Genomic DNA, 57276 nt, shown 5'->3' on the forward strand with positions numbered 1-57276 from the left:
ATCCGGTCGAACACCACGAGAGCGGAACCACCGGAGGAATAGTCCGGCGGTTCACAGCGTCCTCGCTGTGTTTTTCAAAGGAACCTCGTCCCAGCAGATGCTGGAGACGGGGTATCAACTAATCTGGCGTTGATTTTTGGCACGCTGTTGAGTTCTCAAGGAACGGTCGCTTCCTTTGTACTCACCCTCTCGGGCTTTCCTCCGGGCGCTTCCCTTCGGTGTTTCCGACTCTATCAGACCTTTTCTCGATCCGATTTCCTCGGTGCTTTCCAGGTTTCCGCGCTTTCTCGCGGTTTCCTTTCCGGCGGTTCCGACTCTATCAGATCCTTTCGGAGTCTGACTCCCAGTCAGGGGGCTTGTCCTCCCGGCCGTTGGGCCGTTCCGACGTCTCAAACCTTAGCGGATCTGCTCGGCGATTCCCAATCGGGCCGCCGGGCTTCCATTCGAATTGAATTCGGGCACGCCGAAAACAACCCGTCCGGGAGATCGTGCTGATGATGTGAGGTGCCGCTCGGGGCGGCCGAGGCGCTGCCGGCGAACCGTTACGGCTCTGTGGCAACCCGAAGAACTTTACGGAACGGCCAGGGGGGTGTCAACACCCCCTGTCAAGATCTTTTACGAGGGCCTCAGTCGAGGTCGCTGAGCCGACCGCCGGCGTCCGGCTGGGCGTGCTCCACCCTGCGCAGGAGCCTGGTCAGGACCTCGCCGAGCACCGAGCGCTCCGCCGGGGTGAGGTCCTGGAGCAGGTCCTCCTCGAAGACGGTGGCCAGGCGCATCGCCTCCAGCCACTTCTCGCGGCCCTCGGGTGTCAGCTCGACGATCACCCGGACGCGGTTGGACTCGTCGCGCTCCCGGGTGACGAGTCCCTCGGCGACCATGCGGTCGATCCGGTGGGTCATCGCGGCCGGCGTGAGGCCGAGGCGCTTGGCGAGGTCGCTGGGGCCCATGCGGTAGGGAGCACCGGAGAGGACGAGTGCCTTGAGCACCTCCCACTCTGCGTTGCTGATGCCGAGGGCGGAGGTCTGACGGCCGTAGGCGACGTTCATGCGGCGGTTGAGCCGGGACAGCGCCGACACGATCTTCTCGACCTGGGGGTCCAGGTCCTGGAACTCGCGCTGGTAGGCGGCGATCTGCTCTTCGAGCGTCGGCTCCGTGACGCCGGGGGCTGTGTCGGCCATGGGCGCAGTATCGCACGCGGGTGCTTTGCATCGAAGTCCTTCCATGTGTAGTCTTTAGCTTCGAACTTTAGCTTTGAAGTCTTCAGGCTTAACTAGTGAGAGAGGTGAACGTGACCAGGGCGATGGGCGCAGCGATGCGCCGGATCCACGTGGGCAACGCACTCAGCGCGTTCGGGCTCGGCTTCACCGTCCCGTACCTGTACGTCTATGTGGCGCAGGTGCGGGGTCTGGGAGCCATGACGGCGGGACTGGTGCTCGCCGTCTTCGCCGTGGCCGCGCTGATCGTGCTGCCGTTCGCCGGCAGGGCGATCGTGCGGCGCGGCCCACTGCCGGTCCTGCTCGCCGCCCTGGTCACCGCCGCGCTCGGTGCGCTGAGCCTGGGCCTCGCGGGCAACGCCACCGCCGTACTGCTGTCGGCCGCGGCGCTCGGTGCCGGTCAGGCCGTGATGCAGCCGGCGCTGGCGACGATGATCGTGGACTGCTCCACGGCGGACACGCGGTCGCGGGCGTTCGCGATGCAGTTCTTCCTGCAGAACCTGGGGCTCGGTACAGGCGGCCTGATCGGCGGTCATCTCGTCGACACCACGCGCGTGTCGTCGTTCACGCTGCTGTTCGCGATCGAGGCGGCGATGTTCCTGCTACTGGTCGTGGTGATGGCGACCGTGCGGATGCCGCACTCGCCGCGGATCGAGGACGCCCCGGCACGCTCGGCGCAGGGCAGCTGGAAGCGGCTGCTCGGGAACCGGGCCATGGTGCAGCTGTGTGTGCTGGGCTTTGTGCTGTTCTTCGCCTGCTACGGCCAGTTCGAGTCCGGGCTGAGCGCGTACGGCGTCGAGGCCGCCGGGATATCCACCTCCGCGCTGGGGACGGCCCTGGCCGCGAACACGCTGATGATCGTGGTCGCCCAGTTCGCCGTGCTGAAGTTCGTGGAGCGCCGGCGGCGGTCCCGGATCATCGCCGGTGTCGGTCTGATCTGGGCCGTGGCCTGGCTGGCCGCCGGGTATGCGGGGCTGGGGCACGGCAGCCAGGAGATGGCGACGGCAGCCTTTGTCTCGACGTACGCGCTGTTCGGGCTGGGTGAGGCGATGCTGTCGCCGACGGTCGCTCCGCTGGTCGCCGACCTTGCCCCGGAGGGGATGGCCGGGCAGTACAACTCGGCGTTCGCGCTGGTCAAGCAGTTGGCGCTGGCCCTGGGTCCGGCAGTGGGCGGGCCGCTGGGTGCCTCGCTGCCCGCGCCGTACATCGTGACGTTTCTGCTGTTCTCGCTGGGGATCACGGTGCTGGCGGTGCGGCTCGGGAGGCAGCTCACCCCACTGCAGGACCGGCCTTGGCTGGCTCGCGGGACCCGGGTGGTTGCCCGAGGTGGGGCGCCTGCGGAGCCGGTGGCCGCGGAGGCGTAAGACACCGCGCCCACCCGTGCCGCCCCTAGCGGCACGACTGCCCGCAGCTACGCGGCGCTATCCCCTCGGCAGTACGAACTCGCACCACACCGCCTTCCCGCCGCCCGGTGTCCTCCGGCAGCCCCAGTTCGACGCGATGGTCGCCACGATGGCGATGCCCCGGCCGGACTCGTCGCCGGGTTCGGCGCGGCGGCGGCGGGGGAGGTGGTCGTCGCCGTCCGTCACCTCGATGATCAGGCGGCGGTCGGTGCGGCGGAGCCGCAGGCGCATGGGCGGAGTGCCGTGCTGGAGCGAGTTGGCGACCAGCTCGCTCGCGGCGAGGACACCGAGATCGTGCAGCTCGGCCGGGAAGCGCCAGCTCGTCAGCACGCCGGAGGCGAACGCACGGGCGCGCGGAGCCGCCTCGACGCCGCCGAGGAGTTCCAGGGCCGCGTTGCGGAAGAGGTCGCCGTCGGGGCCCGTACGGGCGGGGTGCTGGAGGACGAGGACGGCCACGTCGTCGTCGTGGTCGGCGGTGACGCCGGCCGAGCGGACCAGGCGGTCGCAGACGACCTGGGGGGTGCCGGTCGCGCCGGCGAGGGCGCCTTCGAGGGCGGCGATGCCCTCGTCGATGTCCTCGTCACGGCGTTCGACCAGGCCGTCCGTGTACAGGACGGCCGTGGAGCCCGGGCCGAGGGTGATGGAGCCGGAGGCGTGCACCCAGCCGCCGGTGCCGAGCGGCGGGCCGGTGGGCTCGTCGGCGCGGGAGACGGTGCCGTTCTCGTCGCGGACCAGGATCGGGAGATGGCCTGCCGAGGCGTAGACCAGCCTGCCCTCGTTCGGGTCGTGGACGGCGTAGACGCAGGTGGCGATCTGGTTGGCGTCGATCTCGGTGGCCAGGCCGTCCAACAGCTGGAGCACCTCGTGCGGGGGGAGGTCCAGGCGGGCGTAGGCCCGGACGGCCGTACGCAACTGGCCCATGACCGCCGCTGCCCGCACACCCCGGCCCATCACGTCGCCGATCACCAGGGCCGTGCGGCCGCCGCCGAGGGTGATCACGTCATACCAGTCGCCGCCGACCGCGGCCTCGGTGCCGCCGGGCTGGTAGGTGGCGGCGATGCGCAGGTCGTCGGGTTGTTCCAGTTCCTGCGGGAGCAGGGAGCGCTGGAGGGTCACGGCCGTCTCGCGCTGGCGGCGCTCGCTGGCGCGGAGCCGCTCCGCCGCCTCGGCGTGGTCGGTGACGTCGGTGGCGAAGACGAGCACGCCGCCGTCGCGGTCGCCGTGCTCGTCGACCGGGGTGCAGGTGAAGGTGTACGAGCGGCCGTCCACGGCCTTGCGGGACTTCAGGGTGCGGGGCTTGCCGCTGCGCAGCACCTGGTCGAGGAGCGGGAGCAGGCCCAGTTCGGAGAGTTCGGGCAGCGCCTCGCGGGCGGGCGTGCCCAGGGGCCGTACGCCGAAGGCCGCCACGTAGGCGTCGTTGACGTATGCGATGCGGTGGTCGGGGCCGTGCACGAGGGCGACCAGGGCCGGGACGCGGTCGAGGACGTCGCGCGCGGGCAGTTCGTCGACGGCGGGCACCGGGGTCGTGCCATCAATCGGCTGTCCGGCGCGGGCCGCGGGCACGGAGCCTTCCCCCCGCCGGTCCGGGGAGACCGGGGTCTCGGTCCGCGCGGCGGCGCGGCGCTGCGTTCCGGGGAGCCGGGCGCTCCAGCGCGTGAAGTTCACTTGGGAAGAAGCCTCGTGGGTGCTGAGGGCGGGTGGGTGGCCCGTCCGCGGACGTGGGGCAGTCTGGCAGGGGGCGAGCCGCGGCGACATCCGTCAGACGCCTGGGCGGGCCGGGGAGTTCCTGGGTCCGGTCAGGACGACCCCTTCGGGTCGTCCGAGGGGCTGTGAGGAGGCTTTCCACCGGCAGCGAGTTCGAACTCCGCTCGCGGATGTTCGAGCGAACCGAGCGAGACGATCTCCCTCTTGAAGAGCCCGGCGAGGGTCCATTCCGCCAGAACACGGGCCTTTCGGTTGAGGGTGGGCACCCTGCTGAGGTGGTAGACGCGGTGCATGAACCAGGCAGGGTAGCCCTTCAGCCTGCGCCCGTAGACCTGGGCGACGCCCTTGTGCAGGCCGAGGGAGGCGACCGAGCCGACGTAGTCGTGGGCGTACGTCTCCAGTGGCTCGCCGCGCAGTGCGTGGGCGATGTTGTCGCCCAGGGTCCGGGCCTGGCGGACGGCGTGCTGGGCGTTGGGGGCGGTCTCGGTGCCGGGTTCGGCGGCGGTGACGTCGGGTACGGCCGCCGCGTCCCCGGCCGCCCAGGCGTGTTCCGTGCCGTCGACGGTCAGCTGGGCGGTGCACTTGAGCCGGCCGCGCGCGGTGAGCGGCAGGTCGGTGGCGGCGAGCAGGGGGCTGGGCTTGACGCCGGCGGTCCACACGACCGTACGGGTCGGGAAGCGCTGGCCGTCGCTGAGGACGGCGACGCGGTCGGCGCAGGAGTCCAGCCGGGTTTCGAGGAGCACCTGGATGTTGCGGCGGCGCAGCTGGGTGACGGTGTACCGGCCCATCTCCTCGCCGACCTCGGGGAGGATGCGGTCGGAGGCCTCCACGAGGATCCACTTCATGTCCTCGGGGCGGACGTTGTGGTAGTAGCGCGCGGCGTAGCGGGCCATGTCCTCCAGCTCGGCGAGCGCCTCCACGCCCGCGTAGCCGCCGCCGACGAAGACGAAGGTGAGGGCGGCGTCGCGGATCGCGGGGTCGCGGGTGGAGGAGGCGATGTCCATCTGCTCGATCACGTGGTTGCGCAGGCCGATGGCCTCTTCGACGGTCCTGAAGCCGATGCCGTGCTCGGCGAGGCCGGGGATGGGCAGCGTGCGGGAGATCGAGCCGGGGGCCAGCACGAGCTCGTCGTAACCGAGGAGTTCGGCCGGTTTTCCCTCCTCGGCGGTGGCGAGCGTGTGGACGACGGCGGTGCGCACCGCGTGGTCGATGGACGTGACCTCGCCGACGACGACATGGCACTGGTCCAGGACCCGGCGCAGCGGTACGACGACATGGCGGGGGGAGATCGAGCCCGCGGCCGCTTCGGGAAGGAACGGCTGGTACGTCATGTAGGGGTCGGGAGTGACGACGGTGATGTCGACGTCGCCCCGCCTGAGCTCGCCCTTCAGCTTCCGCTGCAGACGCAGTGCCGTGTACATCCCGACGTAGCCGCCGCCGACAACCAGAATGCGCGCACGTTCCTTCACCATCCCATGACGCACCCGGCGCTGTCGTTTGTCCACAGCCCCGGCAATTTGTGTGACCGGCGGCCGGGTGTGCGCGGGGCCGGGCGCGCTGTCGGGGCGGGATGAAACGGGCCAGGTCAGCGGGGCCGGGCGAGGGGGAGAGAAGGTGAGGAAACGGGACGTACGAGACCCGTACTCCGATCGAGGGGCGCACTGTGCGGAACCTGCCCCTTCTGAATTGACTCTCTCTCAACTATGTTCGTGTGTCGACGGGGTGTAGGGAATGTGGTCGAACGGGTGCCGCGACGGGCGGACCCGGTCGAGAACGACGTCAGTTCCACGCACTTCGGATCAGTTGCGGGGAGTCTCCGGGGGGAGACGTCATTACCGGGGGAACACATGCATGTTCAGGACACGCATTGGTCATCCGCCTCAGCCATCGCACCCAATGGCGGGGCAATGAGCGCGGCGGTGGGCAACGGACGCGCGGAGGGGTCGCGTACGGCCCCGCTGCGGGTGGACGCACAGCGCAATCTGGAGCACGTGCTGCGTGCGGCGCGTGAGGTCTTCGGCGAGTCGGGGTACGGCGCGCCGATGGAGGACGTGGCCCGGCGGGCCCGGGTGGGTGTCGGCACGGTGTACCGGCGCTTTCCCAGCAAGGACGTGCTGGTCCGGCGGATAGCCGAGGAGGAGACCGCGCGGCTGACCGAGCAGGCGCGGGCCGCGCTCGGACAGGAGGACGAGCCGTGGTCGGCGCTGTCCCGGTTCCTGCGGACGTCCGTGGCGTCGGGGGCGGGGCGGTTGCTGCCGCCGCAGGTCCTGCGGGTCGGCTCCGCCGCCTCGGCCGAGTCGGGTGGGTCCGGCGTGGCATCCGCCGAGGAGGCTCGGGTGCCTCAGCAGCGGGTGCAGCCGGCGGCCGGTGAGCTTCGGCTGGTGCCCGGGGAGGCCTCCGACGACAGCGGGGTCGGGGCGTTGCTCGATGTGGTCGGGCAGTTGGTCGAGCGGGCTCGGGCGGCCGGTGAGCTGCGGGCGGATGTGTCCGTGGGGGATGTGCTGCTGGTGATCGCCACGGCGGCGCCGTCCCTGCCGGATGCCGCGCAGCAGGCGGCGGCAAGTGCGCGGTTGCTGGACATTTTGCTGGAGGGGTTGCGGTCGCGTCCCGCGTAGGGGGGCGTCCCCGCCGCCGTCGGCGGCTGCGGGTGGGTGCCTTGCAGGCGGTTCGGGGTGGGTGGCCCTGTGGTCTTCGGGCTGATGGTGCGTGGGGGCGATCGCGCAGCTCCTCGCGCCCCTGGGCAAGCCGCCGGACCGCCTGCCCCCTCGGCGCCTCTCGCCGACGGCGGGTGCCGCCGCGGCGGGGCTGGTGGTGCGGGCGGTGCCGCGGCCTCGGAGGCGGTCGGGGCGCCGGTGAAGGCGGGGATCGCGGCCGGTGGGTGTGGTCGCGGTGGCCGCCGCCGCGGTGGCACTGGCCCTGGTGAACGACAGCCGTCCGCCGGCGAAGGACGTCGCCAAGCCGTCGCCGTCCGCGCCGGTCGTACGGCCCCCGGCGCCCAAGCCGAGCCCGTCGAAGGAGCAGCCCTCGCCGGAGCCGGTGTTGCTCGCCCCCGAGCCGACGCCCCCTCCGCCGCCGGCCCCCGCTCCGAAACCCACGCCCAAGCCGACGCCCGAGCCCAGCCCACCACCGACGCCCGCACCGAAACCCACGCCCAGGCCGACGCCCCCTCCGCCGCCGGCGCCCACCGTCGAGGAGCTGAGCGATCTCGGCTACGACGTCGACGGCGACGGCACCAAGCCCGAGATCCGGCTCGCCCAGAGCAGTTGGGGGTGGCAGCGCCACGGCATGTCGATCGGCGGCGAGCAGTACGCGCGCGGGGTGACCGTGCACGGCGAGTCCTCCGTCACCATCGCCCTCAACCGGCAGTGCACCGCCTACGACGCACTGGCCGGCGTGGACGACATGACGCTCGGCCTCGGCAAGGTGTCCTTCTCCGGCTGGGCGGACGGGGTCCGGCTGTGGCAGTCGGGGATGGTCAAGGGGCGCGACCAGGCCGTGCCCGTCCATGTGGACCTCACCGGGCGCGAGGTCGTACGGCTCGTCGTACGTCCGCACAGCAACGTCTTCGACCAGGCGGCGCTCGCGGACTGGGCGGAGTCCCGGCTCACCTGCCGGTAGGCCGGAGGGCCGGAAGAACGGCGGTGGTCGTCATCGGCCGTGCTCGACGGACGCCTCCGCCGCGCCGAGCTCCCGCAGTACGCCGGACACACCGAGGGACGCGCCCCGGGCGCGCTCGGCCGCGTACCGCTCGGGCGGCAGGGCCGCGCGGGCTTCGGCCTGCACCCGGGCGGCCTCGCTGCACTCCGGCTCGGGACGCGGATTGCCGTCGCGCCAGTGGTCCGCGGCGGCGAACAGCCGGACCGCGCCCGCCAGATCGCCGCATCGGGCCCGCAGACCGGCCGCGATGTCCACCAGCCCCGCCGTGATCGACTCGGCGCACCGCTGGGCCACGGCCACGCGGAGCGCCTCGGTGATGAGCGGCAGCCCGTGCGCGGGGCCCGACTCGGCGGCGGCGAGGAGCGCCTCGACGCTGCGCAGGGCCGCCTCGAACTGCGGTGGCGGGGTGCCGCCGCGGGCCGTGGCGCGGGTCTCCTCGTACAGCTCGCGGGCACGGGCGGACTGCCCGTCGTACAGGGCGATATGGGCGCGCAGCAGCAGCACGAAGGCGCGCGCCTCCGACACCGCGTACCGGTCGGCGGCCGCTCCCGCCTCCTCCAGGGCGGCCAGCGCGGTCTTCGGGTCGCCGGAGCGGTAGGAGATCTCGGCGAGCCGGGCGAGCAGGAACGGCGACTCGGCGTAGGCGCCCACCTCGTAGGCCAGACGCAGTGCTTCCTCGTACTCACCGCGTGCCTCGGCGAACCTGCCGCGGGCCATGGCCGCCTCGCCGGCCGCGCTGCACACCTGGGCCCGCATCCAGCGGTCCCCGACGCGCCGACTGAGCGTCCGCAGCTCGGCCAGGTCCTCGTCCACGCCCCGCAGGTTGCCAGGGGAGTCGACGATCACATGGGTGCGGAACATCAGGGAGACGCCGATCTCCCAGTTGCCGCCGTACGCCCGGCAGTTGGCCACGGCCGCGGCCAGGTCCGGGCCGACGTCCGCCGGGCCGCCCAGGTAGTAGGCGGTCATCGGCCACACGATGCCCGGTAGCCGGGCGGCCTGGGGACCGCCGGGCTCGTACGCGGCACGGACGCGCGCGATGTACTCCGGGGCGCGCGGGTCGGCCGCGAGGTGCTCGGTGCTCGATTCGGAGGTCAGGAACAGATCGAGCATCCGCACGTCCATCCGCAGCTCCCGCAGCGGATGCCCGGCCTCGCCGTCGGGCACGGCGAGGAAGGCGCCCACGGGGTCGGCCGACTCCGTCAGGGACATCAGGTCGGGGGCGGCACCGAGGGGTTCCGGGGTCGCCGGGCTCGCCAGGGCGTCCAGGGCCACGCCCAGGCGGAGGACCAGACGGACCCAGGCGATCGCCTCCTGGCGGTGGTTGCGGAGCCACCAGAACCAGCAGATGGCCAGGACGATCGCGGCCGCCTCCGGCTCGTCGCCGGCGCGCACGGAGCGGTCCAGGGCGGCCCGGATGTTGTCCAGCTCGGACTCCAGGCGGGAGATCCAGGGCAGTTGGTCCCCCGAGCGCAGGCGCGGCTCGGCCTCCTCCACCAGCGCCCGCACCCACGCGCGATGCCGGCGCTCGGCGGCGGCGCGCAGTCCGGGGACCTCGGCCGCGCGCTCGGTGGCGTACTCGTGGATGGTCTCCAGCATGCGGTAGCGCATGCCGCCGGAGCCGTCGGGACCGCTGGGCGCGGCCACGACGAGGGACTTGTCGACGAGGGCGCCGATCAGGTCGGCCGCCGGGCCGGTGCACACGGCCTCGGCCGCCGCGAGGTCCCAGCCGCCGGCGAACACCGACACCTCGCGCAGCACCGTGCGCTCGCGTTCGTCCAGCAGGTCCCAGGACCAGTCGACGACCGCACGCAGGGTCTGCTGACGGGGCAGGACCGTGCGGCTTCCGGAGGTGAGCAGGCGGAAGCGGTCGTCGAGCCGGTCGGCGATCTGCCGCGGGGTCAGCAGTCTGAGCCGGGCCGCGGCCAGCTCGATGGCGAGCGGCAGCCCGTCCAGGCGGCGGCAGATCTCCGCCACGGCCCCGGTGTCGGCGAGCGCCGCTTCGGCGTCGGGACGGACGGCCTTCGCGCGCTCGGCGAACAGGCGGTGCGCCTGCTCCGGGACGAGGGGCTCGACCGGGCGCACCGACTCACCGGGGACGCCTAGGGGTTCACGGCTGGTCGCGAGGACCGTGAGCCCCGGGCAGTGGGTGAGGAGGGTCTCGGCGAGGGCGGCGGCCGCGCCGATGACGTGTTCGCAGTTGTCAAGGATCAGGAGTTGGCTGCGCGCGGCGCAGTACTCGATCAGCAGGGCGACGGGGTCGGCCTGGGGGGTCGCCAGCTCGTTCGTCAGCAGCACGGTCTCGCGCAGACCGAGCGCGCTGACCACCGCGCCGGGCACCGCCTCCGGATGGTCGAGCGGGGCCAGCTCGACCAGCCATGCCTGGGGGAGCCCTGCGGCGGCCTCCTCGGCGAGGCGGGTCTTCCCCGAGCCGCCCGGTCCGGTGAGCGTGACCAGGCGGGCTCTGTGCAAGTCGGAACGAATGGCTTCGAGTTCTGGTTCCCGCCCGACGAAGGACGTCAGACGGGGGCGGAGATTGCCGGTCCGCTCGGGCGGTCGAGAGGGGGTCGGCGGCATCGGTGGGTTGGGTGACGTCGATGGCTGCGGCTGTGGTTCCTGCTTCCTGAGCAACGACGCGTGCAGCGCTTGGAGTTCCCGGCCCGGGTCGGTGCCGAGGGTGTCGGCGAGGGTGCGGCGGGCGGACTCGTACACGGCGAGTGCGGCGGCGGGGCGGCCGGTGTCGCGCAGGGCGCGGATGAGCAGGGCGTGCAGGGGCTCGTCCAGCGGGTGGGCCGTGGTGAGTTCCGTCAGCTCCGGTACGACGTCCGGGGCGCGGCCGAGGTCGAGGGCGGCGGCGGCCCGGGCGCGGGTGGCCGCCAGGCGCAGGGCCTCCGGGCGGGTGGCGGCGGTGCGGTCGGGGAGGTCGGCGAGGGCGGGGCCGTGCCAGAGGGCGAGGGCCTCGGTGAGGGTGCGGTGCGCGGTGGCCGGGTCACCGGTGGCGAGGGCCTTGGTGCCGGCGTCGACGAGGCGTTCGAAGACGTACAGGTCCACGTCGTCCTCGGTCGCTTCCAGGCGGTAGCCGCCCGGGGTGGAGGCGATGGTGTGTCGACCGAGGGTGCGGCGGAGGCGGCCGACGAGGGCCTGGAGGGCGGCGGGGGCGTCGCCCGGGTGGTCGTCGGCCCAGATCTCGTCGATGAGGGTTTCGGGGGTGGTGGTGCGGGCGGGGCGGAGGGCCAGGGCGGTGAGCAGTGTGCGGAGGCGTGGGCCGCCGACGGGTACGAGGGTGCCCTGGTCGTCCGCTGCTTGGGCCACGCCCAGGATTCTGTACCGCACCTGGACATTGTCGCGGTGGGCTGGGGGTGAGGCACGGGGGTTTCGTCAGCGGTGCCGCCGCGCCCACGCGGGCCGCCTGGGGTGCGCCCCGTAAGGGGCGCGGGGAACTGCGCGACCAGCCCCCACCGGCCGCGGCGGCGTACGGCGGGAGCCACCCCGCCCGGGTGCCTGGGGGAGGCAGCCCCCAGCAAGGCAGCAGGGCAGCACACCCGGCCTTCACGCGCCGGAGGCCAGCGCGCCCCTTCTCGGCTGGATTCCGGAGGGCACCGCACGCGCGCGTGCCGGTGTTCCCGTCCAGCATGTGCCCCGGCGGGAGAGGAGGCGGCGGAGCCAGAGTTCGAGGGAGACGAGGTCGGCGAGGCCGTCGAGGGGGACGGTGTCGCCGGCGGCGGCGTCGCGCAGGGCCTTGCGGATGACGCGGGCCTCCACCAGACCGGCGTCGGCCAGGAGAGGGGTGGCGAAGAGGTCCTGGAGGGGGTCGGCCGCCACCCGCAGGCCCGTGCGTGCGGCCGCCGCCGAGGAGGCGTGGGAGGGGGCGCCCCAGCCGGGCGGGAGGTCGGTGACGCCGGCGCCCTCCAGGACCGTACGGAGGATCGAGGAGCGGGCGCCCGGTTGGACGCGCAGGGCCTCGGGGAGGGCGCGGCAGGCGCGGACGACCTGGTTGTCGAGGAACGGCGCGTGCAGGCGCTGGGAGCGGATCTCGGCGGCCTGTTCCAGGACGCGCAGGTCGGCGGCGTGGCGGGCGAGGGCGGCACGCGCGCGGTAGTCGCCGGGGCGCTGGGCGCCGGTTGCCGAACGGTCGGCCTCCGCCTGCAGCAGAACCGATACTTCGGCCAGGGCCTCTCCGGTCAGCCAGCGGGCCGCCGGCCCGGGTCTTGCCCAGGTCAGCGCGGCGAGGGACGCGCCGACCGCTCCCCCGGGCTCGTCGAAGCGGCGCCGCATCAGCCGCTCGGCCAGCACCTCGAGGCCGGCCCGGTAGGGCGTACGGGCGAGCCGGCGGGCGGCGCCGTACACGCGCGCGGGGACCATCACCGAACCGTCGGCCCTGGCGAGCGCGGCGACGGGCCGGACGAGGTGGCGCCGTTTGCGGTCCATCAGGAGGTCGGCGAGGCGGGCGGGGTGGGCGTCCAGGACCTGGCGGGCACCGTGGCCGGTGAAGTGGTCGGCGCTGCCGGCGGCGAGGCGGGCGCGGTGCCGGGCGGCGGTGACCAGCGAGGGGCCGGGTTCGTCGGTGAGGGGGCCGTCGAGCTCGGCGTAGGGCAGGGTCTCCTCGGCGCCGGTCACGACGACGTGGTGCAGGCGCGGATTGGCGGCCAGGGCGCCGGCGCGCTCCAGTTCGGCCTCGCGGCCGCCCACGGCCAGGTCGTTGAAGGTGACGGCGAGAAGCCGTTCGCCCGCGCCCGTGCCATGGCCGAGCAGCGTGCCGGGTCTGCCGGGCAGGCCTGCGGCAAGGAGCGCCAGGGTGCCGGAGGCGGGGCCGCCGGAGAGGTCGGCGCCGATGCCGGGCACGGGCATCCCGCGCCGGGCCCGCCGCTCGGCCGGACCCATGCCGGGGACCGGGCCGGGGTCGAGGTCGGGCACGTGCCGCGGGGCCGCCAACCGCGCGCGTACCGCCTCCACCAGGGCGTCCCGTACGGCGTCCACGGCGCGGTCGGGGTCGGCCGGGGCCGCGGCCACGGCGAGGGAGGCGACCGGCTCGTACCCGGCAATCTCGCGCGCCCCCGCGCGCAGCACGAGCGCGTGTCCCGGCGGAACGCGCCGTACGCCCTCGTACGGGGTGGTGTCGCGCAGCGCCGCCGGTACGTCCGGGGCGGCGAGCAGGGCGGCCAGGTGGCCGAAGTCGAGGTTGGCCTCGATGAGGTCGGCGAGGGGCAGCGCGGCGGTGGCGTAGGCGGTGCCGCCGGCCCAGGGGGTGTGGAACACCGGGCGGGCGCCCGCGAGATCGCCGCAGACGGTGATGCGGCGGCCGACCTTGACGACGGCCGTGTAGCTGCCGGGCCAGGCGGTCAGATGGCGCAGTGCGCCCCCGCGCGCGGTGAACAGGCCGCGCCGCAGCTCCTCGTCGGAGGCGCCGCAGATGCCGAGGACCGCGATGCGGTTGTCCGCGTCGGCCTTCACCACGCGCACCTCGTCCGGGCGCCAGTCGCCGACGGCCCACAGCGGATCCGGGTCGCCCCACAGGAGTTGGGAGCCGACCGGGTGCAGGGTCTCGCCGTCGTAACCGGTGGCGCCCGCGGAGCCGATCGCGGCGATACCCGCGGCGGTGCTGCTCCAACCCACCAACCACCGCATCGACGCCTCCACAGGCTGTGGACAACAGTGCACCGTACGAACCGGATCCCCATGCTGCCATGAGAGGCGCGTGGTGGAAGGTCAGCGGCACCGGCTTCGATCGAGGGAAATGCCCGGCGGGCCTGCGGGCGGTGCGACTCGAATGCGCCCCCTGCACGCTCCCCCAAAACGCCCTTCACGCCCTCAAGTTGCATGGTCGGAGCCCATGTCAACCGCGACAGGCGGGGGCGATTTTCAGCCAAATACGCTGAGCGAAGTTGGATTTGAGCACGCTCCGTACAGGCCTGCGGAAAGCGCGGCAGCGCGGACATGCGCACAGTCCGGGAGGCGGGCATCGCCTCCCGGACCGGTCCGCCACCCGCGGGGATGAAGGTGGCGGTGTCCCCCAGCCCACTGGATCCAGTACAGCGGGCCGACCCACGCAAGAGCCATGGAACCGCTCCCCCGGTGGCCGGAGAAGAGCGCACGGACGGGCGCACGGCCACACGGGCGGGGGCACGAGGCGACTGGCCGTGCACGGTGCGTACAGGGCCGCACTTCCGTACGGACCACAATCCCGCCATCCGGAAGAATGCCCCTTAACGCTTGGGATGCGGCGAACTACGCTGGGTTTACGAATGCCGCATGGTTATGCCAGCGCGGCAGCCGTCTGTGTCGAGGGGTGGCGCATGTCCAGGGAGCAACGCGGGCCGAACGAAAAGCTCGGCGCCGTTCTCGCCCTCGCGGGAATCAGCAACGCAGGACTCGCCAGGCGCGTCAACGACCTTGGGGCGCAGCGCGGGTTGACTCTTCGCTACGACAAGACCTCCGTGGCGCGCTGGGTGTCGAAGGGGATGGTGCCGCAGGGCGCGGCGCCGCACCTCATCGCGGCCGCCATCGGCCAGAAGCTCGGCCGTCCGGTGCCGCTCCACGAGATCGGCCTGGCGGACGCGGATCCGGCGCCCGAAGTGGGCCTCGCCTTCCCCAGAGACGTCGGACAGGCGGTGAAGTCGGCGACGGAGCTGTACCGTCTCGACCTCGCCGGGCGCCGGGCCGGCTCCGGCGGCATCTGGCAGTCGCTCGCCGGATCGTTCGCAGTGAGCGCATACGCAACGCCCGCCTCACGCTGGCTGATAACCCCCGCCGACAGCTCGGTCGCGCGGGAGGCGGGCTCCGCCGAGGGCTCCGGCGCACCGATCAAAGTCGGCCACAGCGATGTGCAGAAGCTGCGGGAGGCCGCCGAGGACGCCCGGCGCTGGGACTCCAAGTACGGGGGCGGGGACTGGCGTTCCTCGATGGTGCCGGAGTGCCTGCGGGTGGAGGCGGCGCCGCTGCTGCTCGGCGCCTACTCCGACGAAGTGGGCCGCGCGCTCTTCGGGGCGTCCGCCGAACTCACCCGGCTCGCCGGGTGGATGGCCTTCGACACCGGCCAGCAGGAGGCCGCGCAGCGGTACTACATCCAGGCGCTGCGGCTCGCGCGCGCGGCGGCGGACGTCCCGCTGGGGGGCTATGTCCTGGCCTCGATGTCGCTGCAGGCGACCTATCGCGGGTTCGGTGACGAGGGGGTCGATCTGGCGCAAGCCGCGCTGGAGCGCAACCGCGGGCTGGCGACCGCGCGCACGATGAGTTTCTTCCGGCTGGTGGAGGCGCGGGCACACGCGCGTGCGGGGGATGCGCAGGCGGCGGGTGCGGCGTTGAAGGCGGCGGAGGGTTGGCTGGAGCGGTCGCGGGAGGGCGACAACGATCCTTCTTGGCTTGGTTTCTATGGATATGACCGTTTCGCTGCTGATGCGGCCGAGTGCTACCGGGATCTGAAGGCCCCGCGGCAGGTGCGGAGGTTCACGGAACAGGCCCTGTCCAAGCCGACCGAGGAGTTCGTGCGGTCGCACGGGCTGCGGCTGGTCGTCTCGGCCGTCGCCGAGCTGGAGTCCGGGAACCTCGACGCCGCCTGCGAGCAGGGAGTGCGGGCCGTGGAGGTGGCCGGTCGGATCTCGTCGGCGCGCACGACCGAGTATGTGAAGGACCTCCTGCACCGGCTGGAGCCGTACGGGGACGAGCCGAGGGTGGTGGAGCTGCGGGAGCGGGCTCGCCCGCTGCTGATGGCCCCGGCCTGAGAACCCGCACCGGCCGCGTTTGAAGGCGTTGTCAGTGGCGCAGTGCACTATCGAGGTGGGAGGTGGTGCAGGTGCCGGTCGGGGCGTACGACTGTGATGTGCTCGTGGTCGGCGGGGGGATCGTCGGGCTGTCCACGGCGTACGCGATCACGCGGGCCGCGCCGGGTACGGCGGTCACCGTGCTGGAGAAGGAGCCGGGGCCGGCCCGGCACCAGACGGGGCGCAACAGCGGGGTCATCCACAGCGGGATCTACTACCGGCCGGGCTCCCTCAAGGCGAGGTACGCGGTGCGGGGCGCCGCCGAGATGGTGAAGTTCTGCGCCGAGTACGGCATCGCGCACGCCGTCACCGGCAAGCTGATCGTCGCCACGGACCGGGAGGAGCTGCCCCGGCTGCACGCGCTCGTGCAGCGCGGCCGGGAGAACGGCATTCCGGTGCGGGAGCTGGGATCCGCCCAGATCGGTGAGTACGAGCCCGAGGTGCGCGGGCTGGCGGCGATACACGTCGGCACCACCGGGGTGTGCGACTTCGTGGGGGTCGCCCGGCAGCTGGCGCGGGGCTCGGGCGCGGAGATCCGGTACGGGGCGCGGGTCGTACGGGTGGACCGGCGGCCGGAGCGGGGCGTGGCCGTGCTCACCTCGGGCGGAGACGTCGTACGCGCGCGCGTGCTGGTGAACTGCGCCGGGCTGTACTGCGACGAGCTGGCGCGGCTGACCGGGGACGAGCCCGAGGTGCGGATCGTGCCGTTCCGCGGGGAGTACTACGAGCTGGCGCGGCCGGAGCTGGTGCGCGGGCTGGTGTATCCGGTGCCGGATCCGGCCTTCCCCTTCCTCGGGGTCCATCTCACCCGGGGCATCGACGGAGGCGTGCACATCGGCCCCAACGCGGTGCCGGCCCTGGCCCGGGAGGGGTACGGCTGGGGGGTCGTACGCCCCCGGGAGCTGGCCGGGACCATGGCGTGGCCGGGGTCGTGGGCGATCGCCCGGCGGCACTGGAGATACGGCGCGGGGGAACTGCACCGCTCGCTGTCCAAGGGGGCGTTCCTGGAGGCGGTGCGCAGACTGCTGCCCGGAGCGGAGTCGGACGACCTGGTGCGGGCCCCTGCCGGGGTGCGGGCGCAGGCGGTGCTGCGGGACGGGACGCTGGTGGACGACTTCTTGATCAAGGAGGGGGCTCGTGCCGTGCATGTGCTGAACGCGCCCTCGCCCGCGGCGACCGCTTCCCTGCCGATCGGGCGGGAGGTGGGGCGCCGGGTGCTGGACATGCTCGGTTCGCTGTAGTGGCCGTCCCGGGCGCCGGTCCGTTCGTCAGTGCCGGGCCGTAAAATCTGTCCTACTGTGTCTGACTTCCTCAACGCCCCCGAAGCCCCCTCGCCGGCCACCCACACCCCCGGCGTGTCCGTCCGGCACACCCGGGCCAAGGGGGAGCCACGCTTTCCGGACGGTCCCAAGGCCGATCCCGCCGGGTCGCACTTCGAGCGGCGGATCCGGAGTTTCCAGCCGCGGCGCAGCCGGGTGACCGCCGGGCAGGCGGACGCCCTGCAGCGGCTGTGGCCCAAGTGGGGGCTGGACATCGACGGGCAGCAGGTCATCGACCTCGGCGAGCTGTTCGGGAACGACCGGCCCGTCGTCCTGGAGATCGGGTTCGGGATGGGCGAGGCCACCGCGCAGATGGCCGCCGCCGACCCGGACACCAACATCCTCGCCGTCGACGTGCACACCCCGGGCCAGGGCAATCTGCTGGCTCTCGCCGACCGGAACGGGCTGTCCCACGTCCGCGTGGGCAACGGCGACGCGATCATCCTGCTCCGCGAGATGCTCACCCCCGACTCGCTCGACGGGCTGCGGGTCTACTTCCCGGACCCCTGGCCCAAGAAGCGGCACCACAAGCGGCGGCTCATCCAGCCCGAGTTCCTGACGCTCGCCGCGACCCGGCTGAAGCCCGGAGCGATCGTGCACTGCGCGACCGACTGGGAGCCGTACGCCGAGCAGATGCTCGAGGTGCTCAGCGCCCATCCCGACTTCGAGAACACGCAGGCGGGCGGCGGTTTCGCCACGCGCCCCGAGTTCCGGCCGCTGACCCGTTTCGAGGGGCAGGGACTGGACAAGGGACATGTGGTGAACGATCTGCTCTTCCGTCGCGTACCGCATCCGGGCCGGTAAACCGCTCCAGCCCCGCGTCCCGACACCGTTAGGGTCGATGCCGTGGCCACCAGTCCTCCGTTTCCGACGTATCCCCCGGGCCCGCACGGCCCCGTGCTGCTCCGCCATCCGCACTGGTGGCAGCGCAGGTGGGTGCGGTACGGAGCACTGATCACACTGCTCGCGCTGTCCGGTCTCGTCATCCTCGCGCTGGTACGCAGGCAGACCGGCACCGAGGGGTTCCTCGTCGGGCTCGGTCTCGCCGTGCTGCCCGTGCCCTGGCTGATAGCCGCCTTCCGGTGGCTGGACCGGGTGGAGCCGGGGCCCTGGCGGAACCTGGTCTTCGCCTTCGCCTGGGGGGCGTGCGCGGCGGCGCTGATAGCCATCGTCGCCAACAGCTTCGCGACCAAGTGGATAGCCACCGCCACCGCCGATCCGGCCGGTGCCGACACCCTGGGCGCCACCGTGATCGCGCCCATCGTGGAGGAGTCCGCCAAGGCCGCCGCCGTCCTGCTCGTCTTTCTCTTCCGCAGACGTGACTTCACCGGTGTCGTCGACGGGGTGGTGATAGCGGGCATCACCGCCACCGGGTTCGCGTTCACCGAGAACATCCTCTACCTGGGTACGGCCTTCGGCGCCGACCAGGTCAGCGGTGGCCCCGGCATCGCCTCCGTCACCGCCGCCACCTTCTTCGTGCGCATCGTGATGTCCCCGTTCGCGCACCCCCTGTTCACCACCCTCACCGGCCTCGGCTTCGGCTTCGCCGCGTTCTCCGCCGAGCGGCAGCGCGCCCGGCGGGTGCTGCTGCCGCTCGGCGGTCTGCTGCTCGCGATGAGCATGCACGCCTTCTGGAACGGCTCCTCCACCTTCGGCGAGTTCGGGTTCTTCGCCGTCTACGGCGGATTCATGGTGCCCGTGTTCGGGCTGCTGACCTGGCTCGCGATCTGGACCCGGCAGCGGGAGCTGCGGACCGTGCGGGCGGAGCTGCCGGCGTATGTGCTGGCCGGGTGGCTGGGGCCGGCCGAGCCGCTCGCGCTCGGGTCGATGCGGGCGCGGCGGACGGCCCGTGACTACGCCCGGCACCACGGCGGCCGGCCGGCGGCGCGGGCGGTGGCCCAGTACGAGGCGTACGCCACCTCGCTCGCCTTCCTGCGGCACCGGGGACGCAAGGGGAAGGCAGGGGCCGACTTCGTCGTACGGGAGCGGGAGCTGCTGGACGAGCTGTGGCAGCGGAGGGACGCGGCCCGGCCGGCGTTGGAGTACGCCGCGCGAGTTGCTCCGCAGGTTCGGCCGATGTACGCGGCGCCCGTGCCGGCGCCTACGGCGTATGGGCCGGGTTACGGCTATCCGGCGGTGCCCTACTCCGCTTACAACCCGTACCAGTACTAGCCGGTCGGGTGGCGGAGGGTTCGGCACCGCCGGAATCCGCCGTCGTGGCTGAGGGCCGTCGCGGCGGAAAGAGGTCAGCTGTCGGCCGGAGAAGTCACCGGAAAGGTCAGGCCGACGCCTTCGTCAGGCTCGCCACTTCCTCGTCCGTCAGCTTCAGGTCCACCACGCCCAGCAGGGCCGGGAGCTGGTCCAGTGTGCGGGCCGAGGCGATCGGGGCGGTGATCGTCGGCTGGGCCGCGAGCCAGGCGAGGGCGACCGTGGCGACGGGGGCGTCGTGGGCGGCGGCGATCTCGTCGAGCGCCGCGAGGACCTTCTGGCCGCGCTCGGACTCGGCGTACTCCTGGGCGCGGCCCGCACGGGCGCTGTCGACCTTGCTGCCGGGGCGGTACTTGCCGGTCAGGAAGCCCGCGGCGAGGGAGAAGTAGGGCACGGAGGACAGGCCCTCCTTGGCGGCCAGGTCCTGCAGCGGGCCCTCGTAGGTGTCGCGGGAGACGAGGTTGTAGTGCGGCTGGAGGGCGACATAGCGGGCCAGGCCCTCGCGGTCGGAGAAGTCGAGCGAGGCCTTCAGGCGCTCGGGGCTGATGTTGGAGGCGGCGATGTGGCGGACCTTGCCCGCCTTCACCAGCTCGTCCAGCGCGCCGATGATCTCCTCGACCGGGATCTCGGGCTTGTCGAAGTGGGTGTAGTAGAGGTCGATGTAGTCGGTGTCCAGGCGGCGCAGGGAGGCGTCGGCGGCGGCCTTGATGTTGGCGGCGGACAGCCCCTGGAACTCGGGGTGCTGGCTGACCTTGGTCGCGATGACGACGCGGTCACGGTTGCCGCGGGACTTGACCCACTTGCCGATGACCGTCTCGGACTCGCCGCCCTTGTGGCCCTCGATCCAGGCCGAGTACGAGTCGGCGGTGTCGATGAAGTTGCCCCCGGCCGCCGTGTAGGCGTCGAGGACGGCGAAGGAGGTCTCCTCGTCGGCGGTCCAGCCGAAGACGTTGCCGCCGAGGCAGAGCGGGAAGACCTCGAGGTCGGAGGAGCCGAGTGTGCGCAGAGAAGTCATGCTCTGCATCAACACCGGCGACAGATGATCGCATTCCGCCGCCGGTGCAAAGTCCCACGGACAGACGGCTGTCAGGGGGTGAGGCCCTTATCGCGCAGCCAGGGCGCCGGGTCGATGGCGGTGGCCTGGCCGTTCGGGTGGACCTCCAGGTGCAGGTGCGGGCCGGTGACGTTGCCGGTGGCGCCGACCCGGCCGATGACCTGGCCGGTGGAGACCTTCTGGCCGACGGAGACGTTGATCGAGGACTGGTGGCAGAACCACAGCTCGGTGCCGTCGTCCAGGGTGATGACGGTGCGGTAGCCGTAGGCGCCGGCCCAGCCCGCCTCAGTGACCGTTCCGCTGTGGACGGCCTTGATGAGGGTGCCGGTGGGGGCGGCGAAGTCGAGGCCGGTGTGGTAGCCGGAGGACCACATCGCGCCGGGCTGCCCGAAGGTGCCGGTGATCGTGTACGAGACGACCGGCAGCGTGTACTGCTTGGCCAGCTCGGCGAGCCGCTTGGCCTCGGCGGCCTTCTCGGCGTCGGCCTCCGCCTGCTGCTTGGCGGCGGCGGCCTTGGCGGCGGCCGCCTTCTCCGCCTTGGCGGCCGCGTCGGCGGTCTGCTGGTCGGCGGCGGCGATCGCGGCGACGGTGGCCTTGCTGGCGGCCTGGCCCTTCTGCTGCTCGGCCTGGGCCATGATCCGGTTGCGCAGGGCCTCGCCGGCGTTGCCGCTGTCGGCGCTGTCCGTGCTCACGCCCACCTTGCTGAGGCCGGTGGTGGCCTGGTGCGCGTCGGAGGAGCCGGCGCCGAAGATGTGCTCGACGGAGTCCAGGTCCGGCAGGGAGATGGAGACCGGCGGCTTGCCGGTGTTCGCGCTGGCCATGCCGCCCGCGCCGACCGCGGCCATCACGCCGACGCCGAGGACGGTGGAGCTGCGCGCGAAACCGCCGCGCTGTTTGGCGACGCGGTGCCGGCCGCGGAGCGGGGCGACGGAGTCCTCGGTGGGATTCCACTCCTCCCAGGGCCCCTCCTCGGCGCGGTAGGCGCCGTAGCCGAAGGTCTCCGGCTGGGCTTGCGGGGGCATGAACGGGGCTTCTGGGACGGGCCGGTTGGACGCCACGCGGGCGTGCTCCTTTCCTTCCTCCGCCTACCGGGTTAGCTGACGGGTTCGGAGCAGGAAGGTCTCCTACGCGCGTATACCAACTGCGGCATTCGCGCGATTCACCCCAAGGTGGTGGTTCCCCGGCTCCCTTGCGGGATTCGGCGCGTGCGCACGGAGCCGCCTCTTGTGACGGCTGGGACGACCGCGCTGCGTTATCGAACGTTAATAGACCCGACAGCCACTTTCCAAGCCGTTCGGCTTGATCATTAAGGTTTTCGGCCGTGGACTTACCGGTCAGGATCCCTGCAAATCGGGTGAGTTGACCACCGTACATGAGTGTCGGCATTTTTGACGGTGTCTCAGATGTTATGCGGAGGGCGGTCGTCCGGTCACCGTCCGTGAAGCCGATCACCGTGACCACGGGCCGGCGAGGGGGCGCGGGCGGTGTGGCGCCGAGGGGGTGAGCGTGTGGTGTACAGTAGAGACACAACGACGCGGGGTGGAGCAGCTCGGTAGCTCGCTGGGCTCATAACCCAGAGGTCGCAGGTTCAAATCCTGTCCCCGCTACTGAAGGCTCAGGGCCCGGAATCCCAAGGATTCCGGGCCCTGAGTGTGTGCGGGCTCAGCCCAGCAGATGCCGGTTCGGCGCCTTGGCGAGTTCCTCCAGCTCGGGCAGTGCGACGACCTCCCCACCCCCCTTGACCAGCACCCCCGTACCGTCGGCTCCCGCTACGAATGTGTCGGGCTCCTGCCACGCCGTGACCACCCGCCGTACCCCCGCCCGAAGGATCAGCTCGGCACAGGGCGCGGGCCGCGAGGCGCGCCGGGCACACGGCTCCAGGCTGCTGTACACCGTGGCACCGGCCAGCCGGGGATCCGCCGGGTCGACCTTCGCCAGGGCGGCCTCCTCCGCATGGACCACGGGATCCTCGCCCTCCCGGGAGTGGCCGCGAGCCAGCTCCGTACCGTCGGCTGCGACCACCACCGCGCCGACGCTGAACGCCGTCTCCGAGGGCGGGCACAGCGCGGCGAGTTCACAGGCGGTGCGCAGCCAGTGCCGGTCGGCGGCGGTGGCGGCCGGCCCGGTGCCGGGGGCGGTGGGCTCGTAGCGCATGAGGACCACGTCCTCGATCCGGCGGGTCTCGGTCAGGCGCAGCCGGCCGGCCTGGTAGCCGCCGGGGCCGAACAGGCGGGGCGCGGCCGGGTCGCCGACGAACAGCGGCGCGAGGACGAGCTGGAGCTCGTCGGCGAGACCCAGCTGCAGCAGTTGGGTGTGCACCGTGCCGCCGCCCTCGACCATGAGCCGTCCGACTCCGCGCACGTCGTGCAGGTGGGACAGCAGGGCCCGCCAGTCGAGGCCAGGGCCGAGCGGGACGACGTCGGCGGTGTCGCCGACGCGGCGGACCGCCCGCTCGGCGCCCTGGTCGGTCGTGTAGACGAGCTTGTCGCCGCCGGTGTGCCAGAAGTTGGCGTCGGGGTCGAGGTCGCCGGTGGCGGTGACGGTCACCTTGAGCGGGTACTCCGGCTTGCCCGCCCGGACGCGGGCGGCGCGGCGCTCGGCGGAGTTGACCAGCAGCCGCGGGTTGTCGGCGCGGATCGTGCCGGCGCCGATCAGGATGGCGTCGACGGAGGCCCGTACCGCGTCGACCCGGTCGAAGTCGGCCGGGCTGGACAGCAGGAGCCGGTCGGGGCTGGTGTCGTCGAGGTAGCCGTCGAGGGAGACGGCGGCGGACAGCAGCACGTACGGGTACGTCATCGGCGCGGTCTCCTGCGAGGCGAGGTTCGGTTCAAGGTCGATCTTGGTTCAAGTTTGAAACAAACTTACACTGGCGGCATGACGACCCGCTGGCTCACCCCCGAGGAGCAGCGCGCCTGGCGCGCCTATCTCGCCGCGACGCACCTCCTGGAGGACGCGATCGACCGACAGCTCCAGCAGGACGCCGGCATGCCGCATCTGTTCTACTCCGTGCTGGCCAACCTGTCCGACGCGCCCGACCGGCGGCTGCGGATGACCGACCTCGCCGAGTCGCTGAAGATCACGCGCAGTCGGCTGACCTATGCGGTGACCCGCCTCGAGCGGGACGGGCTGGTGCGCCGGGACGACTGCCGCTGGGACAAACGCAGCAGCATCGCCGTGCTGACGGACGAGGGGATGGCCGCCTTGGAGCGTACGGCACCGGGCCACGTCGAGACCGTGCGCGCCGTCCTGTTCGACCGGCTCACGCCGGAACAGGTGGGGCAGCTGGAGGAGATCTGCACCGGGATCGCGGGCGGCCTGCAGGGCGACGGCGCCGAGTGCGGAGCGGAGGACGTGCCCTGGCGGCGGCGTTCCTCGTGTTCCTCCTCCGACGATTGATTGCTTTAAGTTTGAAGCATGAGGTAGGGTCCCCCGAGTACGCTGCTTCAAATATGAAGCAACAGCCTCCGGAGGGACCCGCATGCCCGACACCCCCGCCGCCACGCCGCGCGCCCGCGTCCGGGTTCCGCTGCGCTTCCACGACGGCTACAGCGTCGACGCCGAACTCGTCACCTTCCACGGCCTGGCCGACGGCCAGGAGCACGTCGCCGTGGTCCTCGGCGACCCCGCCCCCGGCACCGTCCCGCTGGTGCGCCTGCACTCCGAGTGCCTGACCGGCGACGTCTTCGGCTCCGCCCGCTGCGACTGCGGACCCCAGCTGCGCGAGGCGGTCGAGCGCATCGCCGACCGCGGCGGCGTCCTGCTCTACCTCCGGCAGGAGGGCCGCGGCATCGGTCTCTACAACAAGCTCGACGCGTACGCCCTCCAGGACCAGGGCCTCGACACCTACGAGGCGAACGCCGCGCTCGGCCTGCCGGAGGACGCCCGCGACTACACGGCCGCCGCGCAGATGCTCGCCGCCCTCGGCATCGGGGAGCTGGACCTGCTGTCCAACAATCCCGACAAGGCCGAGCAGTTGCGCGCGCTGGGCGTCGTGGTCCGGGACCGGGTGCCGACCGGCGTCTTCACCACGGCCCACAACGTCCGCTACCTGCGCGCGAAGGTCGTCCACACCCGCCACACCCTGCCCCTGGCGGACCTCAACGCGGGCTGACCTCGGCGGGCAGTGGGCGATGGGCGGATCTGTTCCACCCGCTCGGCTGCCCCCATCATCTGACCTGCGGGTTGCGTTCCGACGCGGTACGACGGCCGGAACAGATCTGCCGATCATCGCCTGCGCCGGGAGGGCCGCCAGGGACAGGAGGGTCGCCGCGACGGCGTAGCCGCCTGATCAGGGGCGGAGTGGCGGCGTTCCTGCGGGCCTATGGGGCGGGAGACACGGGGCTGGTGGTGGCCTGAGGCGGTGAGGGCGGGTCGGTGAACCGAGGCGTCGTAGGCCTCAGTCCCACCAGTTGAACATCAGCTCGCCCAGCGTCTGCGGGCGCCAGTGGCGGACCGCCTTCAGCTCGGCCTCCGGCAGCGCGCTCGGATCGACCCGCTCGATGGGCGCGTCCGGCTCCGCGGGCTCCAGCAGCCGGAACCCGGCATCGGCCGACGGCCCCGCCCAAGGCGGGGGAGGGACGAACTCCCGTACCGGAGAGCCGGGTTCGAGTGCGGCGCTGCTGAAGGCGATGACGGGCAGATGACGGTGGACCAGTACGACCGTGCCCGCGATGTCCACCGCGTCGAAGGAGGCGCAGAGGCCGACGTCCAGCCTGGTGGTGGACGGCCGGCTCATGCCGCCGGAACACCCAGCTCGGCCAGCAGGCCGCGCACCCGCTGCTCGATCTCGTCCCGGATCGGCCGCACGCCGTCCACACCCTGGCCCGCCGGATCTTCGAGCCGCCAGTCCAGGTACCGCTTGCCCGGGAAGACGGGGCAGGCGTCCCCGCAGCCCATCGTGATCACCACGTCGGAGGACCGTACCGCCTCGACAGTGAGGATCTTCGGTGTTTCGGCGGAGATGTCGACGCCGACCTCTCTCATGGCCTCCACCACCGCCGGATTGACCGCGTCGGCGGGTGCGGAACCTGCCGAGCGGACCTCCACGGCATCACCGGCGAGGTGGGTGAGGAAGGCGGCGCCCATCTGGGAACGGCCGGCGTTGTGGACGCACACGAACAGCACGGAGGGGCGCGGGGTGGCGGCGGTGGTCATCGCAGGTGTCCTTGCGGGCGGAGGGCGGTCAGGAGGAAGTGAGTTCGGGCTCGCCGTGCGGCACGACGACGTCGTCCGCCACGCGGGCGGGACGTCCGTACACGACCGCCACGGCAGCCAGTCCCAGTGCTGCGCCGAGCACTTGTGCCGTGATGAACGGGGCGACGGAGGTGGGGGCGATCCCGGCGAAGGTGTCGGTGAAGGCGCGGCCGACGGTGACGGCGGGATTCGCGAAGGAGGTGGAGGAGGTGAACCAGTAGGCGGCACCGATGTAGCAGGCCACGGCCGGCGGGGCCAGGGAGGCGCGGCCGACGCGCTCCAGGCCGGACACGAGCAGGATCAGCCCGCCCGTGGCGACGACCTCCCCCAGCCACAGATGGCCGGCGGACCGGTCGTGGGTGGAGAACTTCACCAGCGGTTCGCCGAACATGGCGTCGGCCAGCACCGCACCACCGATCGCCCCGGCAACCTGCGCGGGGACGTACGCGGCGACCTCCCGCAGGCTCGGCCCGGCGCCGGTGCGGCGGCCGGTGGACCAGGCGGCCAGGGTGACGACGGGGTTGAAGTGCGCGCCGGAGACGGGCCCGAGCAGCGTGATCAGCACGCCCAGGCCGAAGACGGTGGCCAGCGAGTTGGCCAGCAGTCGCACGCCGACGTCGTGGGAGAGCCCGGTCGCCTGGATGCCGGAGCCTACGACCACGGCCACCAGCAGCCCGGTCCCCACCGCCTCGGCCGCGACACGACGGCCGAGGGACGCGGTCACGCCGTCACCCCGGAGGTCCGCGGCGTCAGGAACCCGGCGAGCTGGTCCAGGGCGCCGGGCAGCGCCCAGTAGTACACCCACGTCCCCCTGCGCTCGCAGTCGACGAGACCGGCCTGGCGGAGCAGCTTGAGGTGGTGGGAGATCGTCGGCTGGGACAGGTCGAAGGCCGGCGTCATCTCGCACACGCAGACCTCCCCGCCCTCCCGCGAGGCGATCATGGACAGCAGGCGCAGGCGCACCGGGTCGCCGAGCGCCTTGAAGACCTTCGCCAGCTCGGCGGCGCGTTCGTCGTCCAGCGGCGCGGCGGCGAGGCCCTGGCAGCAGACGGCGGCACCCTCCTGGCCGATCACCTCAAGCTCTTGTTTCGACATGCCTCTATGTTGACGTTTCTCGATGCAAGGCGCAAGGTTGCATCAATGAACGTCAATACAGGCCGTTCCCGCCACCATGCGTGCCCCGTCACCCTGGAGTGAACCGATGAGCGAGCAGCCCACCGACCTGCGCGAAACCGTCCGCCGGCGGTACGCCGCAGCAGCCATGCACGTCACCGAGGGCGGCATCGCCTGCTGCGGGTCCGAACCGGTCGAGGCCGACGAGAACTTCGGCTCCGCCCGCTACGCCACCGACGAGCGCGACGCCCTGCCCGCCGAAGCGGTCGCCGCCTCCCTCGGCTGCGGCAACCCCACCGCCGTCGCCGAACTCCGCGAGGGCGAACGCGTGCTGGACCTCGGCTCCGGAGGCGGCATCGACGTCCTGTTGTCCGCCCGCCGGGTGGGGCCGACGGGGAAGGCGTACGGCCTGGACATGACCGAGGAGATGCTCGCCCTGGCCCGCGCCAACGCGGCGAGGGCGGGTGCGACGAACGTGGAGTTCCTCAAGGGCACCATCGAGGCGATCCCGCTGCCCGCGAACACCGTCGACGTGGTCATCTCCAACTGCGTGATCAACCTGTCCGTCGACAAGCCCGCCGTCTTCGCCGAGACCTTCCGGGTCCTGCGGCCCGGCGGCCGGATCGGCGTCTTCGACGTCGTCGCCGACGACGCGCTCACGCCCGAACAGCGCGCGCGGCGTGGCGACCACGTCGGCTGCATCGCCGGCGCGCTGTCCTTCGCCGAGTACCGCGCCGGCCTGGAGGCCGCCGGGTTCACGGACATCGAGATCGCCCCGGCCCACTCCGTCGCGGACGGCATGCACTCCGCCCTCGTCCGCGCGACCAAGCCCGCCACCCCCGTCAGGTCGGAACACCGCCGCCGCTGAACGCCCGGGCCCAGGTCGGCCGTCGGCCGGCCTCGGCCATCCCCGTATCCCTTGGCGTGCGCGTCGCGGACCGCCTGCCCGACACCCTCGGCGGAAGCGGCCCCACTCCCTGCCAGGCACGCACGGACAGACTGCGAACGCCGCCGCGGGAATCCCGCCTTCGGCCGTCGACTCGTTCGGCGCATGCAGCGCGCACGGAGAGCTGCGCCAGGCAACGATGGACACGCCCGTCGCCATCCGTCCGCCCCGCACTCAACGGAGGCCGCCTTGGGACACGCTGTCGGTGATGTGCTGGGCCTGGCAGCCGGTGTCGCCGTCAGTCCCCTGCCCATCGTGGCGATCATCCTCATCCTGGCGACGCCCCGCGGTCACCTCAACGGCCCGCTCTTCGCCCTCGGCTGGGTCCTGGGCCTCGCCGTCCTGGGAGCGATCATGCTCGCCGTGGGCGGCTCGGGCAGTGCCTCCACCCACAAGCACCCGGCCACCTGGGTAGGGGCCCTGAAACTCGCCCTCGGGCTGCTCCTGGTTCTGTTCGGCGCCCGATTGTGGCGTCGGCGCCCCGCCGACCCCGCCCAGGCGCAGTTGCCGAAGTGGATGGCCGCGATCGACCGGTTCACCCCGCTGAAGATCCTCGGACTCGGGCTCGCGCTGTCGGCGGCCAACGCCAAGAACGCCCCTTTGACCATCGCCGCCGGTGCCTCGATCAGCTCGGCCGGAATCCCCCTCCCGCAACAGATCGGCGCCCTCGCCGTCTTCGTGCTCATTGCCTCGGTCGGCGTACTCGCACCGCTCGCCGTCTACCTGCTCATGGGCGAACGGGCGAAAAGCGTGCTCGGCAACTGGCGGGACTGGGCCACCCGCCACAACGTCGCCGTCATGGCGGTCCTGTTCTTCGTCCTCGGCCTCAAACTGCTCGGCGACGGCATCGGCATCGTCGCCTCCTGACCGTGTGGGACGGGTTCGCGGGCGAGTCGGCAGGAGCGCCTTCAGCGGTTGAGGTACGCCAGCACCGCGAGGACGCGCCGGTTGTCGTCGTCGGAGGGCTGCAGGCCGAGCCGCGTGAAGATCGAGGCCGTGTGCTTGGACACCGACCGCTCGGTGATCACCAGGTGCTGGGCGATGGCAGCGTTGGAGCGCCCCTCCGCCATCAGCGCGAGCACCTCCCGCTCGCGCGGGCTCAGCGCGGCCACGGGGCCGTCGGCGGAGTTGTGGGCCAGCAGACGGGCGATCACCTCGGGGTCCATCGCGGTGCCGCCTGCCGCCACCCGCCGCACCGCGTCGATGAACTGGGCGCCGTCCATCACCCGGTCCTTGAGGAGGTACCCGGTGCCGCCCTGGCCGGCGGCCAGCAACTCACGGGCGTAGAGCTGCTCGACGTACTGGGAGAGGACCAGGACCGGAAGCCCGGGGGTGAGCCGGCGGGCCTCCAGTGCGGCGCGCAGGCCCTCGTCGGTGAAGGTCGGTGGCAGTCGTACGTCCACGATCGCCGCGTGGGGTCTCTCCGCCGCCACCGCGGCCAGCAGGTCCGGGCCGTTGTCCACGGCCGCCGCCACCTCGAATCCGTGTGCCTCCAGCAGACGCGTCAGGCCGTCCCTCAGGAGGAAGAGGTCTTCGGCGATGACAACGCGCACGGGATCTCCATGTTCACGATGGTCGGACCGCCGGGCGGGCTGCTGACGGCGAGCACTCCGTCGAAGGAGGCGAGGCGACGCTCGACACCGCGCAGGCCCGTGCCGGCCGCGGGATCGGCCCCACCCCGGCCGTCGTCGGTGACGGTGATCCGCAGCGTACCCGTGGCCGCACCGCCGTCATGGCCGATCTCGATCCATATCTGCCGGGCCTCCGCGTGCTTGGTCACATTGGCCAGCAGCTCGCTCACCGTGAAGTAGGCCGCCGACTCCACCGGAGCGGGCGCCCGGCCCGGCAGGTCGGAGCTGAAGTGCAGCCGGTACGGCAGGTCGAGGGCGAGTGCGTGCACCGCGTCGGCCAGGCCCCGGTCGGCCAGTACCGGCGGATGGATGCCGCGGATCAGGTCACGCAGTTCCGCCAGCGCCCGCGCCGAGGACGCCTTGACCTCGGCCAGCATGCTCCGCGCCGCCTCGGGGTCGGTGGCCAACAGGTGTTCCGCCGTGTCCAGGGCCATGCCCATGGCCACCAGCCGGGCCTGCGCGCCGTCGTGCAGATCGCGCTCGATCCGGCGCATCTCGGCCGCCCCGGCGTCGAGGGTGTCGGACCGGGTCTGCGCCAGGTGGTCGACGCGTTGCGCCAGTTCCTCCTGTCGGCTGGGGCCCAGCAGATAGCGGGCCGACCGGCCGTACGCCGACATCAGCCGGGGCGCGGCCCACAGCACGAGCGGCAGCGCCGTCAGAAACGCCGTCGTCACCGTGAGGAGTGCCAGGAACACATGCGCGTTGGCGGGCTGCAGCGTGGCGGAACCGAGGAACGTGCCGAGTATCTGAGCCGCGACGTAGAGGGGGATGGCGAGCAGCGCGGCGAGGACACAGCCCACGCCTCCGGTGAAGGAGGTCCACAGCAGGTCCCGCCAGGTCGCCGGGTCGGTCAGGAGCCAACGTGCCCACAGCCGGGATCGCCCCCACAGCGATCGTCCGCCGGTGGCGGGCGCGGCACGGTACGGCACCGGGACGGGCACCCCGCACCACGAACCCGCCATCCTCCGGTGCAGCCCGGCCACCCAGCGCATGCCCAGCAGGCTGCAGGGGAGCAGCGGCAAGCTGAGCCAGACGACGCCGTGGTCGCCGCCGGGCAGCGGCCCGTGACGGACCGCCAGGGCGGCCAGCGTCAGGACCGGCGGGACCAGCAGCGTCGCCCAGCCCTTCCCGAAGACGCCCTCGCCGACCCGGCCCGCCCTGCCGCCGCGGACAAGCCGGCGCGCCCCCAGCACCGCGCAGGGAAGCAGGGCGAGGACCGTCAACAGCCAGAAGTGGTACCTGTCCTTACTGGCGCCGCTCGTCATCGCGGAGGCCGGCGGTTGCCACGCCCGGACCAGCAGGTCGACCGCGAGCAGTCCGGGGACGGCCAGCAGGGCCGCGGCCCCGATCAGGCTGACGCCCCAGACCGCGGCCAGCCGGACCGTCGCCAGGACGCCCCTGCCGATCCGGGACGGCTCGGGTTCCGGTTCCGATTCCCCTCGCACGCCGTGGTACGGGCTGCGGGGTCCAGGCCCGCTGCCCGGGCTGATCGCACTACCGCTCACGTCCGCTCTCCTCCCCTGTCGCTCCGGACCAGTGTGCGAGCCGGCCGTACCGCCCGGCATCGGTCCTGGGCCCCGGAAGCGGGATGTAGCCAGCTACACCGCCAAGACCCCGCTCAGCCCCGTGTCGGCGAACTCCCGTCTCTCCCTAGCTCCTTCGGCGGCTACGACGGTCACCGCAGGAGCGGTGCCCCGGTCGTCGCCCCGACACGTGGGAGGACCCGTGACCGCGCCGATCATCGAGATCCGCGACGCGAGCAAGAAGTACGACGGCGGCCCCTCGGCGCTGGCCGGCCTGGACCTGGAGGTGAACCCCGGCGAGGCATTGGCGATCCTCGGGCCTTCGGGCAGCGGCAAGTCCACCCTGCTCAACCTGATCGCCGGGCTGGACCGGCCCTCGGAGGGCACCGTCACCGTGGACGGACTCCGCCTGGACGGGCTGGGCGAGGCCGAGCTGGCGAGGTACCGCAGGGAACGGATCGGGATGGTCTTCCAGTTCTTCAACCTGCTGGACGACCTGACCGTGGCGGACAACGTGCTGCTGCCGGCCCAGTTGGCGGGCCGACCGCGCGCCCTGGCCCGGCACGAGGCGACCGGCCTGCTGGAGCGCCTGGGTATCGCCCGGCACGCGCGCGCTTTCCCCGGCCGTCTCTCCGGCGGTGAACGGCAACGGGTCGCGGTGGCGAGGGCGCTGATGAACAGTCCGCGACTGCTGCTGGCCGACGAGCCGACCGGTGCGCTGGACAGCCCCTCCGCGGTGGAGGTCCGGGACCTGCTGGCCGAGCTGAATCGCGAGGGGCAGACGATCGTGCTGGTCACGCACGACACCGCGCTGGCGGCCTCCTGCGCGACCCGCACCGTCGAACTCGTCGACGGCCGGATCGCCCGCGACGTCGTGCGGACGGTGGCCGGATGAGCGCGCTGGGCAGGGTGGTCCGCGCCGGTGTCGGCCGGCGCCGGATGCAGACCCTGTGGGAGGCGGACAGACAGCGTCGGGCTGATGAGTCGCCCCGCACCGGGACAGACCCTGCGGTCCGGTCAGCCGCGCCACTCCACCAGGAGCAGCGTCGCATCGTCCGTGGTCTGGCCGCCCCGCGCCCGCTTGAGTGTGTGCGACAGGGCACGCGCCACCGCCCGGACCCCGCGGCCGGTTCTCTCCAGCCCGTTCACCCAGTCGATCAACTGCTCCTCCCCGAACTGCTCCTCGCCCGCCGCGTGCTCCTCGATCAGCCCGTCGGTGAAGCACAGGACGCGGTCTCCCCGTTCCAACCCCAGCGCACTTACCTCCGGCTCCGCACCGCCAAGGCCCACGGGGAGAGTCGTCGGGCCGACCAGTCGGCGCGTGACACGGTGGTCGCGGACGAGTATCGGTGCGGGGTGTCCGGCGTTGACCCACTGCAGGTGGCCCGTCGTCGTGTCCAGCCGCATCATCTGCGCGGTGACGAAGTGGTCGGCGCCGAACTGCTTCGCCACGGCGTCGTCCATGAAGGCGTAGATCTCCGTCAGGCCGGTGCTCAGGCGGCGGGCATAGCGGTACGCGCCGATGGCCACGGTGGCCATCGTGGCCGCGCCGAGGCCGTGCCCCATCGCGTCGATCATGGCCAGGTGGAGGACGTCGCCGTTGAGCGCGTAGTCGAAGCTGTCCCCCGCCACGTCGTACGCGGGCTCCAGGACTCCGGCCAGGGCGACGCGCGACATGATCATGGCCAGGGGCGGCAGCAGCGCCCACTGGATCTCGGCGGCCACGCTCATCGGTTCACGGCGTCGGGTACGGAAGAACAGGTCGGAATATCCGTGCTTGGTCACCAGCAGGTCGGCCACCAGAGCGGAGAGCCGGCGCAGCATGCGGCGGTCGTCGTCGTCGACCCGGTCCAGCGTCACGGCCATGACGCCCACCTGGTCGCCGCCGTCGAGCAGCGGCAGGTGGACGCGTACGCCGTCACCCTCGGGCAGCTCGACGGGCAGCGCACCGAGAAAGCAGCGGCCCGCGGCGGAATCGTCGATCACCTGGGGGTCCCCGCCCGCGAGGCCCTCACCGGGCAGGGGTACGAGCAGCAGCTGGCCGTAGTCCTGCAGCAGGATCTGCGGACGGCGGCCCCCCAGCCGCTCCATCATGTCGGCGACCAGTGGGCCGACGAGGTGGGGCGGAAGCTCGTGTGCGCGATCGAGAACCGTCCCGAGGAGCGCTTCCCCGAAGCTCTCGGAGCGGTCCGCGCGTGGTTCGGCCGTCATCCGCTCACCCGACGTGATCCACGCGGACACGGGCGGCGGTGGCCGACGAAAGAGCTGCCTGTCCCATCAGTCCATCATGGGCCGTTCCGCTGCCTGCCGCTCTCCTGGCCGAGGCCGTCCTCGACACGGGCGAGGATGCGCTGAGCCGACTGCGTGTTCCAGGGATCGGCGGCGGCCGTCAGCAGCCGACCGGCCGTTCCCGTCGGCTCGTCGGGCGGGATGACCAGCAGCTCCCAGCGCCCCACGGTGCCGCACTCCAGGGTGATGGCATGCGCTTCGTCGGCGGCATCGCTCAGAACGACCTCGATCACGTGGTCGGGCGAGGACACCGTTCCCGGGGCGTCGGGCCACGCGGCAGTCCCCACCGTGACGCGGGTGACCGTACCGTGGCCGGGGTCCAACGAGCCCACGAGGGCGGGCAACTCCAGCTCGAGGACGTCACAGCGCGGCCACCATGCTCCGTCGAGCGGGCCGTGGCTGGACTCCGGGGTGAGGCTCAACCGCGCCAGCGGCATCCGGTACGTGTGCTCGTCATCCGTTGGCATACCTCCGGCGGGCGGTGTGAGGGAGTCCATCGTGCGATCCCGTCCCGGGCAGTGAAGGCGCTGCCCTCGTTCGTCACTCGCCGGGAACGGCGCCGCCAGATCGTGCGCCCGACATGCTCTCGGTGTCTCCCAGGCTACGCCCGGCCCGGGCCCAAGGCCGGAGGCGCCGGTACAGGTGCGTTCTCCGGGAAGAGGACCAGCACGCAGGGTGTGCCCAGACCGGGCAGCCCCACCATCTCTCCGCAATTTCGCCAGCCCCAGGACTCGAAGGCGGCCTGGCCGGCCTGGTCTGCCGGACGGATCAGGGCGACTCCGAGCGCGGTGCGCCGGTCGGCCAGCAGACGCTGTTGCAGACGGCGACCGATGTCTCGGCGCTGGGCGTGATGATGCGCAACGACCTGGGTGAGGAGCAGGAACCGGGCACAGCCGGTGAGCCGCTGGACGCTCTCCTGCAACCCCCGCTCCGAGCGGGCACCGGGACCCACCGGGAATCCGAAGGCGCACCCCACCAGCACCGTCGTTTCGGCGACCAGCAACGCAAAGCCGGGCCGTCGGGCGCTGACGGCAAGCCGCCCCAAGAAGTCGCCCCGCTCCCGGTCCGCGCTCGCTGACAAGCCCGCGAGGGGTTCCACGGCCAGGTCGGCGATGTCCTCGCTCAGGTCCTCCGCCTGCCAGCGGGTCAGGCGGCGGAGACGGATCCCGTCCTTCACTACAGGTGCACTGACCAGGCCGCCGCCGCCCTGCTGCTCGTCGGCCGACGGAGACGCACCCGGCACCTCACTGACCAGGGAGGCGGAGCCGGTGACGGTGAGAAGTCGGGTGATCTGGGCGCACGGATGGTGCAGCCGCACGAAAGCATGCGCCCGGTCCGCGTGTTGCGACGCCGTCAGGAAGACGTCCAGGCCCTGGGAGTCACAGAAGCCGACGGTGGTGAGATCGACGTCGATGCCGGTCACGCCGTCGCGCAGGCACTGCTCCAGCGCGGCCCGCAACAGGGGAGCCGTGGCGGGTCCGATCGCGCCGACGAGCGTGACGAGGGCCCGCTCTCCCCGGTCACGCCGGTGGATGTCCAGCCGCTGCACGACCGTCACGCCGCCCCTCGGCAGGGAAACGCGATGACCAGGGAGGGTCGCGGAGTTGCTGTGATCGCGGTGGCCATGATGCCGACCCGTCTCCGCACCGTCCGCTCGGGCGGCCCGGGTTTTCGTCTCTCGCCGAGGACGACCCGACAGGAGAGTCGGAGTGCGTGACACCCTCGGTACTTTCACCGTACGTCGCCGGCAACCGGAAATGTGGCGCCGGACAGACTCATCCGAGCCGAGCACACCGCCTGCCGAACGGGTCCATGGAGACATCCGCGGCAGACGGCCCACTCGTGGGGCACTCTGCTTGACCCCATACCTACGGGGTATCCACCGCCGCCGGGCCCAAGCACGTTCCGCAGGCCACGGGCACATCCGCTCACGCATCGCTCACGCACGGGCCTGAAAACGAAGCAGCGCCCGAGCCGACCGAAGCCGACTCAGGCGCTGCCCAGCAGGTCAGGGGCCATATCCCCCGCCTGCAACCCGTAGGCCCTGTGGGACTCGAACCCACAACCAATGGATTAAAAGTCCACTGCTCTGCCAATTGAGCTAAGGGCCCAGGCGATGTTGCCTGTCCGAGCATAGCCGGACGCGGCCGTGTCTCCGATCGGGTATCGGTGACGCGGCCGCGTCGGGAGGGGAGCAAGGCTCCGGATGGTCACTTTTCGACCAGCTCCGGGGCCCGGGTCCGCTCCTCGCCGAGGAACCAGTGGCGGGCCGAGGCCAGCCACCAGGTCGCGGCGAAGCCGAGGACGACCAGGACCGCGACCGGGGCGTAGTTGAACGTCTTCCAGGTGACCGGGGAGACCTGCGGGAGCATGAAGAGGATGGTGATCGCGGCCACCCACAGCACCGAGACCACGCCGATCGCGCCCGACCAGCGGCCCAGGTGCCAGGGCCCGCGTTCGAAGGCGGCCCCCTTGCGGACCCGCAGGAAGGTCGGGATGACGTACGCGATGTAGAGGCCGATGACGGCGATGGAGGTCACCGCCGCGTACGCCGTCGAGTTGATCAGGTAGGGCAGGCCGAGGACGAGGGCGGCCAGCGCGGCCAGCCAGACCGCGGCCACGGGGGTGCGGGTGCGGGGGCTGACCGTGTGCCAGACGCGGGAGAAGGGCAGCGCGCCGTCGCGTGAGAAGGCGTAGATCATGCGGCTGTTGGCGGTCACCGAGGCCATGCCGCAGAAGAGCTGGGCGCCGATCACGACCAGCAGCAACAGCTTCCCCGTCGTCGCTCCGAGCGCGTCCAGGAGGATCTGGGCCGGGGGCACGCCCGTCGGGGACGCCAGTTCCTTGTCGTACGACTGGATCGCGAACGTGAAGCCGAGCAGGAGCACGAAGCCGGCGATCCAGGACGTCCAGATCGAGCGGACGATGCCCTTCGGGCCCGCCGTGGAGGCGTCGTGGGTCTCCTCGGTCATGTGGGCGGAGGCGTCGTAGCCGGTGAAGGTGTACTGGGCCATCAGGAGGCCGAGCAGGACGACGTAGGTGCCGCTGCCCCAGCCCGTCTCGTTGACGAACTTCGTGAACACGAACGTCGCCGACTGATGGTGGTCGGGGACGAAGGCGAGCGCGCCGACGATCACCGCGACGCCCAGCACGTGCCACCACACGCTCACGTCGTTCAGGAACGCGACGATCCGGACACCGAAGGTGTTCAGCAGGCCGTGGAGGATCAGGATCGCCGCGAAGATGAGGACCGTGCGGCCCGGAGTCACCTTGAAGCCGAACTGGAGGTCCAGGTACGCGCCCAGGAAGGAGGCCGCGCCGAAGTCGATGCCGGCGGTCACCGCGACCTGGCCCAGCACGTTGAACCAGCCGGTGAACCAGGCCCAGGCCGCCGCCGAGCGGGGTGGGGCGAGGCGGTGCGCCCAGAAGTACAGGCCCGCCGAGGTGGGGTACGCCGAGCAGATCTCGGCCATCGACAGGCCGACGAACAGGGTCATCAGGCCCACCGCCACCCAGCCCCAGGTGATCACCGCGGGGCCGCCGGTGGTCATGCCGAAGAGGTAGAGGGTCAGGCAGCCGGAGAGGACCGAGATGATCGTGAAGGAGACGGCGTAGTTCGAGAACGCCGACATCCGGCGGGCGAGGACCTGGGTGTAACCGAGCTGGGCCAGCCGTTCCTCGTCCGACAGGCCGGACGGGCCGGACATTTCCTGCTGCCCGCTCACTCTCGCGTCATCTGTCATGCCCCCAGCAATTCCCTTACCGAAGGCGTGACATGCGTCATAACATGGCCAAAAAAAGCCCCTGCAAGACGCCTCTCAGAAGAGACCTTGCAGCCCTGCCGGCCGGTCCCGATCTTCACGTGGGCGGCGAACCATCCCTTGCCGTCGCCGCTGCAGCGGTAGCGGTTGCCCGCAGGACAATGCCGAAGGGCCCGTACGACCGGGGTCGTACGGGCCCTTGTCGGGTCACTCGGCGTCAGCCGTCACCCTCGTGGGGCGCGGCGTCAGCCGTTGCGCTTCCAGCGCGGCTTGTCCTCGCGGCGGCCGAAGGAGGAGCCGTTGCCGCGGTGGTCGTCACGGCGGCCGTAGGGACGCTCGTGGCCGCCGGTGCGGAAGCCCGGGCGGTCGTCCCGGCGGTCGCGGTTGAACGGACGGTCGCTGCCCCGGTGCCCGCCGCGCTCGTCCCGGCGGAAGCCGCCACGGTCGTCACGGCGGTCGAAGGAACGGCCACCGCGGTCGTCACGGCGCTCGAAACCACGGTCGGCGCGGTCGTCGCGACGGTCACGGTCGAACGGACGACGGTCGTCGCGACGCTCGGCTCGGTCGCGGTCGAAGCCACGGCCACCCCGGTCGTCACGGCGCTCGAAACCACGGCTACCGCGGTCATCACGGCGGTCACGGTCGAACGGACGACGGTCCTCGCGACGCTCGAAACCACGGCCACCCCGGTCGTCACGACGCTCGAAACCACGGTCGTCACGGCGGTCACGGTCGAAGGGGCGGCGGTCGTCACGACGGTCGCGGTCGAAGCCACGGCCGCCACGGTCCTCACGGCGCTCGAAGCCTCGGTCGCCGCGCTGCTCACCCCGGTCCCGGTCGAAGCCGCGCCGCTCCCGGCGCTCGTACGGCGCCGAAGCCGCCGGACGCTCCTCGCGCTCGGGCTCCCGCTGCGCCGGCTCCTCGGCCACGGCCGCGAGCTCCTCCGCCGCCGTCGCCTGGGCCTCGGCCACCGCGGCCTCCGGGTCCTCGCCGCGCTCGCGGGCGACCCGGGCGACCAGCCGGTCGGCCTCCTCGCGCAGCTCGGTCGCACGGCGCTGGGCGCGCTCCAGCTGCTTGGTGAGCTGGGCGACCTCGCGCTCGGCCTGCTGGGCGGCGTTGGCGGCGGACTCGGCCTGGACCTCGGTCATGGAGCGGGCGCCGGTGATCTCGGCGACCTCCGGGTCGAAGGCGGCACCGCCCTGGATGATGTGGCGGGCCGCGTCGACGCCGGCGTCCTCCATCAGACGGAAGATCTGGCGCCGCTGGTGCGGCAGGGAGAGGGAGACGACCGTGCCGGTGCGGCCCGCGCGGGCCGTACGGCCGGCGCGGTGCAGGTAGTCCTTGTGGTCGCCGGCCGGGTCGACGTTCAGGACGAGGTCGATGCCGTCGACGTGGATGCCGCGGGCGGCGACGTCGGTGGCGACGAGGACGTTGACGTACCCGTCCTTGAAGTCGGCCAGGGTGCGGGTGCGGGCACCCTGGGTCATGCCGCCGTGCAGCGCGTCGGCCTTCACGCCCGCCTCGCGCAGCTGCTCGGCGACGCGGTCGGCGCCCAGCTGGGTGCGGACGAAGATGATCGTGCGGCCCTTGCGGGAGGCGATCGCGGCCGTGACCGGCGCCTTGTCCTTGGGCTTCACGATGAGGATGTGGTGCGACATGGTCGTCACCGCGCCCTGGGCCGCGTCCACCTCGTGGGAGACGGGGCTGTTCAGGTAGCGGTCGACCAGGGTCTGGATCTCGTTCTCCATGGTGGCGGAGAAGAGCATGCGCTGGCCGTCGGCCGGGACCTGGTCGAGCAGTTCGGTGACCTCGGGCAGGAAGCCCAGGTCGGACATCTGGTCGGCCTCGTCGAGGACGGCGATCTGGACGTCCTGGAGGGAGCAGGCGCCGCGGTTGATGATGTCGCGCAGCCGGCCCGGGGTGGCGACCAGGATGTCGACGCCGCGCTCCAGGGCGTAGATCTGGTTGCCCATCGAGGTGCCGCCGCAGACGACCTTCATCTTCAGGCCGACGACGTCGCCGTACGGCTGGAGGGCGTCGGCGACCTGCATGGCCAGCTCGCGGGTCGGGGTGAGGATGACGGCGCGGGGCCGCTTCTTCTCGGTGCGGCCGCCGGCCAGCTGGGCCAGGGTCGGCAGACCGAAGGAGAGGGTCTTGCCGGAGCCGGTGCGGCCACGGCCGAGGATGTCCTTGCCGGCCAGGGCGTCCGGGATGGTCGCGGCCTGGATCGGGAAGGGGGTCGTCACGCCGTTCTGCGCGAGCTTGCGCACAACGCCCTCGGGCAGGCCGAGGTCGGCGAAGGTGGTCTGGGGGGTGGTGTCAGCGGCCTCGGGGGCCTCGGTGATCTCGGCCGTCGCGTCGTTGAGCTCCTTGTCGAGCTCATCGAGCTCGTTGAGCTCGTTCTCGGACACGACGAACTGATCAGTACTGGACACGGACATGCGAATGCGAAACCTTCCGGAGTCTCGTCGGCACGCGCCCGTCAACTCCGTGATTCGCTCACGACCGCCTCGATGCGGTCCGCCACGGCAAAGGAGAGTACGCGCCACACGGCGCGCTCTGTGGTGGCGCCGGGCAAATGGGATCAAACGATCTGCCACCATACGCACTCACTGCCCCTGAAGGCAAACCGGCTCCATATCCGCAGGTGAGCCGTGCCTTTGGTGCGTCCGACGATCACGCCGCGACGTCCGCCCCGGGCTCCGGTGCCGGTTCGCGCTCGATGAGCTGTGTCCCCGGCCCCTCGTGGGCCGAGGAGGACGGCTCGGCCGACGGGGGCTCGGAGGTCGCCGGTGGCGGGGTGGAGGCGGGCGGCGGGGGCGGGGCGGAGGTGGCCGGAGGCGTCGGCGGGGCGTTGGTCGGCGCCGGGCCGCCGGGGTCGACGGTCCCGCCGGGCTTGCCGGGCTTCGCCGGGGCCGCGGGCGAGCTGCCCTCGCCGGACGAGGCGGTGGCCGACGGAGAGGCCGACTCCTCTCCCGGTTTCTTCTTGCCGCCGTGCTCGTGCTCGCCGTCACCCCTCGCGCCGTCGTGCCCGCCGGGGCCGCCGCCGTCGTCCACCGGGCCGCCGTCGGACCCCTCGCCCCCGTGCCGCCCCGCGGAGTGCGAGGGCCTGGTCCGGCCCGCGTCGTCGCCCACGTTCACACAGCCGGCGGCAGCGGCGAGGGTCAGCACCGTGACGGTGAGCCGGACGGGTACGGACATGGGGCGCACGGCGGCCACCTCCGGAGGCAAGGAAAGGAGTCAACCTCCCCAACTCCCGCCGCCCGCAAGAGGACACGCGCCCCGCACGCATCCCCGCGCGACCACGCGCCCCTCACGGTCGCCCGGCCACGCCCGCGTCACCTTCGGCGCCCACCGATACCCAGGGCTGTCTCACCCGTACCCAAGGGTGTGCAGCCGGGCGTCGTCGATGCCGAAGTGATGGGCGATCTCGTGCACCACGGTCACCTCGGTCTCCACGACGACGTCCTCGCGCGACTCGCACATCCGCAGCGTCGGCCCGCGGTAGATGGTGATCCGGTCGGGCAGCACCCCCGCGTACCACTCGCCCCGGTCGGTCAGCGGCGTGCCCTCGTACAGTCCGAGCAGCCCGGGGTCGTCAGCGGGCGGTTCGTCCTCCACGAACACCGCCACGTTGTCCATGAGCCGCATCAGCTCCGGCGGGATCCGGTCGAGCGCCTCGGCGACCAGTTCCTCGAACTCCTCACGCGTCATCTCCAGCACAGGGTCATTGTCCGGTACGAGGGCCCGTACGAGAGCGGTGCGCCACCGCATATCCGCCCGGGTACATGGGCATACGGCACCAATGGTCCGCGTCTCCGTCGCAGCCCTCCGCACCATGACGAACCGCATGCGCAGTACGACGATCCCGCTGCGCCCCCGCCGCCGCGGCACCCGCAGGCTCCCCGCGCTGGAACTCGCCGCCCGCCCCCGCCCCTGGCTCCGCGCCCTCGGCCTCACGGCTGTCGTCCTCGTCGGCGCCTGGCTGGGCCTGCTGATCGTCGGAAACGTACGGGCCCCGGTCGGCCCGATGAACACGACGATGGCGCTGCGCCCCTCGTTCACCGGCGGTACGAAGATCAATGTCTCGCCGCTGGGCGCGCTCACCCTGGACAGCCACGTGGCCCCACTCCGCCTGGACGTCAACGTGGACCAGCTGGATCCGCTACGCGCGCAGGCCCTGGTCGACCACCCCGAACGGATCTCCGGCCTCCAGGACGAGGTCGCCAGGGACGTCGAGCACGACACACTGGACCTGGCCCTGCGCTCCTGTGTCGCCGTGGTGGCCGGCGCCTCGGCCCTCGGGCTCGCCGTCTACCGCAGCCCCCGCCGCGCCCTGGCCGCGGGCGGCCTCGCCCTGGCGCTGCTGGCCGCGTCCGGGGCGAGCGCATACGCCACCTGGAACCCGAAGTCGGTCATGGAACCGAAGTTCTCCGGGCTGCTCACCTCGGCACCGGCGGTGGTCGGCAACGCGCGCAGCATCGTCACCGAGTTCGACGTCTACCAGAAGGAGCTGGCCCGTCTGGTGACGAATGTGACGAAGCTCTACGACGTCACCTCCACGCTCCCGGCCTACCAGCCGGACCCCTCCACCATCCGGGTCCTGCACGTGTCGGACATCCACCTCAACCCGGCGAGCTGGAAGATCATCGCCTCGCTGGTGGAGCAGTACAAGGTGAACGTGATCGTCGACTCCGGCGACACGATGGACCACGGTACGGCGGCGGAGAACGGCTTCCTGGACCCCATCCGGGACCTGGGAGCGCCGTACGTCTGGGTGCGGGGCAACCACGACTCCCGGATCACCCAGCGCTACCTGGAGCGGATGAAGAACGTGCACGTTCTGGACGACGGCCGGGCGCAGACGGTCGCGGGCCTGCGTTTCGCGGGCATCGGGGACCCGCAGTTCACCCCCGACCGCTCGGTGGTGCCCGGCGGCAACGCGGCCGAGCAACTGGCAGGCGACCGGCTGGCCAGCGCCCTGCGCGACCAGCGGGCGGCCGGCACCCCGGTCGATGTCGCGATCGCCCATGAGCCGTCGGCGGCCCGTGAGACGGACGGCGCGGTGCCCCTGGTGCTGTGCGGCCATCTGCACCACGAGGGGGACGAGAGGCTGCCCTACGGCACCCGGCTGCGCATGGAGGGTTCCACGGGCGGAAGCGGGCTGCGGGCGCTGGAGCGCGGGTACCCCGCGCCCATCGAGGCCTCGATCCTCTATTTCGACCGCGACAGCCACCGTCTCCAGGCCTGGGACGCGATCAAACTGGGCGGGCTGGGCGAGACAACGGCCGAGGTCAGCCGCCATCTGGCGGACGAGAACCGACCGAGGACCACACCTTCCCCGGGCACCCCCTCGCCCTCCTCCCCCACCTCGTCGGCGCCCTCGCCGTAAACCGTTTTGGCGATACTCCCCGCCATCCCATATGCTTCTCACGTCCCCGACGCGCTGAGAAGCGCCCAGGCGGGCCGATAGCCCTCATCGTCTAGCGGCCTAGGACGCCGCCCTTTCAAGGCGGTAGCACGGGTTCGAATCCCGTTGGGGGCACGCAATACCGTGTGCGACACTGTTGCACGCAAGCTTGGTCCTGTGGAGCAGTTTGGAGTGCTCGCCACCCTGTCAAGGTGGAGGCCGCGGGTTCAAATCCCGTCAGGACCGCTGGTGTTTCACGTGAAACACCGCGGCTGGGTAGCTCAGTTGGTACGAGCGTCCGCCTGAAAAGCGGAAGGTCGCCGGTTCGACCCCGGCCCCAGCCACAACCGCCCTCACAGGGCTTGAGCCCCTCCCCGATTCCGCCGGGGAGGGGCTCTTTCGTGTCGGCCCCCACCGAGGGGGCGAGCCAGCCGGTGGTGATCAGGGCGATGACCTGGGCTTTCCCAGGTCATCGCCCTTCTTTCAGGAGCGTACGACTCAGGGCACGTACGACCGAGTGTTGCTGGCCCACAGGGCGCCGCCCTTACCGGGACCGCCGGTGCTTGTGTAGACGACGAAGTTGCCGTCCGTCTGCAGCAGGCCGTACGCGCCGCTGTGGCCGTTGGTGTGGGTGGACCAGAGCGCGCTGCCGGTGCTCGAGTAGACGACGAGGTTGCCGTCGGTCTGCATGTAGGCGTAGGCGCCGGAGTGCCCGGAAGTGCCGGCGGACCAGATCGCCTTGCCGTCGTGATTGCGGTAGATCACGAAGTTGCCGTCCGGCTGCATCACCAGGCGGGTGTACTGGGTCTGGGCCCACCAGCCGCCCTGGAGCTTCTGACCCGAGCCGATCTTCGTCGACCGCGTGTAAGTGCCGTCCGACCACAGCGAGCCGCCGGTGCCGGGCCCACCGCCGGAGCCGTAGACCACCATGTTGCCGTCGTCCTGCACCAGGAAGTAGGCGCCGCTGTGGCCGTTGGTGTGGGTGGACCAGAGCGCGCTGCCGGTGCTCGAGTAGACGACGAGGTTGCCGTCGGTCTGCATGTAGGCGTAGGCGCCGGAGTGGCCGTTGGTGTGGGTGGACCAGATCGCCGGGCCGCTGCTACTCGTTCCGTTCGTCTTGAGGTAGGCGACCAGGTTGCCGTCGGTACCCATCGCAAGCGTGATGTTCGCGCTGCTCAGACGGTGGCCGGCGGTGAGCTTCCGGCCTGGCTGCAGCGAGTTGACCGTGCCCGCGCCGCCGGCGAAGGCGGTGGCGCCGTTGGGGGTGCCGAGGCCGGTCGGGCCGTCGTAGCCGTTGCCGGCGGTGCACAGGTAGCTCGGTGAGCAGGTGCCGTCGCTGCCCGAGGTGACGTCGTTCAGCGCCGACGTGTGGCCGTAGGGGTACGAGGACGGGTAGCTGTTCGCGGTCGGGGTGCCGGCGAGCGCGTAGGTGGCCGCGATGAGGGGCGAGGAGGCGCTGGTGCCGCCGTAGACGTCCCAGCCGGAGGCGCCGTAGGTGTCGTAGACGGCGACGCCGGTGGCCGGGTCGGCAACCGCGGAGACGTCGGCGACGGTGCGCTTGCCGCAGCCGGTGTCGGACTGCCAGGTGGGCTTGGCCTCGTCGGCGGAGCAGCCGGATCCGGTGCCGTGGGTGCTGTCGTTGGACCAGACCGACTCGCTCCAGCCGCGGGTGTTGCTCGCGCGGCTGAGGGAGGTGCCGCCGACGGCCGTGACGTAGGGGGAGGAGGCCGGGTACTCGGCGCCGTAGTCGCTGTCTCCTGCGCTGACGGTGATGGCGACGCCGGGGTGGTTGAAGTACTGGACGTCAGCGGTGGTCTCGGTCGGATCCTCGGGGCCGCCGAAGGAGTTGGAGACATACTTCGCGCCGAGGGCGACGGCCTCGTTCTCGGCCTTGCCGATGTCCGTCATGTCCGTGGAGGAGGCCTCGACGAGCATGATGTGGCACTGCGGGCAGGCGGCGCTGACCATGTCGAGGTCGAGCGAGATCTCGCCGGCCCAGCCGGTGTCCGCGCTCGGGTAGGTGGTGCCGCCGGTCTGGTTCACCTTCTTGAAGCAGCCGTTGGCCGTGGTGCAGGCGGGGAGGCCGTACTGGGACCGGTAGGCGGCGAGGTCGGACTCGGCGTTGGGGTCGTCCATGGCGTCGACGACCGCGACGGTGCGGCCCGAACCGGCTGTGGAGGACGGCAGGTTGTAGGCGCTCTGCAGGTCCGATGGGCCGTAACCGGACGGAGTGGTGTTCGGGCTGACGCTCAGGTGCTGCACGACGTCGGTGCGCGCCTCGGCGAGGCACGCCACGTGGCCCGGCGTGGTGGCGTGGGCGCACAGGTGTCTGACATGGGACGCCCCGGTGGCCGACGGTGCGGCGGACGCGGTAGCCGTGAGCCATCCGGTCGATATGAGTGCCGTGGTGGACAGCAGGGCGGCGGTGGATGCCGCCCGACGTCTCCTTGAGAGCAAGGAAATGCCCTTCTTGTGGTGGTGACGATGGGGGACCGAGTGGTCTGCCCATACCAATCGGATGCCGCCGATCAATGCCGATGCGAGATCCGGAGACGGGGGGCGCAGGAACGCTAGCCACACAGCCGACCACGAACAACGCGGAACAGGTAAAGCCTTGATCTGAGTTGCTTACGCAGCCGACGCGGTTCAGCCCTATGATCAAGGCGCGCCCCACCTGCACGCGGCCCGAAAAGCGGAAGGTCGCCGGTTCGACCCCGGCCCCAGCCACAGCCAGAAGGCCCGGTTCAGCGAACGGGGCCTTCGTCGTAGGGGGACATTCATGGCAGGCGATTTCCGGGGCTTCGACGTCGCTCGGCGTGGTTACGACCGCGCCCAGGTGGACGCCTATCTGACCCGGCTGGCCGAAGGCACGGCACTCGGAGCGCCGCCACTGTTCGACATCGTCCGGCGTGGGTATGACCGGGCTCAGGTGGACGCACGGGTCGCAGAGCTGCTGAATGGAGGAACGGGGAGATGAGCCAGGACCAGGCCACCGCCGTGACGGGGGACACCCAGCTGGAGAAGGTCCGGGCGCGGTACGGACTGCTCGCGATCGTCGTCAGCAATCTCGCGATCGTCACAGTCGCGATCGTCGGGGTGTGGCGGCTCGACGGGGACAAGTCCGTGATCGTCGGCATACTGACCGCCGCGTTCACCGCCGTGAGCAGCATGACGACCGCCTACCTGGGCATCAAGGCCATCTCCAACACGGCGAAGTCGATCGCGCTGGGCCAGCACAGCGGTGCGCAGGCCTCCGCGCCACCGGCCCAGCGCACGTCCTAGGGAAACCTGCCCAGCGCACGTCCTGGGGAAAGCGCCGGCGTCTCGCCGGGGGGTGTCCCCGCACCCCTTCGGGGCGCTCCCCCCGTACCCCGCGTCAAATGGTTCGCGTGTTTTTCGGGCGGGGTGAGATCCTGGACCGCGTATGTCTACGCATCCCGCCCCCGCTCTCGGCACCCTCGCCCCCCGTCTGACCGAGCTGTCGCTGCGCGACGCACAGCGGCTCGGCCGGCGGCTCGAGGGCGCGCGCAAGATCCGTAAGCCGGAGGCCCGCGCCGCCGTCCTCGCCGAGATCGAGGCGGAGGTCGGCAGGGCCGAGGCCCGCATGGCCGAGCGGCGCTCCCGCGTGCCCGCCGTCGGCTACCCCGAGCAGCTTCCGGTCAGCCAGAAGAAGGACGAGATCGCGGCGGCCATCCGCGATCACCAGGTCGTCATCGTGGCCGGTGAGACCGGTTCCGGAAAGACCACGCAGATCCCGAAGATCTGTCTGGAGCTGGGGCGCGGGGTGCGCGGCATGATCGGGCACACCCAGCCCCGTCGTATCGCCGCCCGTACCGTAGCCGAGCGCGTGGCGGAGGAGCTGAGGACGCCCCTCGGCGAGTCCGTCGGCTGGAAGGTGCGTTTCACCGACCAGGTCAGCCCGGACGCCACCTTCATCAAGCTGATGACGGACGGCATCCTGCTCGCCGAGATCCAGACCGACCGCGAGCTGCGCGCCTACGACACGATCATCATCGACGAGGCCCACGAGCGGTCCCTCAACATCGACTTCCTGCTCGGCTACCTGGCCCAGCTGCTGCCCAGACGGCCGGATCTCAAGGTCGTCATCACCTCGGCGACCATCGACCCCGAGCGCTTCTCCCGGCACTTCGACGACGCCCCGATCGTCGAGGTCAGCGGCCGGACGTACCCGGTCGAGGTGCGCTACCGCCCGCTCCTCGAACAGGACTCGGAGGACACCGACCGGGACCAGATCACCGCGATCTGCGATGCGGTCGAGGAGCTGCAGGGCGAAGGCCAGGGCGACATCCTCGTCTTCCTCTCCGGAGAGCGGGAGATCCGGGACACCGCCGACGCGCTGGAGAAGAAGAAGTACCCTCGCGCCGGAGGCGCTGATTGGCAGGGCACGGAGATCCTGCCCCTCTACGCCCGGCTCTCGCACGCCGAGCAGCACCGGGTCTTCCAGCCGCACACCGGGCGCAGGATCGTTCTGGCCACGAACGTCGCCGAGACGTCCCTGACCGTCCCCGGCATCAAGTACGTCATCGACCCCGGCTTCGCCCGGATCAGCCGCTACAGCCACCGCACCAAGGTCCAGCGGCTGCCCATCGAGCCGATCTCCCAGGCCAGTGCCAACCAGCGCAAGGGCCGCTGCGGCCGTACGAGCGACGGCATCTGCATCCGGCTGTACTCCGAGGACGACTTCCTCGCCCGCCCGGAGTTCACAGACGCGGAGATCCTCCGTACCAACCTGGCCTCCGTCATCCTGCAGATGACCGCGGCGGGCCTCGGCGACATCGAGAAGTTCCCCTTCATCGACCCGCCGGACCACCGCAACATCCGTGACGGCGTACAGCTGCTGCAGGAGCTCGGCGCGCTCGACGCCGCCCAGAAGGACCCGCGCAAGCGCCTCACCGACACCGGCCGCAAGCTGGCCCAGCTGCCCGTCGACCCGCGCCTGGCCCGCATGGTCCTGGAGGCCGACAAGAACGGCTGTGTCCGCGAGGTCATGGTCATCGCGGCCGCGCTGTCCATCCAGGACCCGCGCGAGCGCCCGGCCGACAAGCAGGCGCAGGCCGACCAGCAGCACGCCCGCTTCAAGGATGAGACCAGCGACTTCCTCGCCTACCTCAACCTGTGGCGGTACATCCGCGAGCAGCAGAAGGAGCGGGGATCGAGCTCCTTCCGGCGGATGTGCAAGCAGGAGTACCTGAACTTCCTGCGCATCCGCGAATGGCAGGACATCTACACCCAGCTGCGCACGGTCGCCAAGCAGATGGGCATGCACCTCGAGGAGCCTGCGGCGGGTACCGACGCCCCCGCCGACCGCATCCACACCTCCCTGCTCGCCGGCCTGCTCTCCCACATCGGGATGAAGGACGTACGCGACGGCAACAAGAACGAGTACCTGGGCGCCCGCAACGCCAAGTTCGCGATCTTCCCGGGCTCGGCGCTGTTCAAGAAGCAGCCGAAGTTCGTGATGTCGGCCGAGCTGGTGGAGACGAGCCGGCTCTGGGCGCGGGTCAACGCCAAGATCGAGCCCGAGTGGGTCGAACCGCTCGCCGGACACCTTCTGAAGCGGACGTACAGCGAGCCGCACTGGGAGAAGGACCAGGCGGCCGTGATGGCGTACGAGAAGGTCACGCTGTACGGCGTCCCGATCGTCGCCCAGCGCAAGGTGAACTACGGCCGCATCGACCCGGAGACGAGCCGCGAGCTGTTCATCCGCAACGCGCTGGTGGAGGGCGACTGGCGCACGCATCACAAGTTCTACGCCGACAACCGCAAACTCCTCAGCGAGGTCGAGGAGCTGGAGCACCGGGCGCGGCGCCGGGACATCGTCGTCGACGACGAGACGCTCTTCGACTTCTACGACCAGCGGGTGCCCGAACACGTCGTTTCCGGCGCGCACTTCGACTCCTGGTGGAAGCGGAAGCGGCATGAGCAGCCCGACTTCCTGGACTTCGAGCGGGAGATGCTCATCCGGGAGTCGGCGGAGGCGGTCACCAAGGCCGACTATCCGGACTCCTGGCGGCAGGGGCAGCTGAAGTTCCGGGTGACGTACCAGTTCGAGCCGGGCGCGGACGCGGACGGCGTCACGGTGCACATCCCGCTCCAGGTCCTCAACCAGGTCACGGACGAGGGCTTCGACTGGCAGATCCCGGGCCTGCGCGAGGAGGTCGTGACGGAGCTGATCCGCTCGCTCCCGAAGCCGATCCGCCGTCACTACGTACCGGCGCCGAACTACGCGAAGGCCTTCCTGGAGAAGGCGGTGCCCCTGCAGGAGCCGCTGACGGTGACGATGGCCCGCGAGCTGAAGCGGATGGTCGGCGTCCCGTTCGAGGCGGACGACTTCGACTGGTCCAAGGTCCCCGACCACCTCAGGATCACCTTCCGGATCGTCGACGAGCGGCGCCGGAAGCTGGCCGAGGACAAGGACCTGGAGGCGCTGAAGCTCAGGCTGAAGCCGAAGGCGAGGAAGGCGCTGTCGCAGGCGGCGGCAGCGACCGCGTCCCGGGAGGGCGGCGAGTCGCTGGAGCGCAAGGGGCTGACCGACTGGACGATCGGAAGCCTCACCCGGGTCTTCGAGACCCGCCGGGCCGGCCACCCGGTGAAGGCGTACCCGGCGCTGGTGGACGACGGCGACACGGTCTCGGTGCGGCTCTTCGACACGGAGGCCGAGCAGGCCGAGGCCATGTGGCAGGGCACCCGGCGGCTGATCCTGCGCAACATCCCGGTGAACCCGGCGAAGTTCGCGTCCGAGAAGCTGACGAACGCCCAGAAGCTGGCGCTCTCCGCGAATCCGCACGGCTCCATCCAGGCGTTGTTCGACGACTGCGCGATGGCGGCGGCCGACAAGCTGATCGCGGACTTCGGGGGGCCGGTCTGGGACGAGGAGTCGTACCGGAAGCTGTACGACAAGGTGCGCGCGGAGATCGTCGACACGACGGTCCATACGGTCGCCCAGGTGCAGCAAGTCCTCGCCGCCTGGCAGGCCTGTGAGCGCCGTCTGAAGGCCGTGAGCAGCCCCGCGCTGCTGGCGAACCTGACGGACGTACGCAAGCAGCTGGACGCCCTCGTGAAGCCGGGATTCGTCACCTGGGCGGGCATACGGCGCCTGCCCGATCTGATGCGCTACCTGGTGGCCGCGGACCGGCGTCTGCAGCAGATGCCGACGAACGTCCAGCGGGACACCACGCGCATGGAGAAGGTCCACGAGATGCAGGACGAGTACGCCTGGCTCCTGGAACAGCTTCCGAAGGGCCACCCGGTGCCGTCCTCGGTCCTGGACATCCGCTGGATGATCGAGGAGCTGCGGGTCAGCTACTTCGCCCACGCCCTCGGCACGGCGTACCCCGTCTCCGACAAGCGGATCGTGAAGGCGATCGACGCGGCCGCGCCGTAACCGCTCGGGCACAGGGGGTGAGTTCGACCAGGCGGCCCCACCTCCTGTACAGTCTCTTCTCGCAGCGCAGTGCACAAGCCGAGCGCCGCGAAACCTGGTCCTGTGGAGCAGTTTGGAGTGCTCGCCACCCTGTCAAGGTGGAGGCCGCGGGTTCAAATCCCGTCAGGACCGCATCAAAGAAGGGCCCGCATCCGTCAAGGAAGCGGGCCCTTCGACGTGCCACGGAGGCCGCACCCGCACCGGAGCCCCAATCAGCCAGGGCACATCCCGCCGGGACCGCACCCCCGAAGGCCCCACACTCACCACACAACCGGGCCCAACAACCTCCCACCCAGGCCGCACCGCTCCGGAGCCGCAATCGGTCAGGGCACATCCCGCCAGGACCACCCCCCTGAAGGTCCCACACCCACCACACAACCGGGCCCAACACCCCCCACGAGGCCGCACCCGCGGCACAGCCGCAATCGGACAAGGCAAACCCCGCCAGGACCACACCCCGAAGGCCCCACACCCACCACACAACCCCGCCCAACACCCCCCACCGAGGCCCCACCCACGGCACAGCCGCAATCAGGCCGGGCAAATAGCCAGGACCACACCCCCGAAGGCCCCACACCCACCACACAACCCCGCCCAACACCCCCCACCGAGGCCGCTCCCGCGGCGGAGCCGCGATCGGACAAGGCACATCCCGTCAGGACCGCACCGAAGAAGGGCGCGTGTCCGCAGCCGGACGCGGGCCCTTCCGTAGGCCGGCACATCGCGTTGGCCTCTTCGTGCCGGTCCGTGTCCAGCCCGTCCGGCGATTGGGGACGAGGCCCGTTCAGGGCCGTGGCGGGGGTCCGGGGGCGCAGCCCCAGGGGGTCCGGTCGGGGGCACCCCCGGGAAGCGGCTGAACCGGCGGAGCCACCCCGTGCCCTTGACGACGTCACATTCCGCCGGTACCCAGAAGACAAGGCCCGCGTACCTCTACGGGGGCCCCTGGAGGTGGGGTATGGCGGCTTCGGGCAGGCATGAGACGCGGGCGCTGCTCAGGGCCCATCTGGCGGCCGCCTCGTCCTACCGGCATCTGACCCGCCGCTGCCCCGTCTGCCATCACCTGCTGCGGCTCGCACTGGACGCCGGCCCCCGGTACCAGGAGACGGGCGAGGAGGCCGTCGCGGACGAACGTCCCCGTACCGCGTGACCATCTGCGGCCTCAACACCCGTACGTGCGTGGGACCCTGGAACACAGGCTTCCACTAGCGCACACACGCCGGAGGCAACAAGCATCCCGGCATGTGACGGGAGTCACCGCATGAGTTTTTGAAAGGGCGGTACTTAACCCCGTCCTACAACTGGTCAATTTAATATGTGCAATTGCACCACCCTCAGGGCTCACGCACAGCCGTTCCGACAGCCCTGACCAGACTCCGACAAGGCCGCGCACAGAGACGCATCCGCACCCCGACCAGCGCACAAAAAGATCGCGCTGGACCCGGCGGAGTCCAGCGCGATCTACGACGCACCCTGTGTCGCTGCCTGCAACGTTCTCTTCGGCTTGGGCGAGGGCCCTGTTGGGGCAGGTCCCGCGTCGCTTGGAGCTAGGGTTTCGGGCGCCTCGGCCGGTTGGGGGACCTGCCGGTTTGCCCGTTTATTCGGTTGTTCAGGCCTCGCTGCGCTGCTGCGGGATGCCCGCGAGCAGTGCGCGGACCTCGGCCTCGCGGTAGCGGCGGTGCCCGCCGAGCGTGCGGATGGACGTAAGCTTGCCGGCCTTCGCCCACCGCGTGACCGTCTTCGGGTCGACGCGGAACATCGTGGCGACCTCAGCCGGGGTCAGCAGCGGCTCGGCATCAGGGGTGCGAGCGGTCATGAGCGGCCTCCTCGGGAGAACCGAACCTTCTCGGTTCTTTCCTCTAAATTCTGCACCTTGACCCGCGTTGCCCGAAATGGCGGACGCGAGTCGAGTCGGTTATAGGACGAACGGCTTGTCCTCGGCACTACAACTACACCATCTGTCCAGCCGCGTCGGCCAAACCGATGGAATTGCCCTCCCAGGTGTTCATCAGCGACGGAAGCCGATGGACCATGCCATAGCGGACAGTCACGCCACTGTGACGATCAGTCACAGTGGCGATCAGGAGTCACGAGACCCCCCAAAGCGTGCAATGCGGAGTTTCCGCCCACAATGGAACACAGCTGGACGGACGGAGTCTCCCCCGGACTCCTTGTCCTATTTTGGCATGAGGAGCGGCAAGCGGCGCAAGGGCCGCGTAAGTGCCGTCCATCACCCTTGGGGCAAAAGTCCGGATCGGGACCAACGTCCCGTCACAGGGTCAAGTGGCCTAGACCGTACGTCGTTCGACGCCGTTTGGGCCGTGACGTACGTCACTCTTCGAGCGATTCCGGCACTTCAGTTCGCCGAACGCCGGTCCCGGACCGCCCGCCACCGCTCCACGAGCCGCACATAGGCCTCGCCGGCTGCCGCGCCGTCGCCCATGCGCAACGCCTCGATGCCCTCGGCCACGTCCGCCGCCGAGTGGTCGCCCTCCAGCTCACCGGCCGGCAGCACATGCACCAGGCCGCCGTAGTCCAGCTCCACCAGCGAGCGCGGATGGAACTCCTCCAGCCAGCGGCCGACGTCCACCAGGCCGTCGATCAGCGGGCCCTCCTCGACGGCGTCCTTCAGCGTGCGCAGCGCCCGCGCCACCCGCCGCCGGGCCTGCACCATGGGCGTGCGGTAGCGCAGCAGCGGCGGCACCTCGGCGGTGCCCTTCTCGTAGCGCCGCTCCTCGTCGGAGACCAGCACGAACCAGTTCAGCGGCACCTGCCAGGTCGCCGTACGGATCCACGGGCGGGCGTCGGGGTTGCGGGCCAGCCAGCGCTCGTAGTCCTGGGCCGCCTGGCGCCGCACGACCGGCGGCAGCACCGCGTCCAGCACCGGCGCGGGCAGCTCCTCCGCCAGCTCGCCGAGCGCCTGCCAGCCGCGCAGCCGGGTCCGCCAGGGGCAGACGCAGACCACGCCGTCGACCTCCAGCACGAAGGCGTCGCTGCTCTCGTGCACCGGCACCGCGACCGGCGGGGTGGGCAGCAAGTCGGCCAGGGAACGGCGCAGTTCGTCCTGGTAGGAGGGGCGGTCGGGGCGGCGGGCGTAGCGCGTCCAGTGGCCGCGCTCCGGCTCCGGGAAGGCGCCCAGCGGCTCGTACACACGCAGGTACGCGGCATAGGGGACGACCACGGAGGACACCTTCGGCACGCCTGCTCCCTCCCCATCGGGCCCGGCTCGAAACCACTGCAAATCGTGCCATGGTCATGCGTGCGGACGAGGCGCGGCAGAGTGATCCTGAACACTGCACGGATGGTGGTCGCGCCAAGGCTCTACGCTCATGCCACGGCACCCCGCCACCCGTACGGGGTCCGACCCCACTCGCCGCTATTTACACAGGAGTCACCACAGTGACCGACGTAACCGGCGCGTCTGCTGATGTCCTGCACACCCTGTTCCACTCGGACCAGGGCGGCCATGAGCAGGTCGTGCTCTGCCAGGACCGCGCCACCGGCCTCAAGGCCGTGATCGCCATCCACTCCACCGCCCTGGGCCCTGCCCTCGGCGGCACGCGCTTCTACCCCTACGCGACCGAGGCCGAGGCCATCGCCGACGCCCTCAACCTCGCGCGCGGCATGTCGTACAAGAACGCCATGGCCGGCCTCGACCACGGCGGCGGGAAGGCCGTGATCATCGGCGACCCGGAGCGCGACAAGACCGAGGAGCTGCTCCTCGCCTACGGCCGCATGGTCGCCTCGCTCGGCGGGCGCTATGTCACCGCGTGCGACGTCGGCACGTACGTCGCCGACATGGACGTCGTGGCCCGCGAGTGCCGCTGGACCACCGGCCGGTCCCCGGAGAACGGCGGGGCCGGTGACTCCTCCGTGCTCACCGCCTTCGGCGTCTACCAGGGCATGCGCGCCTCCGCCCAGCACCTGTGGGGCGACCCCTCGCTGCGCGGCCGCAAGGTCGGCATCGCCGGCGTCGGCAAGGTCGGCCACCACCTGGTGAAGCACCTACGGGACGAGGGCGCCGAGGTCGTCATCACGGACGTGCGCGCGGACGCCGTCCGGCGGATCGTCGACCAGTACCCGGAGGGCGTGACGGCGGTCGCCGACACCGAGGAGCTGATCCGGGTCGAGGGGCTCGACATCTACGCCCCCTGCGCGCTCGGCGGCGCCCTGAACGACGCCAGCGTGCCGGTGCTCACCGCCAAGGTGGTGTGCGGCGCGGCCAACAACCAGCTCGCGCACCCGGGCGTGGAGAAGGACCTCGCGGACCGCGGCATCCTCTACGCGCCGGACTACGTGGTGAACGCCGGCGGAGTGATCCAGGTGGCCGACGAGTTGCACGGGTTCGACTTCGACCGGTGCAAGGCCAAGGCGGCGAAGATCTTCGACACTACCCTGGCAATCTTCGCTCGTGCGAAGGAAGACGGGATTCCGCCGGCCGCCGCGGCCGACCGGATCGCCGAGCAGCGGATGGCCGACGCGCGCGGCAGCCGCGCCGCGCACTGAGTCCGTCGCACAGGTGAGCGGTACCCGCCGGTGGGGACTTGGAGAGAACTCTCACTTCCATCGGCGGGTCGTTCCCCGATAAGTGGTTAAAATCGCCACTGACCAGCGAGGACGGGGCGCCTCGAAGGTCCAGGGCACACGCGCGTGCTGCGGGCGACGTACCGTATGGGCGCGGGCTCAGGTACCGTGGAAGCCCTACGGACCGGCCTCTCCACGGAGAGTCCGTTCCGGATCATGAACGCGTGTCAGACTCTGGGGCCGTCGAGCCCCGTCGTTGAGGGGGTCGAGCCATGGGGCGCGGCCGGGCCAAGGCCAAGCAGACGAAGGTCGCCCGCCAGCTGAAGTACAACAGCGGCGGGACGGACCTCTCACGCCTGGCCGAGGAGCTGGGCGCATCGACGTCGAACCAGTCGCCGAACGGCGACCGCTTCGAGGACGCCGATGAGCATGACGACGACGACCTGTACTCCCGTTACGCCGACCTCTACGAGGACGACGACGAGGACGAGGACGAAGGTCCCGCACAGCACCGTCGAGGCGCTTGACCTTGCACTGAGCATCAGTCCGGTCGGTGGCACAGCCACCGACCGGCTTCTGTGCTGTCTGCCGGATCATCACAGCCGGCGGGATCACCACGGTCCGCGGGATCACCGCCGTCCGCGGGATCACCGGCGGCCAGAGGACCGCCGGCGTCCCCGGATCGCCGGCGCCCGGATCAGGCGGCGTAGTCCCCCACCAGCTCCGCGCCCGTCTCCTTGCCGCCGCGGTCGGTGATCTCGCCGGCCACCCAGGCGTCGACGCCGCGGTCGGCCAGGGTCGCGAGCGCCACCTCGGTGGACTCCGCGGGGACGATCGCCATCATGCCCACACCCATGTTGAGGGTCTTCTCCAGCTCCAGGCGCTCGACGTTCCCGGTCCTGCCGACCAGGTCGAAGATCGCGCCCGGGGTCCAGGTGGAACGGTCCACGCGCGCGTGCAGCGCGTCGGGGATCACCCGGGCCAGGTTGGCCGCGAGTCCGCCGCCGGTGATGTGCGAGAACGCGTGCACGTCCGTGGTGCGGGTCAGCGCCAGGCAGTCCAGCGAGTAGATCTTGGTGGGCTCCAGCAGCTCCTCGCCGAGGGTGCGGCCGAGCTCCGCCACTTCCGTCTCCAGGGCCAGGCCGGCCGTGTTCAGCAGGACGTGGCGGACCAGGGAGTACCCGTTCGAGTGAAGCCCGGAGGACGCCATGGCGATCACCGCGTCGCCCTTGCGGATGCGATCCGCGCCGAGCAGCCGGTCGGCCTCCACGACGCCCGTACCGGCCCCGGCGACGTCGAAGTCGTCCGCACCCAGCAGCCCCGGGTGTTCGGCCGTCTCGCCGCCCACCAGGGCGCATCCGGCGAGCACACAGCCCTCCGCGATGCCCTTCACGATCGCCGCGACGCGCTCGGGGTGGACCTTGCCGACGCAGATGTAGTCCGTCATGAACAGCGGCTCGGCGCCGCACACCACGATGTCGTCCATGACCATGGCGACCAGGTCGTGGCCGATGGTGTCGTAGACGCCCATGCGGCGCGCGACGTCCACCTTCGTGCCGACGCCGTCCGTGGCGGAGGCGAGCAGCGGGCGCTCGTAGCGCTTGAGGGCGGAGGCGTCGAAGAGCCCGGCGAAGCCGCCGAGGCCGCCGAGGACCTCGGGGCGCTGGGTCTTCTTCACCCACTCCTTCATCAGCTCGACCGCGCGGTCGCCCGCCTCGATGTCGACGCCCGCCGCTGCGTAGCTGGCACCAGTTGTCTCAGACATGACTGTGAGAGCTTTCGTGTCGTACTGCGGTGTTACGGGCGACGGATCGCGTCGGCCGCGGCCGTGGCGGCGGGACCGGCCGCCAGCTCGGTCTCCAGGAGCTGCTTGCCGAGCAGCTCGGGGTCCGGCAGTTCCATCGGGTACTCGCCGTCGAAGCAGGCGCGGCACAGGTTCGGCTTGGCGATGGTGGTCGCCTCGATCATGCCGTCGATGGAGATGTAGGCGAGCGAGTCGGCGCCGAGCGAGGTGCCGATCTCCTCGATGGTCATGCCGTTGGCGATCAGCTCCGCGCGCGTGGCGAAGTCGATGCCGAAGAAACAGGGCCACTTCACGGGCGGCGAGGAGATCCGGATGTGGACCTCGGCGGCGCCGGCCTCGCGGAGCATGCGGACCAGGGCCCGCTGGGTGTTGCCGCGCACGATCGAGTCGTCGACGACGACCAGGCGCTTGCCCTTGATGACTTCCTTCAGCGGGTTCAGCTTCAGGCGGATGCCGAGCTGGCGGATGGTCTGCGAGGGCTGGATGAAGGTACGGCCGACGTACGCGTTCTTCACCAGACCCGCGCCGAAGGGGATGCCGGAGGCCTCCGCGTAGCCGATGGCGGCCGGGGTGCCGGACTCCGGGGTCGCTATGACCAGGTCGGCCTCGACGGGCGCTTCCTTGGCCAGCCGGCGGCCCATCTCCACGCGGGACAGGTACACGTTCCGGCCGGCGATGTCGGTGTCCGGGCGGGCCAGGTACACATACTCGAAGACGCAGCCCTTGGGCTTCGCTTCTGCGAATCGAGAGCTGCGCAGACCGTTCTCGTCGATGGCGACGAACTCGCCCGGCTCGATCTCGCGGACGAAGCTGGCACCGCAGATGTCCAGGGCGGCGGACTCGGAGGCGACCACCCAGCCGCGCTCCAGACGGCCGAGGACCAGCGGGCGGATGCCCTGCGGGTCACGGGCGGCGTACAGGGTCTGCTCGTCCATGAAGACGAGGGAGAAGGCACCCCGCACCTTCGGGAGGACCTGGTGGGCCGCCTCCTCGATGGTCAGCGGCTTGCCGTCCTCGTCGACCTGGGCGGCGAGCAGCGCCGTCAGCAGGTCGGTGTCATTGGTGGCCGCGACCCGGCTGGAGCGGCTGTTGCTGTCGTTCGGCAGGTCGGCGACCATCTCGGCGAGCTGCGCCGTGTTGACCAGGTTGCCGTTGTGGCCGAGCGCGATCGAACCGTGCGCGGTGGCCCGGAACGTCGGCTGGGCGTTCTCCCACACGGAGGCGCCGGTGGTCGAGTAGCGGGCGTGACCGACCGCGATATGACCCTGGAGCGAACCGAGCGAGGTCTCGTCGAAGACCTGGGAGACCAGGCCCATGTCCTTGAA

Annotated in this window: 45 protein-coding genes, 6 tRNA genes and 1 riboswitch (1 of these 52 only partly in view); of the genes, 24 read left to right on the forward strand and 27 right to left on the reverse strand. The window is 71.4% G+C overall.

What is annotated here, in order from left to right; all coding sequences use genetic code 11:
- Positions 1–626 precede the first annotated feature (626 nt).
- Positions 627–1178 carry a MarR family winged helix-turn-helix transcriptional regulator gene (locus ACFYOH_RS08000; protein ID WP_388622355.1) on the reverse strand — a complete coding sequence of 184 codons (552 nt, stop codon included), beginning with the start codon at positions 1176–1178 and terminating at the stop codon, positions 627–629.
- A gap of 134 nt (positions 1179–1312) precedes the next feature.
- On the opposite strand from ACFYOH_RS08000, the gene ACFYOH_RS08005 reads away from it, so the two are divergent.
- The gene (locus tag ACFYOH_RS08005; RefSeq protein ID WP_388623812.1) at positions 1313–2578 is read left to right on the forward strand and encodes an MFS transporter; all 1266 of its coding nucleotides are present in this window, start codon (positions 1313–1315) and stop codon (positions 2576–2578) included.
- 57 nt (positions 2579–2635) lie between these two features.
- Here the strand turns inward: ACFYOH_RS08005 and ACFYOH_RS08010 are convergent, their stop codons facing one another.
- A complete protein-coding gene (locus ACFYOH_RS08010; protein WP_388622357.1) occupies positions 2636–4282 on the reverse strand; it encodes a SpoIIE family protein phosphatase in 1647 nt (548 codons plus the stop codon).
- A gap of 131 nt (positions 4283–4413) precedes the next feature.
- The gene (locus tag ACFYOH_RS08015; RefSeq protein WP_388622359.1) at positions 4414–5793 is read right to left on the reverse strand and encodes an NAD(P)/FAD-dependent oxidoreductase; all 1380 of its coding nucleotides are present in this window, start codon (positions 5791–5793) and stop codon (positions 4414–4416) included.
- A 375-nt stretch (positions 5794–6168) separates the two neighbouring features.
- On the opposite strand from ACFYOH_RS08015, the gene ACFYOH_RS08020 reads away from it, so the two are divergent.
- Together ACFYOH_RS08020 and ACFYOH_RS08025 are read left to right on the forward strand one after the other, a co-directional pair.
- Positions 6169–6936 carry a TetR/AcrR family transcriptional regulator gene (locus tag ACFYOH_RS08020; RefSeq protein WP_388622361.1) on the forward strand — a complete coding sequence of 256 codons (768 nt, stop codon included), beginning with the start codon at positions 6169–6171 and terminating at the stop codon, positions 6934–6936.
- Between the two features lie 259 nt (positions 6937–7195).
- The gene (locus ACFYOH_RS08025; RefSeq protein WP_388622363.1) at positions 7196–7939 is read left to right on the forward strand and encodes an NPCBM/NEW2 domain-containing protein; all 744 of its coding nucleotides are present in this window, start codon (positions 7196–7198) and stop codon (positions 7937–7939) included.
- 30 nt (positions 7940–7969) lie between these two features.
- On the opposite strand, the gene ACFYOH_RS08030 is transcribed toward ACFYOH_RS08025, so the two are convergent.
- Positions 7970–11311: a BTAD domain-containing putative transcriptional regulator gene (locus ACFYOH_RS08030; RefSeq protein WP_388622364.1), complete on the reverse strand. Its 3342-nt coding sequence runs from the start codon at positions 11309–11311 to the stop codon at positions 7970–7972.
- A 216-nt stretch (positions 11312–11527) separates the two neighbouring features.
- Positions 11528–13603 carry an asparagine synthase-related protein gene (locus ACFYOH_RS08035; protein ID WP_388622366.1) on the reverse strand — a complete coding sequence of 692 codons (2076 nt, stop codon included), beginning with the start codon at positions 13601–13603 and terminating at the stop codon, positions 11528–11530.
- Between the two features lie 668 nt (positions 13604–14271).
- Here ACFYOH_RS08035 and ACFYOH_RS08040 point away from each other — a divergent pair.
- From ACFYOH_RS08040 to ACFYOH_RS08055, 4 genes are all read left to right on the forward strand, one after another.
- The gene (locus ACFYOH_RS08040) at positions 14272–15696 is read left to right on the forward strand and encodes an MFS transporter (RefSeq protein ID WP_388622368.1); all 1425 of its coding nucleotides are present in this window, start codon (positions 14272–14274) and stop codon (positions 15694–15696) included.
- A 62-nt stretch (positions 15697–15758) separates the two neighbouring features.
- Positions 15759–16976, forward strand: a complete 1218-nt coding sequence (gene lhgO, locus ACFYOH_RS08045) for an L-2-hydroxyglutarate oxidase (RefSeq protein WP_388622369.1) — start codon at positions 15759–15761, stop codon at positions 16974–16976.
- A 57-nt stretch (positions 16977–17033) separates the two neighbouring features.
- Complete coding sequence (gene trmB, locus ACFYOH_RS08050) at positions 17034–17858, forward strand: tRNA (guanosine(46)-N7)-methyltransferase TrmB (protein ID WP_388622370.1); 825 nt, start codon at positions 17034–17036, stop codon at positions 17856–17858.
- A 42-nt stretch (positions 17859–17900) separates the two neighbouring features.
- Entirely contained in the window at positions 17901–19226 is a 1326-nt protein-coding gene (locus ACFYOH_RS08055; RefSeq protein ID WP_388622372.1) for a PrsW family intramembrane metalloprotease, read from the forward strand.
- A 106-nt stretch (positions 19227–19332) separates the two neighbouring features.
- Here ACFYOH_RS08055 and ACFYOH_RS08060 read toward each other — a convergent pair whose 3' ends face one another.
- Positions 19333–20277, reverse strand: coding sequence for an aldo/keto reductase (locus tag ACFYOH_RS08060; RefSeq protein WP_388622374.1), 945 nt, complete (start codon positions 20275–20277; stop codon positions 19333–19335).
- A gap of 71 nt (positions 20278–20348) precedes the next feature.
- Complete coding sequence (locus ACFYOH_RS08065) at positions 20349–21374, reverse strand: M23 family metallopeptidase (RefSeq protein ID WP_388622376.1); 1026 nt, start codon at positions 21372–21374, stop codon at positions 20349–20351.
- Between the two features lie 7 nt (positions 21375–21381).
- Positions 21382–21530, reverse strand: a riboswitch (cyclic di-AMP (ydaO/yuaA leader).
- A gap of 319 nt (positions 21531–21849) precedes the next feature.
- Between ACFYOH_RS08065 and ACFYOH_RS08070 the strand changes: the two genes are divergently transcribed.
- Positions 21850–21923: transfer RNA gene (locus tag ACFYOH_RS08070), tRNA-Met, on the forward strand.
- 55 nt (positions 21924–21978) lie between these two features.
- Here the strand turns inward: ACFYOH_RS08070 and ACFYOH_RS08075 are convergent.
- Positions 21979–23112, reverse strand: a complete 1134-nt coding sequence (locus ACFYOH_RS08075; RefSeq protein WP_388622378.1) for a dihydrofolate reductase family protein — start codon at positions 23110–23112, stop codon at positions 21979–21981.
- Between the two features lie 78 nt (positions 23113–23190).
- On the opposite strand from ACFYOH_RS08075, the gene ACFYOH_RS08080 reads away from it, so the two are divergent.
- Together ACFYOH_RS08080 and ribA are read left to right on the forward strand one after the other, a co-directional pair.
- Positions 23191–23712, forward strand: a complete 522-nt coding sequence (locus ACFYOH_RS08080) for a MarR family winged helix-turn-helix transcriptional regulator (protein ID WP_388622380.1) — start codon at positions 23191–23193, stop codon at positions 23710–23712.
- Positions 23713–23794: 82 nt separating this feature from the next.
- Complete coding sequence (ribA, locus tag ACFYOH_RS08085; RefSeq protein WP_388622382.1) at positions 23795–24427, forward strand: GTP cyclohydrolase II; 633 nt, start codon at positions 23795–23797, stop codon at positions 24425–24427.
- A 285-nt stretch (positions 24428–24712) separates the two neighbouring features.
- Here the strand turns inward: ribA and ACFYOH_RS08090 are convergent, their stop codons facing one another.
- From ACFYOH_RS08090 to ACFYOH_RS08105, 4 genes are read right to left on the reverse strand one after another with little or no spacing between them, the layout of a single operon-like run.
- Positions 24713–25051, reverse strand: a complete 339-nt coding sequence (locus ACFYOH_RS08090) for a hypothetical protein (RefSeq protein ID WP_388622384.1) — start codon at positions 25049–25051, stop codon at positions 24713–24715.
- Positions 25048–25470 carry an arsenate reductase ArsC gene (locus ACFYOH_RS08095; protein ID WP_388622386.1) on the reverse strand — a complete coding sequence of 141 codons (423 nt, stop codon included), beginning with the start codon at positions 25468–25470 and terminating at the stop codon, positions 25048–25050. Before ACFYOH_RS08095 ends, ACFYOH_RS08090 begins: the two co-directional genes overlap by 4 nt.
- 28 nt (positions 25471–25498) lie before the next feature.
- Complete coding sequence (locus tag ACFYOH_RS08100) at positions 25499–26233, reverse strand: aquaporin (RefSeq protein WP_388622388.1); 735 nt, start codon at positions 26231–26233, stop codon at positions 25499–25501.
- The gene (locus ACFYOH_RS08105; protein ID WP_388622390.1) at positions 26230–26604 is read right to left on the reverse strand and encodes an ArsR/SmtB family transcription factor; all 375 of its coding nucleotides are present in this window, start codon (positions 26602–26604) and stop codon (positions 26230–26232) included. Before ACFYOH_RS08105 ends, ACFYOH_RS08100 begins: the two co-directional genes overlap by 4 nt.
- 106 nt (positions 26605–26710) lie before the next feature.
- On the opposite strand from ACFYOH_RS08105, the gene arsM reads away from it, so the two are divergent.
- Together arsM and ACFYOH_RS08115 are read left to right on the forward strand one after the other, a co-directional pair.
- Positions 26711–27490, forward strand: coding sequence for an arsenite methyltransferase (arsM, locus tag ACFYOH_RS08110; RefSeq protein WP_388622392.1), 780 nt, complete (start codon positions 26711–26713; stop codon positions 27488–27490).
- Between the two features lie 267 nt (positions 27491–27757).
- A complete protein-coding gene (locus tag ACFYOH_RS08115) occupies positions 27758–28435 on the forward strand; it encodes a GAP family protein (RefSeq protein ID WP_388622393.1) in 678 nt (225 codons plus the stop codon).
- A 41-nt stretch (positions 28436–28476) separates the two neighbouring features.
- Here the strand turns inward: ACFYOH_RS08115 and ACFYOH_RS08120 are convergent, their stop codons facing one another.
- Together ACFYOH_RS08120 and ACFYOH_RS08125 are read right to left on the reverse strand one after the other, a co-directional pair.
- Positions 28477–29121: a LuxR C-terminal-related transcriptional regulator gene (locus ACFYOH_RS08120; protein ID WP_388622395.1), complete on the reverse strand. Its 645-nt coding sequence runs from the start codon at positions 29119–29121 to the stop codon at positions 28477–28479.
- Complete coding sequence (locus ACFYOH_RS08125; RefSeq protein WP_388622397.1) at positions 29085–30704, reverse strand: histidine kinase; 1620 nt, start codon at positions 30702–30704, stop codon at positions 29085–29087. The genes ACFYOH_RS08120 and ACFYOH_RS08125 overlap by 37 nt, the downstream gene beginning before the upstream one ends.
- A gap of 220 nt (positions 30705–30924) precedes the next feature.
- On the opposite strand from ACFYOH_RS08125, the gene ACFYOH_RS08130 reads away from it, so the two are divergent.
- A complete protein-coding gene (locus tag ACFYOH_RS08130) occupies positions 30925–31617 on the forward strand; it encodes an ABC transporter ATP-binding protein (RefSeq protein ID WP_388622399.1) in 693 nt (230 codons plus the stop codon).
- 122 nt (positions 31618–31739) lie between these two features.
- Here the strand turns inward: ACFYOH_RS08130 and ACFYOH_RS08135 are convergent, their stop codons facing one another.
- From ACFYOH_RS08135 to ACFYOH_RS08170, 8 genes are all read right to left on the reverse strand, one after another.
- The gene (locus ACFYOH_RS08135; RefSeq protein WP_388622401.1) at positions 31740–32933 is read right to left on the reverse strand and encodes a PP2C family protein-serine/threonine phosphatase; all 1194 of its coding nucleotides are present in this window, start codon (positions 32931–32933) and stop codon (positions 31740–31742) included.
- A 74-nt stretch (positions 32934–33007) separates the two neighbouring features.
- On the reverse strand, positions 33008–33478 hold the full coding sequence (locus ACFYOH_RS08140; RefSeq protein WP_388622403.1) for a DUF5994 family protein: 471 nt from the start codon (positions 33476–33478) through the stop codon (positions 33008–33010).
- A 134-nt stretch (positions 33479–33612) separates the two neighbouring features.
- A complete protein-coding gene (locus ACFYOH_RS08145) occupies positions 33613–34569 on the reverse strand; it encodes an STAS domain-containing protein (protein ID WP_388622405.1) in 957 nt (318 codons plus the stop codon).
- A 480-nt stretch (positions 34570–35049) separates the two neighbouring features.
- Positions 35050–35122, reverse strand: a tRNA-Lys gene (locus tag ACFYOH_RS08150).
- Positions 35123–35221: 99 nt separating this feature from the next.
- The gene (locus tag ACFYOH_RS08155; RefSeq protein WP_388622407.1) at positions 35222–36754 is read right to left on the reverse strand and encodes an amino acid permease; all 1533 of its coding nucleotides are present in this window, start codon (positions 36752–36754) and stop codon (positions 35222–35224) included.
- 263 nt (positions 36755–37017) lie between these two features.
- Complete coding sequence (locus ACFYOH_RS08160) at positions 37018–39213, reverse strand: DEAD/DEAH box helicase (RefSeq protein ID WP_388622409.1); 2196 nt, start codon at positions 39211–39213, stop codon at positions 37018–37020.
- A 235-nt stretch (positions 39214–39448) separates the two neighbouring features.
- Positions 39449–39973 carry a hypothetical protein gene (locus ACFYOH_RS08165; RefSeq protein ID WP_388622411.1) on the reverse strand — a complete coding sequence of 175 codons (525 nt, stop codon included), beginning with the start codon at positions 39971–39973 and terminating at the stop codon, positions 39449–39451.
- A 171-nt stretch (positions 39974–40144) separates the two neighbouring features.
- Positions 40145–40495, reverse strand: a complete 351-nt coding sequence (locus ACFYOH_RS08170; RefSeq protein WP_388622413.1) for a metallopeptidase family protein — start codon at positions 40493–40495, stop codon at positions 40145–40147.
- 115 nt (positions 40496–40610) lie between these two features.
- Between ACFYOH_RS08170 and ACFYOH_RS08175 the strand changes: the two genes are divergently transcribed.
- The 4 genes from ACFYOH_RS08175 (at position 40611) to ACFYOH_RS08190 (ending at position 42526) form a co-directional block, all read left to right on the forward strand.
- On the forward strand, positions 40611–42164 hold the full coding sequence (locus ACFYOH_RS08175) for a metallophosphoesterase (protein ID WP_388622415.1): 1554 nt from the start codon (positions 40611–40613) through the stop codon (positions 42162–42164).
- Positions 42165–42244: 80 nt separating this feature from the next.
- Positions 42245–42317: transfer RNA gene (locus ACFYOH_RS08180), tRNA-Glu, on the forward strand.
- A 36-nt stretch (positions 42318–42353) separates the two neighbouring features.
- Positions 42354–42428 (forward strand) — tRNA-Asp (locus ACFYOH_RS08185).
- 24 nt (positions 42429–42452) lie between these two features.
- A tRNA-Phe gene (locus tag ACFYOH_RS08190) sits at positions 42453–42526 on the forward strand.
- A 154-nt stretch (positions 42527–42680) separates the two neighbouring features.
- Here the strand turns inward: ACFYOH_RS08190 and ACFYOH_RS08195 are convergent.
- A complete protein-coding gene (locus ACFYOH_RS08195) occupies positions 42681–44639 on the reverse strand; it encodes a hypothetical protein (RefSeq protein WP_388622417.1) in 1959 nt (652 codons plus the stop codon).
- Positions 44640–44961: 322 nt separating this feature from the next.
- Between ACFYOH_RS08195 and ACFYOH_RS08200 the strand changes: the two genes are divergently transcribed.
- The 5 genes from ACFYOH_RS08200 (at position 44962) to ACFYOH_RS08220 (ending at position 50773) form a co-directional block, all read left to right on the forward strand.
- Positions 44962–45159 carry a DivIVA domain-containing protein gene (locus ACFYOH_RS08200; protein ID WP_388622418.1) on the forward strand — a complete coding sequence of 66 codons (198 nt, stop codon included), beginning with the start codon at positions 44962–44964 and terminating at the stop codon, positions 45157–45159.
- Positions 45156–45464, forward strand: a complete 309-nt coding sequence (locus tag ACFYOH_RS08205; RefSeq protein ID WP_388622420.1) for a hypothetical protein — start codon at positions 45156–45158, stop codon at positions 45462–45464. Before ACFYOH_RS08200 ends, ACFYOH_RS08205 begins: the two co-directional genes overlap by 4 nt.
- Positions 45465–45606: 142 nt before the next feature.
- Positions 45607–49587: an ATP-dependent RNA helicase HrpA gene (gene hrpA, locus ACFYOH_RS08210; protein WP_388622422.1), complete on the forward strand. Its 3981-nt coding sequence runs from the start codon at positions 45607–45609 to the stop codon at positions 49585–49587.
- 96 nt (positions 49588–49683) lie between these two features.
- Positions 49684–49758 (forward strand) — tRNA-Asp (locus ACFYOH_RS08215).
- Between the two features lie 823 nt (positions 49759–50581).
- Complete coding sequence (locus tag ACFYOH_RS08220) at positions 50582–50773, forward strand: DUF6274 family protein (protein ID WP_388622424.1); 192 nt, start codon at positions 50582–50584, stop codon at positions 50771–50773.
- A gap of 459 nt (positions 50774–51232) precedes the next feature.
- On the opposite strand, the gene bldC is transcribed toward ACFYOH_RS08220, so the two are convergent.
- Both bldC and ACFYOH_RS08230 read right to left on the reverse strand, forming a co-directional pair.
- The gene (gene bldC / locus ACFYOH_RS08225; protein WP_003949541.1) at positions 51233–51439 is read right to left on the reverse strand and encodes a developmental transcriptional regulator BldC; all 207 of its coding nucleotides are present in this window, start codon (positions 51437–51439) and stop codon (positions 51233–51235) included.
- A 540-nt stretch (positions 51440–51979) separates the two neighbouring features.
- Positions 51980–52822: a hypothetical protein gene (locus tag ACFYOH_RS08230; RefSeq protein WP_388622426.1), complete on the reverse strand. Its 843-nt coding sequence runs from the start codon at positions 52820–52822 to the stop codon at positions 51980–51982.
- Positions 52823–53022: 200 nt separating this feature from the next.
- On the opposite strand from ACFYOH_RS08230, the gene ACFYOH_RS08235 reads away from it, so the two are divergent.
- Together ACFYOH_RS08235 and ACFYOH_RS08240 are read left to right on the forward strand one after the other, a co-directional pair.
- A complete protein-coding gene (locus ACFYOH_RS08235) occupies positions 53023–54129 on the forward strand; it encodes a Leu/Phe/Val dehydrogenase (RefSeq protein WP_388622427.1) in 1107 nt (368 codons plus the stop codon).
- Positions 54130–54419: 290 nt separating this feature from the next.
- Positions 54420–54674 (forward strand): DUF3073 domain-containing protein, encoded by a 255-nt coding sequence (locus ACFYOH_RS08240; RefSeq protein ID WP_388622429.1) that lies wholly within the window; start codon positions 54420–54422, stop codon positions 54672–54674.
- Positions 54675–54844: 170 nt separating this feature from the next.
- On the opposite strand, the gene purM is transcribed toward ACFYOH_RS08240, so the two are convergent.
- Positions 54845–55912: a phosphoribosylformylglycinamidine cyclo-ligase gene (purM, locus tag ACFYOH_RS08245; RefSeq protein WP_388622431.1), complete on the reverse strand. Its 1068-nt coding sequence runs from the start codon at positions 55910–55912 to the stop codon at positions 54845–54847.
- A 32-nt stretch (positions 55913–55944) separates the two neighbouring features.
- Positions 55945–57276: the 3' portion of an amidophosphoribosyltransferase gene (gene purF / locus ACFYOH_RS08250; RefSeq protein ID WP_388622433.1), read on the reverse strand. It continues 198 nt past the right edge of the window; the window shows 1332 of its 1530 coding nt (coding positions 199–1530); its start codon lies beyond the right edge, outside the window — the gene reads right to left on this strand; it ends in the stop codon at positions 55945–55947.

Origin of the sequence: Streptomyces sp. NPDC007856 (genome assembly GCF_042868225.1) — a bacterium.
GTDB lineage: Bacteria > Actinomycetota > Actinomycetes > Streptomycetales > Streptomycetaceae > Streptomyces.

Bases quoted from the DNA above. Each gene is read 5' to 3' on its own strand.
- ACFYOH_RS08175 (WP_388622415.1), top strand. From the start codon at position 40,611: ATGACGAACCGCATGCGCAGTACGACGATCCCGCTGCGCCCCCGCCGC.
- ACFYOH_RS08075 (WP_388622378.1), bottom strand. From the start codon at position 23,112: ATGACGTACCCGTACGTGCTGCTGTCCGCCGCCGTCTCCCTCGACGGC.
- arsM (WP_388622392.1), top strand. From the start codon at position 26,711: ATGAGCGAGCAGCCCACCGACCTGCGCGAAACCGTCCGCCGGCGGTAC.
- ACFYOH_RS08015 (WP_388622359.1), bottom strand. From the start codon at position 5,793: ATGGTGAAGGAACGTGCGCGCATTCTGGTTGTCGGCGGCGGCTACGTC.
- purM (WP_388622431.1), bottom strand. From the start codon at position 55,912: ATGTCTGAGACAACTGGTGCCAGCTACGCAGCGGCGGGCGTCGACATC.
- ACFYOH_RS08155 (WP_388622407.1), bottom strand. From the start codon at position 36,754: ATGACAGATGACGCGAGAGTGAGCGGGCAGCAGGAAATGTCCGGCCCG.
- ACFYOH_RS08220 (WP_388622424.1), top strand. From the start codon at position 50,582: ATGGCGGCTTCGGGCAGGCATGAGACGCGGGCGCTGCTCAGGGCCCAT.
- ACFYOH_RS08135 (WP_388622401.1), bottom strand. From the start codon at position 32,933: ATGACGGCCGAACCACGCGCGGACCGCTCCGAGAGCTTCGGGGAAGCG.
- bldC (WP_003949541.1), bottom strand. From the start codon at position 51,439: ATGACCGCTCGCACCCCTGATGCCGAGCCGCTGCTGACCCCGGCTGAG.
- ACFYOH_RS08035 (WP_388622366.1), bottom strand. From the start codon at position 13,603: ATGCGGTGGTTGGTGGGTTGGAGCAGCACCGCCGCGGGTATCGCCGCG.
- hrpA (WP_388622422.1), top strand. From the start codon at position 45,607: ATGTCTACGCATCCCGCCCCCGCTCTCGGCACCCTCGCCCCCCGTCTG.
- ACFYOH_RS08165 (WP_388622411.1), bottom strand. From the start codon at position 39,973: ATGTCCGTACCCGTCCGGCTCACCGTCACGGTGCTGACCCTCGCCGCT.
- ACFYOH_RS08000 (WP_388622355.1), bottom strand. From the start codon at position 1,178: ATGGCCGACACAGCCCCCGGCGTCACGGAGCCGACGCTCGAAGAGCAG.
- ACFYOH_RS08080 (WP_388622380.1), top strand. From the start codon at position 23,191: ATGACGACCCGCTGGCTCACCCCCGAGGAGCAGCGCGCCTGGCGCGCC.
- ACFYOH_RS08160 (WP_388622409.1), bottom strand. From the start codon at position 39,213: ATGTCCGTGTCCAGTACTGATCAGTTCGTCGTGTCCGAGAACGAGCTC.
- ACFYOH_RS08240 (WP_388622429.1), top strand. From the start codon at position 54,420: ATGGGGCGCGGCCGGGCCAAGGCCAAGCAGACGAAGGTCGCCCGCCAG.
- ACFYOH_RS08200 (WP_388622418.1), top strand. From the start codon at position 44,962: ATGGCAGGCGATTTCCGGGGCTTCGACGTCGCTCGGCGTGGTTACGAC.
- ribA (WP_388622382.1), top strand. From the start codon at position 23,795: ATGCCCGACACCCCCGCCGCCACGCCGCGCGCCCGCGTCCGGGTTCCG.
- ACFYOH_RS08095 (WP_388622386.1), bottom strand. From the start codon at position 25,470: ATGACCACCGCCGCCACCCCGCGCCCCTCCGTGCTGTTCGTGTGCGTC.
- ACFYOH_RS08105 (WP_388622390.1), bottom strand. From the start codon at position 26,604: ATGTCGAAACAAGAGCTTGAGGTGATCGGCCAGGAGGGTGCCGCCGTC.
- ACFYOH_RS08205 (WP_388622420.1), top strand. From the start codon at position 45,156: ATGAGCCAGGACCAGGCCACCGCCGTGACGGGGGACACCCAGCTGGAG.
- ACFYOH_RS08090 (WP_388622384.1), bottom strand. From the start codon at position 25,051: ATGAGCCGGCCGTCCACCACCAGGCTGGACGTCGGCCTCTGCGCCTCC.
- ACFYOH_RS08140 (WP_388622403.1), bottom strand. From the start codon at position 33,478: ATGCCAACGGATGACGAGCACACGTACCGGATGCCGCTGGCGCGGTTG.
- ACFYOH_RS08060 (WP_388622374.1), bottom strand. From the start codon at position 20,277: ATGACTTCTCTGCGCACACTCGGCTCCTCCGACCTCGAGGTCTTCCCG.
- ACFYOH_RS08020 (WP_388622361.1), top strand. From the start codon at position 6,169: ATGCATGTTCAGGACACGCATTGGTCATCCGCCTCAGCCATCGCACCC.
- ACFYOH_RS08040 (WP_388622368.1), top strand. From the start codon at position 14,272: ATGTCCAGGGAGCAACGCGGGCCGAACGAAAAGCTCGGCGCCGTTCTC.
- ACFYOH_RS08005 (WP_388623812.1), top strand. From the start codon at position 1,313: ATGCGCCGGATCCACGTGGGCAACGCACTCAGCGCGTTCGGGCTCGGC.